General features: G+C 65.7%; 43 protein-coding genes (2 of these 43 running past the window's edge). 22 read left to right on the forward strand and 21 right to left on the reverse strand.

Annotated features, from left to right (window positions below):
* Window positions 1-1,818: the 3' portion of a hybrid sensor histidine kinase/response regulator gene (locus SR858_RS11525; protein ID WP_322534567.1), read on the forward strand. It extends 336 nt beyond the left edge of the window; 1,818 of the gene's 2,154 nt are visible here — the last part of the coding sequence; its start codon lies beyond the left edge, outside the window; its stop codon occupies window positions 1,816-1,818.
* A gap of 10 nt (window positions 1,819-1,828) precedes the next feature.
* On the opposite strand, the gene SR858_RS11530 is transcribed toward SR858_RS11525, so the two are convergent.
* The gene (locus SR858_RS11530; protein ID WP_157094825.1) at window positions 1,829-2,164 is read right to left on the reverse strand and encodes a hypothetical protein; all 336 of its coding nucleotides are present in this window, start codon (window positions 2,162-2,164) and stop codon (window positions 1,829-1,831) included.
* 74 nt (window positions 2,165-2,238) lie between these two features.
* Window positions 2,239-4,086, reverse strand: coding sequence for a rhamnogalacturonan lyase (locus SR858_RS11535; RefSeq protein WP_019920939.1), 1,848 nt, complete (start codon window positions 4,084-4,086; stop codon window positions 2,239-2,241).
* Window positions 4,087-4,232: 146 nt separating this feature from the next.
* Here SR858_RS11535 and SR858_RS11540 point away from each other — a divergent pair, with 146 nt between their 5' ends.
* The gene (locus tag SR858_RS11540) at window positions 4,233-8,207 is read left to right on the forward strand and encodes a TonB-dependent receptor (protein ID WP_154819803.1); all 3,975 of its coding nucleotides are present in this window, start codon (window positions 4,233-4,235) and stop codon (window positions 8,205-8,207) included.
* A 9-nt stretch (window positions 8,208-8,216) separates the two neighbouring features.
* Here the strand turns inward: SR858_RS11540 and SR858_RS11545 are convergent, their stop codons facing one another.
* Window positions 8,217-11,894: a TonB-dependent receptor gene (locus tag SR858_RS11545; RefSeq protein ID WP_019920941.1), complete on the reverse strand. Its 3,678-nt coding sequence runs from the start codon at window positions 11,892-11,894 to the stop codon at window positions 8,217-8,219.
* On the opposite strand from SR858_RS11545, the gene SR858_RS11550 reads away from it, so the two are divergent.
* Window positions 11,874-12,728 (forward strand): hypothetical protein, encoded by an 855-nt coding sequence (locus tag SR858_RS11550; RefSeq protein ID WP_154819804.1) that lies wholly within the window; start codon window positions 11,874-11,876, stop codon window positions 12,726-12,728. The two genes, SR858_RS11545 and SR858_RS11550, sit on opposite strands and share 21 nt — an antisense overlap.
* A 105-nt stretch (window positions 12,729-12,833) precedes the next feature.
* Here the strand turns inward: SR858_RS11550 and SR858_RS11555 are convergent, their stop codons facing one another.
* The gene (locus SR858_RS11555) at window positions 12,834-14,012 is read right to left on the reverse strand and encodes a FecR family protein (RefSeq protein WP_084669864.1); all 1,179 of its coding nucleotides are present in this window, start codon (window positions 14,010-14,012) and stop codon (window positions 12,834-12,836) included.
* Window positions 14,005-14,589 (reverse strand): RNA polymerase sigma factor, encoded by a 585-nt coding sequence (locus SR858_RS11560; protein WP_040377579.1) that lies wholly within the window; start codon window positions 14,587-14,589, stop codon window positions 14,005-14,007. Before SR858_RS11560 ends, SR858_RS11555 begins: the two co-directional genes overlap by 8 nt.
* 134 nt (window positions 14,590-14,723) lie before the next feature.
* Between SR858_RS11560 and SR858_RS11565 the strand changes: the two genes are divergently transcribed.
* The 9 genes from SR858_RS11565 (at window position 14,724) to SR858_RS11605 (ending at window position 26,880) form a co-directional block, all read left to right on the forward strand.
* Window positions 14,724-14,912: a hypothetical protein gene (locus tag SR858_RS11565; RefSeq protein WP_040377580.1), complete on the forward strand. Its 189-nt coding sequence runs from the start codon at window positions 14,724-14,726 to the stop codon at window positions 14,910-14,912.
* A 96-nt stretch (window positions 14,913-15,008) separates the two neighbouring features.
* Window positions 15,009-15,563, forward strand: coding sequence for a (2Fe-2S)-binding protein (locus tag SR858_RS11570; protein WP_019920946.1), 555 nt, complete (start codon window positions 15,009-15,011; stop codon window positions 15,561-15,563).
* Window positions 15,560-16,609: an FAD binding domain-containing protein gene (locus SR858_RS11575; RefSeq protein WP_019920947.1), complete on the forward strand. Its 1,050-nt coding sequence runs from the start codon at window positions 15,560-15,562 to the stop codon at window positions 16,607-16,609. The genes SR858_RS11570 and SR858_RS11575 overlap by 4 nt, the downstream gene beginning before the upstream one ends.
* On the forward strand, window positions 16,606-18,897 hold the full coding sequence (locus SR858_RS11580) for a xanthine dehydrogenase family protein molybdopterin-binding subunit (protein WP_019920948.1): 2,292 nt from the start codon (window positions 16,606-16,608) through the stop codon (window positions 18,895-18,897). The genes SR858_RS11575 and SR858_RS11580 overlap by 4 nt, the downstream gene beginning before the upstream one ends.
* Before the next feature lie 125 nt (window positions 18,898-19,022).
* A complete protein-coding gene (locus tag SR858_RS11585; protein ID WP_019920949.1) occupies window positions 19,023-19,466 on the forward strand; it encodes a Rid family hydrolase in 444 nt (147 codons plus the stop codon).
* A gap of 20 nt (window positions 19,467-19,486) precedes the next feature.
* Complete coding sequence (locus tag SR858_RS11590; RefSeq protein ID WP_026637114.1) at window positions 19,487-20,866, forward strand: amidase family protein; 1,380 nt, start codon at window positions 19,487-19,489, stop codon at window positions 20,864-20,866.
* 198 nt (window positions 20,867-21,064) lie between these two features.
* Window positions 21,065-23,380, forward strand: coding sequence for a glycoside hydrolase family 2 protein (locus SR858_RS11595; protein ID WP_322534569.1), 2,316 nt, complete (start codon window positions 21,065-21,067; stop codon window positions 23,378-23,380).
* A gap of 80 nt (window positions 23,381-23,460) precedes the next feature.
* Window positions 23,461-24,702 carry a TerD family protein gene (locus SR858_RS11600; protein WP_019920952.1) on the forward strand — a complete coding sequence of 414 codons (1,242 nt, stop codon included), beginning with the start codon at window positions 23,461-23,463 and terminating at the stop codon, window positions 24,700-24,702.
* 81 nt (window positions 24,703-24,783) lie between these two features.
* A complete protein-coding gene (locus SR858_RS11605; RefSeq protein ID WP_019920953.1) occupies window positions 24,784-26,880 on the forward strand; it encodes a LamG-like jellyroll fold domain-containing protein in 2,097 nt (698 codons plus the stop codon).
* Window position 26,881: 1 nt separating this feature from the next.
* On the opposite strand, the gene SR858_RS11610 is transcribed toward SR858_RS11605, so the two are convergent.
* The 4 genes from SR858_RS11610 to SR858_RS11625 are packed head-to-tail and all read right to left on the reverse strand — an operon-like array spanning window position 26,882 to window position 30,577.
* Complete coding sequence (locus SR858_RS11610) at window positions 26,882-28,417, reverse strand: cryptochrome/photolyase family protein (protein ID WP_019920954.1); 1,536 nt, start codon at window positions 28,415-28,417, stop codon at window positions 26,882-26,884.
* 4 nt (window positions 28,418-28,421) lie between these two features.
* Window positions 28,422-28,847, reverse strand: a complete 426-nt coding sequence (locus SR858_RS11615) for a BLUF domain-containing protein (protein ID WP_019920955.1) — start codon at window positions 28,845-28,847, stop codon at window positions 28,422-28,424.
* A gap of 40 nt (window positions 28,848-28,887) precedes the next feature.
* Window positions 28,888-29,595, reverse strand: coding sequence for a GTP cyclohydrolase I (gene folE, locus SR858_RS11620; RefSeq protein WP_019920956.1), 708 nt, complete (start codon window positions 29,593-29,595; stop codon window positions 28,888-28,890).
* Window positions 29,596-29,623: 28 nt separating this feature from the next.
* On the reverse strand, window positions 29,624-30,577 hold the full coding sequence (locus tag SR858_RS11625) for a MerR family transcriptional regulator (protein WP_019920957.1): 954 nt from the start codon (window positions 30,575-30,577) through the stop codon (window positions 29,624-29,626).
* A 162-nt stretch (window positions 30,578-30,739) separates the two neighbouring features.
* Between SR858_RS11625 and SR858_RS11630 the strand changes: the two genes are divergently transcribed.
* The gene (locus tag SR858_RS11630; RefSeq protein ID WP_026637116.1) at window positions 30,740-31,801 is read left to right on the forward strand and encodes an NAD(P)/FAD-dependent oxidoreductase; all 1,062 of its coding nucleotides are present in this window, start codon (window positions 30,740-30,742) and stop codon (window positions 31,799-31,801) included.
* A gap of 1 nt (window position 31,802) precedes the next feature.
* Here SR858_RS11630 and SR858_RS11635 read toward each other — a convergent pair whose 3' ends face one another.
* On the reverse strand, window positions 31,803-34,004 hold the full coding sequence (locus SR858_RS11635; RefSeq protein ID WP_019920959.1) for a hybrid sensor histidine kinase/response regulator: 2,202 nt from the start codon (window positions 34,002-34,004) through the stop codon (window positions 31,803-31,805).
* A 3-nt stretch (window positions 34,005-34,007) separates the two neighbouring features.
* Window positions 34,008-35,168, reverse strand: a complete 1,161-nt coding sequence (locus SR858_RS11640; RefSeq protein WP_019920960.1) for a pyridoxal phosphate-dependent aminotransferase — start codon at window positions 35,166-35,168, stop codon at window positions 34,008-34,010.
* 124 nt (window positions 35,169-35,292) lie between these two features.
* Between SR858_RS11640 and SR858_RS11645 the strand changes: the two genes are divergently transcribed.
* Window positions 35,293-36,462 carry a branched-chain amino acid ABC transporter substrate-binding protein gene (locus SR858_RS11645; protein WP_051120286.1) on the forward strand — a complete coding sequence of 390 codons (1,170 nt, stop codon included), beginning with the start codon at window positions 35,293-35,295 and terminating at the stop codon, window positions 36,460-36,462.
* Window positions 36,463-36,522: 60 nt separating this feature from the next.
* On the opposite strand, the gene SR858_RS11650 is transcribed toward SR858_RS11645, so the two are convergent.
* Entirely contained in the window at window positions 36,523-38,808 is a 2,286-nt protein-coding gene (locus tag SR858_RS11650; RefSeq protein ID WP_019920962.1) for an outer membrane beta-barrel family protein, read from the reverse strand.
* A 192-nt stretch (window positions 38,809-39,000) separates the two neighbouring features.
* Between SR858_RS11650 and SR858_RS11655 the strand changes: the two genes are divergently transcribed.
* On the forward strand, window positions 39,001-39,387 hold the full coding sequence (locus tag SR858_RS11655) for an OsmC family protein (RefSeq protein ID WP_026637118.1): 387 nt from the start codon (window positions 39,001-39,003) through the stop codon (window positions 39,385-39,387).
* A gap of 88 nt (window positions 39,388-39,475) precedes the next feature.
* Complete coding sequence (locus SR858_RS11660; RefSeq protein WP_019920964.1) at window positions 39,476-41,143, forward strand: RecQ family ATP-dependent DNA helicase; 1,668 nt, start codon at window positions 39,476-39,478, stop codon at window positions 41,141-41,143.
* On the opposite strand, the gene SR858_RS11665 is transcribed toward SR858_RS11660, so the two are convergent.
* The 3 genes from SR858_RS11665 to SR858_RS11675 all read right to left on the reverse strand — a co-directional run bounded on the left by SR858_RS11665 (window position 41,109) and on the right by SR858_RS11675 (window position 44,166).
* A complete protein-coding gene (locus SR858_RS11665; protein WP_019920965.1) occupies window positions 41,109-42,275 on the reverse strand; it encodes an esterase-like activity of phytase family protein in 1,167 nt (388 codons plus the stop codon). The two genes, SR858_RS11660 and SR858_RS11665, sit on opposite strands and share 35 nt — an antisense overlap.
* A gap of 66 nt (window positions 42,276-42,341) precedes the next feature.
* Window positions 42,342-43,601, reverse strand: coding sequence for a GTP-binding protein (locus SR858_RS11670; RefSeq protein WP_019920966.1), 1,260 nt, complete (start codon window positions 43,599-43,601; stop codon window positions 42,342-42,344).
* A gap of 133 nt (window positions 43,602-43,734) precedes the next feature.
* Complete coding sequence (locus tag SR858_RS11675) at window positions 43,735-44,166, reverse strand: Fur family transcriptional regulator (RefSeq protein ID WP_040377684.1); 432 nt, start codon at window positions 44,164-44,166, stop codon at window positions 43,735-43,737.
* Window positions 44,167-44,315: 149 nt separating this feature from the next.
* On the opposite strand from SR858_RS11675, the gene SR858_RS11680 reads away from it, so the two are divergent.
* Complete coding sequence (locus SR858_RS11680; protein ID WP_019920968.1) at window positions 44,316-46,364, forward strand: TonB-dependent receptor family protein; 2,049 nt, start codon at window positions 44,316-44,318, stop codon at window positions 46,362-46,364.
* Between the two features lie 187 nt (window positions 46,365-46,551).
* Window positions 46,552-47,334, forward strand: coding sequence for a Crp/Fnr family transcriptional regulator (locus SR858_RS11685; protein ID WP_019920969.1), 783 nt, complete (start codon window positions 46,552-46,554; stop codon window positions 47,332-47,334).
* 15 nt (window positions 47,335-47,349) lie between these two features.
* Here the strand turns inward: SR858_RS11685 and SR858_RS11690 are convergent, their stop codons facing one another.
* Window positions 47,350-47,751, reverse strand: coding sequence for a hypothetical protein (locus SR858_RS11690; protein WP_322534571.1), 402 nt, complete (start codon window positions 47,749-47,751; stop codon window positions 47,350-47,352).
* Window positions 47,752-47,777: 26 nt separating this feature from the next.
* On the opposite strand from SR858_RS11690, the gene SR858_RS11695 reads away from it, so the two are divergent.
* The 3 genes from SR858_RS11695 (at window position 47,778) to SR858_RS11705 (ending at window position 50,061) form a co-directional block, all read left to right on the forward strand.
* On the forward strand, window positions 47,778-49,226 hold the full coding sequence (locus SR858_RS11695; RefSeq protein ID WP_019920971.1) for a SulP family inorganic anion transporter: 1,449 nt from the start codon (window positions 47,778-47,780) through the stop codon (window positions 49,224-49,226).
* A gap of 45 nt (window positions 49,227-49,271) precedes the next feature.
* Complete coding sequence (locus SR858_RS11700; protein ID WP_019920972.1) at window positions 49,272-49,499, forward strand: hypothetical protein; 228 nt, start codon at window positions 49,272-49,274, stop codon at window positions 49,497-49,499.
* Between the two features lie 91 nt (window positions 49,500-49,590).
* A complete protein-coding gene (locus tag SR858_RS11705) occupies window positions 49,591-50,061 on the forward strand; it encodes an FKBP-type peptidyl-prolyl cis-trans isomerase (protein ID WP_026637120.1) in 471 nt (156 codons plus the stop codon).
* Between the two features lie 19 nt (window positions 50,062-50,080).
* Here the strand turns inward: SR858_RS11705 and SR858_RS11710 are convergent, their stop codons facing one another.
* The 5 genes from SR858_RS11710 to SR858_RS11730 form a co-directional block, all read right to left on the reverse strand.
* On the reverse strand, window positions 50,081-52,492 hold the full coding sequence (locus tag SR858_RS11710; protein WP_019920974.1) for a hypothetical protein: 2,412 nt from the start codon (window positions 52,490-52,492) through the stop codon (window positions 50,081-50,083).
* Complete coding sequence (locus SR858_RS11715) at window positions 52,489-53,205, reverse strand: hypothetical protein (RefSeq protein ID WP_019920975.1); 717 nt, start codon at window positions 53,203-53,205, stop codon at window positions 52,489-52,491. Before SR858_RS11715 ends, SR858_RS11710 begins: the two co-directional genes overlap by 4 nt.
* A gap of 187 nt (window positions 53,206-53,392) precedes the next feature.
* A complete protein-coding gene (gene pal / locus SR858_RS11720) occupies window positions 53,393-53,920 on the reverse strand; it encodes a peptidoglycan-associated lipoprotein Pal (RefSeq protein WP_019920976.1) in 528 nt (175 codons plus the stop codon).
* A gap of 115 nt (window positions 53,921-54,035) precedes the next feature.
* Window positions 54,036-56,225 (reverse strand): UvrD-helicase domain-containing protein, encoded by a 2,190-nt coding sequence (locus SR858_RS11725; RefSeq protein ID WP_019920977.1) that lies wholly within the window; start codon window positions 56,223-56,225, stop codon window positions 54,036-54,038.
* Between the two features lie 3 nt (window positions 56,226-56,228).
* Window positions 56,229-57,362, reverse strand: a complete 1,134-nt coding sequence (locus SR858_RS11730; protein WP_019920978.1) for a LacI family DNA-binding transcriptional regulator — start codon at window positions 57,360-57,362, stop codon at window positions 56,229-56,231.
* Window positions 57,363-57,623: 261 nt separating this feature from the next.
* Here SR858_RS11730 and SR858_RS11735 point away from each other — a divergent pair, with 261 nt between their 5' ends.
* Window positions 57,624-57,671, forward strand: partial view of an Hsp70 family protein gene (locus tag SR858_RS11735; protein ID WP_019920979.1) — the 5' portion only. It continues 1,215 nt past the right edge of the window; only the first 48 of its 1,263 coding nucleotides appear in the window; the start codon lies at window positions 57,624-57,626; the stop codon falls past the right edge of the window.

Raw genomic sequence — 57,671 nt, forward strand, 5'->3', positions numbered from 1 at the left:
GTCGCCGATCCCGACAGCCTGCGCGAAGCGCTTACCACGCGTCAGCCGGTGGTGGGCCGCATCGCCCGCGGCCAGCGCGGCCAGCCGGCGTTTCCGGTGCGGGTGCCGGTGATCACCGCGTCCGGCAAACTGTATATATTGACTGCCGTGATCCGGCCCGACCGCATGGTGCGCCTGCTCGACCGCCAGCAGGCGCTGGGCGGCGCCGTGACGGCGATCCGCGACAGCAGCCAGGCGGTGGTGGCGCGCTCGCGCAACCAGGATGGCAGCGTGGGCGGTCCGCCCAGCGATTCCCTGATCGAACTGATGGCGCAGCACGGCGCCGAAGGCGTGGGCTCCGCCCGCACCACCGAGGGCCGCGACATGGTCACCGCCTATACCACCTTGTCGCACTTTAACTGGCTCGCGGTCGTCGGCCGCCCCGCCGAGCAACTGACCACCGCCTCGATGCAGGGATTGGGCATGTACGGCGCCGGCATCGCCGTGTCGCTGCTGGTGGCCATGGTGCTGGCGTCGCTGCTGGCGGCGCGGCTGGTCGATACCATCCGCGCCTTGCAGCAGAACGCCGCTGCGCTCGGGTCGGGCGCTGCGCTCACGCCGTCGCCTTCGTCGATTACCGAGGTCGAACAGATCAGTCGCGCGTTGGCGCTGGCCGACGCCCAGCGCAATACCCGCGAGCATGAGCGCAAGCTGCTGCTCGATTCGCTCAACCAGGCTCTCACCAGCCACCAGGCGGCGCTGGCCGATGCGCGCCAGGCCGGGCGCGCCAAGGATGAATTCCTGGCCGTGCTGGGCCACGAGCTGCGCAATCCCTTGAGTCCCATCGTCACCTCGCTCGATTTGCTCGACCTGCGCAACGACACGGCCAGCCGGCGCGAACGCGGCGTGATGCGGCGCCAGGTCAACCATCTGCGGCGCCTGGTGGACGACCTGCTCGACGTCTCGCGCATCATCTCCGGCAAGCTGCAAATCGAGGTCCGTCCGCTCAACCTGACCGACGTGGTGCGGCACGCGGTGGCGGCTGTGGCCGACCAGCCGGTGTCGTCCAGCCTGCCGCAGGCGGTGTGGGTGCAGGGCGACGACAGCCGCCTGACCCAGGTACTGAACAACCTGCTGTCGAACGCCGCGCGCTTCGGCAGCACCGCCACGCACGTCACCCTGACCGCCGACGCGGCCGAGGGTGTTGCCCGGCTGGTGGTCAGCGACGACGGCATCGGCATGAATACCGAGCTGCTGGCCCGCGTGTTCGAACCGTTCCAGCAGGCGCCGCAATCGCTGGCGCGCCGCACCGGCGGCCTCGGCCTCGGCCTGGCGATCGTGCGCAAGATCGTGGAACTGCACGGCGGCCAGGTCACGGCCAGCAGCGCCGGCCTGGGCGAGGGCAGCCGCTTCGAGGTGGTGTTGCCGCTGGCGGCGGCGCCCGAAGCCGTGGCGCCGGGCGGCGCCGGTGCGGCGCAGGCGGCACTGCACGTGCTGCTGGTGGACGATAACGTCGATGCGGCCAACGCCGGCGCCGAACTGCTGACCCTGATGGGCCACACGGTGCGCACGGCCCACAGCGGTGCGGCAGCGCTGGCGGCCGTGCGCGAGCACATGCCGCAGGTGGCCATCCTCGATATCGGCCTGCCCGACATGGATGGCTACGCGCTGGCCGGGGCGATTCGGGCCGAAGCCGGCGGCAGGGCGGTGCGGCTGGTGGCGCTGACCGGTTACGGCCAGAAAGAAGACGTGGAACGCGCGTATGCGGCCAGTTTCGACCTGCACCTGACCAAGCCGGCGTCGCTCGAGGATTTGCAGTTGGCGACAGCGACCGTGTAGCAGAGCAGACCTACGGTTGCCGTGGCGCGGCCGATCCCGGTGCTTGCGCCGTGGCTGGTGCGGGTTGGGTGTAGATGGTGATTGGTGCACCAGGTGCCGGCGGTACTTTCGGTGTGGCGTTGTTGAGCACGAAGGTGATGATGGTGATACCGGCCACGCCGAGGCCGATGCCCATGCCGACGATCCAGCGGATGGTTTCGTTGGCGCTGCGGTGGACTTCGGCCCGCAACTCCGCCAGGTCGGCCTTGGTGGCCATATCTTCAAGGCGCGCCTCGATCCGCGCCAGCCGTTCGCCGGTAACGGCAGCAAATTCCTCCAGGTTGACCACGCGATGTTCGATGTCCATCCAGCCATCGTAGAACGCAGGCTTGCGATCGTCAAGCAACCTCGAGCCTGCAAAACACGCGCCGTATCAAACGCTTACTGCGCCGTCACCTGCACCGGTTCCTGCGGGAACGAGGTGGCGCCATGGCCCAGGTAGAAGCTCGGGTTCGGCGGCTGGTTGTAGCCGGCGTTCTGGCCCGCCACCTGGCTGCGGTACTGCGGGTTGTGCATCAGCGTGGTGATGCGGGTAGCGGTCGGAATCGTGGTGCTGAACACCAGCAGCGCGGTATTGCTGCTGTTGCGCACCACGATTTCCTCGCGCCAGTCGCCGAACAGGTCGGCGGTCAGCACCGGCGTGGCCTTGGTGCCGTTGTTGGTGGCGCCGCCATAGGCGCCCAGGTCGAGCAGGTTGTTCATGCTGGACGTGGCCGGATTCCACTTCTGCACGATGGTGCTGCCCAGCGGTTCGCGCAGCAGATCGCCGTCCCACCAGACGCCGAAGTTCATCGAACTGGGCGCGCTGGTGCTCAACTGGGTGCCGGTGACCGTGCGCAGGCCGCCCCGGCTGGCCCAGCATTCGGCGCCGGCGTGATTCGGGTCGATGTCGAAGCACACGCCGCGACCGACGTCGGTATTCGAGCCGCTGGCGCCCCAGATCAGCGCGCCGGTGGCGGCGTCGTGCAGGCCGGAACCGCTGGCGCCATAGCTGCTCGGGCTTTCGTGGACCATGTAGATTTGCTGGCCGCTGCGGTTCGGGTCGAATTTGCCGAAGTGCAGGGCGTCGCCGTGACCGAGGCCGGTGGTGTACAGCAGCTGGCCGTTGCTGCCGATGGTGGCCGCGCCATACACGATGTCGTCCTTGCCGTCGCCATCGGCGTCGCCAGTGGCGAACCAGTGCGCACCCTGGCCGCGCGCCGCGCTGCCGGCCACGTCGGTATCAAACACCCAGCGGCTGGTCAGGTTGCCGTTGCGCCAGTCCCACGCTGCGATCACGGCGCGCGTGTAGTAGCCGCGCGAAAACACCGCGCTCGGGCGGGCGCCGTCGAGGTTGGCCGCGCCGCCGAGGAAACGGTCCACCCGGTTGCCGTAATTGTCGCCCCAGCTCGACACCGTGCCGCGCGCCGGCAGGTAGTTGACGGTTTTCATGGCAGCGCCGGTCTGGCCGTTGAACACGGTGAGGAATTCCGGCCCGGTCAGGATGTAGCCGGCGCTGGAGCGGTAGTCGGCGGTGGCCGAACCGATGGTCGTGCCCTGGCCATCGACGGTGCCGTCGGCCGTTTTCGCCATCACCTCGGCCTTGCCGTCGCCGTCGAAATCGTAGGCCAGGAAGGTGGTGTAGTGGGCGCCGGCGCGGATGTTCTTGCCCAGGTTGATGCGCCACAGCAGGGTGCCGTCGAGTTTATACGCGTCCAGGTAGGTGTTGCCGGTGTAGCCGGACTGCGAATTGTCCTTGGCATTGGTCGGCTGCCACTTGACGACGATTTCATACGTGCCGTCGCCATCGAGGTCGGCGGGCGCGCCGTCGTTGAGCTCATACGTGTAGGCCACGCCGTCGGGTGTGGTGCCGCCGGCCGGCGCCTGCACCGGGATCGATTTGTAGGGCTGGCTCCAGGTGGCGCCGGCGCTGAACTGCGAGCTGGCCTGTTCCACGCCGCCCACTACCGCACGCACCGCGTACTGGTTGCCGGCGTTGCCGGCGCTGTCGCTGTAATTGAGCGCGTTCAACGGCGTGGCAGTGATCTTGATGCCGTCGCGATAGACATTAAAGGTGGTGCCAGCGGCGTCGGTGGACAGCTGGCGCCAGCTGACGAACACGCCGTTGCCCGACGTAACGGCCACGGCGCCGCGATTGAGTCGTTCGATCTGCTTGTTCGCTGCCGTGGCCGTGCCGGCCGCAAGCGTGGCGATCAGGATGGATACCGCTGAGGCGATGCGTAAATTCATGGGTTGTCTCCATTGGCTATGGTTATGGGCCCGTCGCGCGGGCCTGCCTACGTTACCTCAGTAAAAATGCAAGTCACCGCCGCAAACCCGGCAGCAGCGTAATAGTCAACTTGTCGAGCAATGTTGTTGTTTTCGGTAGCGCAACCATGAAAACCGTTGTGACCGGCTGGGGGTTGCGTTACATTGCGGAAATGAAAAGGCGCGGCTTGACGATGGCGGTTTCCCTGGCGTGGAGCGTCGCTTCCGTGCTGCCGGTGCTGGCGGCACTGGCCGCGCCAACCGCCGTGGCCGAGGTCGGGCCACAGCACCCGCTTGATGGCAATGCCGGTGCCGGCGTAACCTCTGCCGTGAACGCCAACGCCAACGCCAACGCCAACGCGAGAACGAACGCCAACGCTAATGCCAGCGCCAGCGCTAATGCAGGTGCCAAAGTCAGCGCCAACGCCGCCGTCAGTATCAACGTCGCCGCCGGCGCCGCCGCAATTGCCGTGCCAGAACTGGCGCGCCAGCTTGGCGTGCGGGTACTGGCCAGTGGTGACGACCTGGCCGGCGTGTCCACGCCAGCGTTGCTGGGCGCCTACCGCCCTAGCCAGGCGCCTCAGGCACTGGCGGCGCTGCTGGCCGGTACCGGCCTGGTCGTGCGCAGCCAGGGCGGCAGCCTGCTGATCGAGCGTCCGGCCAGCCACCAACCGTCAACCGCATCCGAACCCGCACCGGTGATCGTGGAAGTGGCCGGCGTGCGCGCCGCCCAGCAAACGTCGATCGACCGCAAGAAGCACGCCGCCACCGCGCTCGATGCGGTGGTGGCCGAAGATGTCGGCACTTTCCCCGACCGTAACGCCGCCGAGGCCATTTCGCGCATCGCCGGCGTCACGCTCGAGCGCGGTGACTATGGCGAAGGCACCACTGTCAACGTGCGCGGCAGCCAGGCCGGCTACACCCGGGTGGAAATCGACGGCGTCGGCGTGCAGACCGGCGGCGGCTCCGACCTCAACGGCGGCGGCGGCGGGCGGGGTGTCGATTTGCGCGAGCTCTCCACCGACCTGATCAAGAGTATCGACATGGTCAAGGGCGCCACCGCCGACATGACCGAAGGCTCGCTGGGCGGCAGCATCGTGATCCGCACCCGCAACGGCCTCGATTTCGAGCGCCGCCACGTGTCGCTGCGCCTGGCCGGCCAGCAAAACTCGATCAACGGCAAGACCACGCCCAACGTGAATTTTGTATTTGCGGACAAGTTCCTCGACCAGCGCCTGGGCGTGATCGTCAACCTCGGCGGCGCCCGCGCGCGTAACGAAAATCACACAATGTCGGTGTCGAACCGCGACCTCGGCATGAGCCGGCTGATCGACTTCGACCAGTCGCCGGAGAAAACCTTCAGCTTCCAGCCCGCCACCGTTTCCACCACCGATCCGGCAGCCACCGCGCCGTTGCAGCGCTGGGCGCGCGCCGGTGGCGGCACGGTCGATTCGCTCAGTCCTCTGGAAATCGTCACCCGCGCCGCCAACGCTGCCAGCAAGGATGACTGCCGCGCCGCCTTTCCCGCCTATACCGCCACCGAGCTGGCGATGTTCGGCTCGGCCAGCGCCCGGGCAGGCGCGCAGAACCAGCGCGGCAACGAACTGCTCAGCTGCCTGAACCAGTGGAACGACTACACGCCGCAAAACCTGCGCTACCAGGTGCGGCGCCAGCACGAGCGGCGCTGGTCGGGCGATATCCGGCTCGACTTCAAGGTCAGCCAGGCGTTGTCGGTGTACGCCCGGGTCACCCGCACCACGCGCCACATCGACGACGACCAGCTGTTCTTCTCGGCCGGCGGCATCAATATCAATGGCGCCGGCCGCTACACCGATACGCCCGCCAGCGATGGCGTCATCCGCGTACCGGGTTCCGGCAGCGGCAGCTACTGGTATGCCACGCCCGCCAATGGCGGCGTTGCCGATGGCCGGTGGCTGGGCTTGACGGACGGCACGGTGGCCAATATCGTGCACGGTTCGGTGGCGGTGGACGCCAGCCACCACGTCACCGCCTACACCTTGAGCAACCCCAGCATCAATAACGACCAGATCTACGACCGCATCGAGAGCCGTTCGCGCTACAACGAGGCCGGCGGCGCCTGGCGCTCGGGCCGCTTCCAGGCCGATTTCCTGGCGGGCCTGGTCAAGGCCGAGACGGCGCGCCTGCAATGGCGCACCAATCTCGCCTTTGCCGGCGGCCCCACCCGGGTCGCGCTGGACCCGGACGGCTGGTGGCTGGCGGCGTTGCCGGCGGACGTGGCCGCCATGCAGCTGGACCCCAACCGCTACGGCGCGGTGCAGTCCTCCGCCCCCGGCCTGCCGGCGATCTCCACAGCCACCCAGCTGACCCAGGCCAACCCGCGCCTGATGGCGCGGCGCGAGGCCACGGCCCGGCTCGACATGCGCTACGCCACCGCCGCGTGGGTGCCCTGGCTGTCACGGGTCAAATTCGGCGCCAGCCGGCGCGACTATCGCACCTCGGTGTGGAATGGCCAGGGTTACACGGTGCGCTCGGCCGCAGGGGACGAACCGGCCGTGGTGGTGCCGCGCGCTGCGCTCAACAGCAGTTTCCAGGCGTGCGAAAACACGCCCGCGTCGCTGGCGCCCGGCGGTACGCCGTGCCGCTATGGCACCACCTTCAGCAGTACGCCCGGGAACGTGCTCAGCAGCCTGATCGTCATGCCGCAGGCAACGTACCGCGACATCGTGGGCCAGGCGCTGCTGGCCAACCCGGTGGGGTTCTTCAACAGCCTGCCCGACCGGCCGGCCGCGCTGCTGACGGGCTGGAGCGAAATCGATGTGCGCCGCGTGATCGCCGCCAGCGGCGTGCAGAACTTCAACCTCGATTGCGTGCGCACCTGTCGCGGCAGCGATGGCCGCGTGTACGAGCAGCCGCGCACCGGCGTGCGCGAACGCATCGACGCGGCCTATGTCAGCGCCGATTTCGCGGTTGACGATATGCCGCTGGGCGGCACCCTGGACGGCAACCTGGGCTGGCGCGTGGTGCGTACTGGCGTGGCCGCCACCGGCCTGATGACCTTGCAGTCGGTTGGCGCCGGCGCCACCAGTGCCGTCACGCGCAATACTGCGTTGAAGAACCGCGTTACTGACGTCATGCCCATGCTCAACCTGGCCTGGTGGGTGGCGCCAGACCTGGTGCTGCGTTTTGGCCGCGCCAAGGCCATTGCCCGGCCGCCGGTGGAATACCTGTACAGCAACGGCGTGACCTGCACCAGCGCTGCCGGAACCGGCACCGGAACCGGCACCGGGATCGGGACCGCAACTGACCTGCAATGCAGCGGCACCATGGGCAACCCCGGCCTGCGCCCATTGACCAACCGTAACGACAACCTGGCCGCCGAGTGGTACCCGAACCGCGATACGGTGCTGTCGCTGGCGGCGTTTCGCCAGCGCGGCCGGGTGGGCGCGCCGATGCGGGTGGCGGTGGCCGGCGCGCTGCCGTTCGCCGGCGCCGGCGTGCAGGACCCCGCCAGCGGCGCCGACCTCGGCGATGCACGCTATGCGTTTGCCACCTATGTCAACGGACCGGCGATTACCCGCCACGGCGTGGAAGTGGCCGTAAAAACCGCGTTCACCGGCCTGTCCTGGCTGCTGCGTCACACCGGTATCGACGCCAACTACGCGCGCCAGCGGTCAAGCAGCGTCGATGGCGCCTTCCGCGACCTGGTCACCGGGGTTGCGCTGGCGCCGGCGGGCGAGATGCGCTACACCTGGAATACCTCGCTATGGTACGACGACGGCCGCTGGCGTGCGCGGGTGGCGTGGCAGAGCGCGGCCGGCTATTTCCGCGGCCCGGCCACGCTGGCCAACAACTATCCGGCCGTGGGCATCACCGGCACCACCTCGTTGCCGCTCAACCCGGGCTCGGCCACCTTCCGCGACGCCAGCCGTTTTATCGACGCCAAGGTGTCGTACCGCCTGCACCCGGGCCTGGAAGTGTTTGTCGAAGGCCGCAACCTGGGCCGGCGCACGGTAAGCAATTCGCAAACCGCGGTGCAGCCCCTGGCGGACGGCACCCCGAACCTGCTCGACCGTGCGTACTACGGCGCCCAGTACATGGCAGGCATCAACCTCAAGTACTAGCTCACATTGTTACTTGTTGCTGAAGTTGACCCCCACCGTAATGCGCCGCCCCGCATACGCATAGTTCTGCAGGTTGGGCGTGCCGTCCGCGTACGGCGCCGAGCCGATGCTGTCGGTCTGGGTGTTGTTGCCCAGGTTGCGACCCTCGATGAAGACCTCCACGCCCGGGCTGAAGCGGTACGACAGCTTGCCGTCTATAAAGCTGCGGCGGTCGCGCCAGTTCGGCGAGCCGGGGTTCCACGCCAGGCTGCTGCTGTTGCTGAAGTTATACATCGGGTAGGTGTTCAAGCCGGTGCCGCTGTCGCCGCACGGCGCGATGCAGCGGAACTGCTCGCTCACGGTCTGCACTGCCACCCGCGCCTGGAACTTGCCGTCGTCATACCACAGCGTGTAGTTGAACGAGTAGCGCGAAGCGCCGGCCGGCGGCAGCGCGTTGCCGGTCAGCGGATCGAGGTAAGGCCGCACGATGGCCGACTTCTGGCGCGTGAAATTGGCGTCGAAGCCGGTGTAGCGCAGGTGCCACGGCAACGACGTAAATGCCGTCTTCATGCTGAACTCGTATCCCTTGCGGGTGGAGACGGGGCCGTTGCGGTACGTGTTGTAGTTGAACAGCAGGTCCGACAGCGGCTTGCCGGTGGCCGGATTGACCTCCGAGGTGCCGGCAAACACCGGCACGTCGAACACGCCCACCGTTTCGTTGGGACCGATGCGGCCTTCCTGGCGGTAGGTGGCGGCAGTGAACATGGTGTCGCGGTTCGGGTACCACTCCACGCTCAGGTTCTGGTTGAAGTTGCTCTGGCCGCGCAGGTCGGGGTTGCCCACCGTGGTGCAGGCCATGTTTTCCTCGTCGTCCTCGGCGCTGTTGTCGAGCCGGCGTTCGTCATACGTGCAGGTGCCGGCGGCAACCAGGCGCGAGGCCGGCGGCAGGGCCACGCTTTTCGCCGCGCTGTAGCGCACCACCGCCTTGTCCGGGATCACCCACAGCGCCAGGTTGTAGCTGGGCAGGAAGATGTGGTTGGAGGCGTTGAGCGTGGTGTTGCGAGTAATGCCGCTGGTGACCGTGCCGCCCGCCGCATCGGGATTGGACGGCTGGTAGTCGGCGGTTTTCAGGATGGTGCGGAACGTCATCTGGCCGGTGCCGCTCACCTTGCGCTTCACATAGCGGTAGCCGACATTGCCGTCGAGCTCCCAGCCGAAGGGCAGGGCGCGGTCGGTAAACGGAATCTTGTCGAAGGCGAAGTCGGCCATCAAATAGGCCGACTTGGTTTCCTCGCGGATGCGGGTGACCGGCTGCTCGTACACTTTGCCGTCGCTGGCGGTGCAGCGCTTGGTACAGTTGTAGTCGTAGTTGGGCAGGCCCAGCAGGTTGACCAGTTTCAGCACGTCGATCTGCTGCCAGTTATCGACCACGTTGTCGGGCCGGCCGCTGGCGCCGTTGAACAGCTTGGTGTCGGTGGCGCGCGCGCTGAGGATTTGCGACAGGTAGTTCTGGAAGTCCGGCATCGTCATCACGTACGTGCTCGACAGCGACGGCGCGGTACCCGGCTGCAGGCCGAACTGGCAGGCGCTGGCCGTCCCCAGCGAGGCCGGCGTATCCTGGCAACCGCGGATGGTGCCGCGCACCTCGGTGCTGGGCATGGTCACGGCGGGGATATAGCCCGGCGTGCCGGCGGTGCCCACGGCCGGCGATACCGTGTAGCCGCCGCCGCCCCAGCCGTCGCTGCCGTTGCGGCGCAGGTTGGCGCCGCCTTTCAGGCGGCTGAAGAACGGCACCGCTTCCGGCAGCGTCCAGGTCAGGTCTGCCTTGGCGGTGCGCTCGAAGGTTTCGCGGATTTGCGGCGCCTGCCACAGGATGGTGCGGTCGCGCGTGACGATGGGCGCGCCCGGCACCGGTACGGCGGTCACTACTGGCTGCGTGTAGTTGGCCGGATTGGTCAGATCGGGCGGGGTGGCGAAATCATAGCCCCAGGTGCCGTTGGGGCCGACGCTGATGCGGGTTTCGGGCCCATACACGTAGCTGAGCGAGGTGCGCAGGTTGGACCGGTTGAAGTCCGAGCGGGCGTCGCCCACCAGGAATTCTGACAGCAGGCCACCCCGGCGCAGCTTGCCGCCCAGTTGCAGGTAGCGCGTGCTGGTCTGCATCAGGTTGCGGATCTGGTCGGTGCCCACGCTGCTGTTGGTGGTGGTAAAACTGGTCAGGTGGTGGTTCTTGTCCACCACGGCGGTGGCCGGGTTGAAATTGACCACCGCGCCCTGGACCGGCGCAACACCGTTTGCACCGCTGTAACTGCCCGGCAGCGTGTACCAGCCCGATCCGGGCACGGCGGTGCGCACGCCGTTCGCATCGGTGTATGCAGGCAGACCGTTCTGTTGGGTGCCGTTAGCGCCGAACTGGCCCAGCGAATACGTGAGGAAGTTGTCATCGACGGTGCGCTTGCTGTAGGCGCCCTTGGCGTACACCGTGAAATCGCGGTCGATCTGGAAGTCGGCGCGCAGGTCGATATTCTTGCGCTCATCGATCTGGCGCTTGACGAACGAGCGCAGCAATTGCGGCGTGTAGTCGTTCCACTGGTTCAGGCAGGTGAGCAGCTCGCCGCTGCGCTGGTTGACGGCGTTGGTGCGGTTGGCGGCGCTGAGCGCGGCCAGCGCCGGCGACGACGTGGCCAGCGCCGGGAATGCGCCGTAACAGTCCTGCTTGGTCTGCGCCGCAGCCGACTTGGTCAAGAGGTCGAGCGGCGTGGCGCCGCGGAAAATCACCTGGTTGTTGGCCGAATAGCTGTTGATCGGCAGGGTGGCGGCCGGATTGCTCAGGTCCAGCGTCGAGGGCTGGAACGTGAAGGTCTTTTCCGGCGAGTTGTCGATATCGACAAAGCGGCCATAGCCCTGGCGGCCGTTGCCCGAGGTTTGGAACTGGTGCGACTCGTTGTTGAGCCTTTGCAGCGAGGTATTGAGCAGCAGCCCGAGCCGGCCTTCCAGGAATTTGTCGGACAGGATCAGGTTGACGTCCGGCGTCCACTTTTTGTTCAGGCTGCTCTGGGTGCCCGACGTGCGCACCGACACGAACGGCTTCTTGAAGTCCAGTCCGTTGCGGGTTTCGATGCGGATGCCGCCGCCCAGCGAACCTTCGGTCATGTCGGCGGTCTGGCCCTTGATCACGTCCACGCTCTTGATCAGGTCGGCAGACAGCTGGCGGAATTCCGAACCGCGGCCGTCGCCGCCGCCATTGAGGTCGCTGCCGCCGGCCGATTGCACGGCCATGCCGTCCAGTTCCACCCGGGTCAGCTCGGGACCGTTGCCGCGCACGGCCACGCTCACGCCCTCGCCATAGTCGCCACGGTCGATGGCGATGCCGGCCATGCGCGAGATCGCCTCGCCGATATTGCGGTCGGGCAGGGAGCCGACGTCTTCGGCCACCACCGAATCGACTGCCGTGGCGGCATTTTTCTTGCGGTCGATCGACGACTGCTGCGAGCGGCGGGTGCTGACGATGACCTTGGTGACTTCGTCGTCGGTGGCGGCCGGGGCTGGGCTGGCCGGGCGGGCCGGGGCAGCGGTGTCCTGCGCCGCGGCGCCCGGCGCGGCCAGCAGCGACAGCGAAGCGAGGGCCAGCGATACGGCGTAGGTCAGGCGCTTGATGCGGATGCGGCCCTGCTGGTGCCGGCACTGGTGCTGATCGATCTCATGCATTATTGGTCTCCATTATTTTTGATGTCTCTCTGCGAGCGTGGGTTCCATCCCAGCCTCGCCATCAAGACGGTCAGCCGTATGGATTCCGCCGCCACCGCGATGAACGGTCAGCAGCGTGACCGTTTGCACGGTTATCTTTTTTTTCGCTTGCGCGGCGGATTTGGCGCGCCGGCGCGTCTTATCGTCGTATCTCCTCCTCCCGATCCCGGGATTTCGGCGCGGCTGGTCCGCGTCATTTTTTTTTTGGAGCGAAGAATAATGACAATCGAGACCATGGAGACGGGCGGCGGCGCCGTGCCCGCAATGCTGCACAGCGCACCACGCGGCCGTCCACCCGCCGCCAGCGCCATGCCGTACCTGTTGACGATGCTGGCGCTGGAGCGTTGCGGCCACCAGAGCGCCGATGCGCAGCGCCACGCCCGCGCTCACGCCGAGCGCTGCTGCCACCTGTGCCACCTGCCGTATGCGAGCGCCAACCTGGCATGCCCGTGTCCGCACTGGCTGCTGATGCCCTGGCCGGACGTGGCGGGTTTCGGCGCCGTGTTCGCGCTGTCCGGGCTGGGCGGCGTGCTGCACTATTTGCTGGAATATGCCCGGGCCGACAGCACGGGCGGGCAGCCGCGTGGCGTGGTTGCCGTCGGCCAAGGGGCGGGGCGGCAGCGCGTACTGATCAAGCTGCGCGGGCGGCGGTGGCTGTTCGAGCTGCGCGCGGACGGCCAACTGTCGCTGGAGCTGCAGTCGCGTTCACAGAGGCGGCCGCATCTGGTGGTGATGGCGACCGCCGACGATGTCGTGGTGATGGACGCGGTGGTGGCTGCCGTCGGCAACGCGTAAGCCGTAACACCAGGTAGTACCCGCCCGGGCCGACCGCAGCGGGACCTGCGCCCAGGCTGGCTCCGAATGCCGGCGGGCTGGCCGCGGCCGGCATGGAGGATACGGCTACCGTCCACCGATCCTGATCTGCTCTGCCGACACCCGCACCGGCACCTTGAGCAGCGTCTGCACGTCGTTGGCGAACTGCTCCGCCTCGTACACGCGGTACCTGCCCACCAGGGTCTTGCTGCGCAGGGTCGGGTCGGCAATTATCAGCTGGCGCCGGTTGTAGCGGTTGAATTGGGCCACGGCCCGCGCCAGCGTGTCGTTTTGCAGCACGATCATGCCTTCGCGCCAGGCCAGCTGGCGGGTGGCCGCGTCGGCCTGGCGGCGCACGGCGATGGCGCCGCCCTGTTCGGCAACGTAGGCCTGTTGACCGGCGGCGATCCGCACTGGGGCGTGGTCGGCGCCGCGCCGGACTTCGACCACGCCTTCGGTCACCACCACGTCGGCGCCGCCGGGCTGGCGCTGCACGGCAAACGCCGTTCCCACCGCCGTCACGCTCACTGCGCCGGCCGACACCACGAACGGCCGCTGGGCATCCTTGGCCACCTGGAACCAGGCTTGGCCCTTGAGCAGGCCGATGCGGCGCTGGCGCGCGTCGATGCTCACTTCGAGCCGGGTGGCGCTGTCGATACTGGCCAGCGAGCGGTCGGCCAGCGGCACCTTGCGTAATTCGCCGAGGGCGGTTTCCAGTACCAGGACCGGTGTCGGCGTTGGCGCTGCTGCCTGCAGCGGCGGCTTGGGCAGCCCGTCGCTGGCCGCCATCCGGAAGGCAATGCCAACCGCCATGGCCAGTATTGCCATGCCAGCCAGCGCGGCGACACGGGCATTGCTCCGGGGGCGAGGATCGGTTGACGTTGCTGGTACGGGTGCGGGTCCAGGCGCCAATGATGTGGTTGGCCAGCGCGTCGTAGCACCAGAATCGCCACCAGCTCCGGAAGCATCGGCAAATTTTGCTTCGTTGGCAGTGTGAGCGGGATCAGAATCCGCTGCGCCAAAGCCGTCAGCCTCTCCACCATCGATTGCATGGGCGCCATCGAAGGCGAAGGCAGCCGGCCTCACCGCTTCGGGCAACAGCGCCTGCCTGAGTGTATGGTCGAGCGCGTGCGCGCGCAGCCAGGCGCCCTGGTGGCGCGGGTTGGCTGCCAGCCAGGCGTCGAGCGCGGCCTGTTCGGCGGCCGCGAGCGGTCCCCGGGCCTGGCGCGCCAGCCATTCCAGCGCTTGATGATCGATATTAGACATATGGTTTCTTGTCCGCCGCAGCGCCTTGTCTGGTTTGTTGCAATTGTTCGGCCTGGTCCACGCCCACCCGGGCAATCATGTCCGACAGCAGTTTCAAGCCGCGCATGGTTTCTTTCTCCACCACGTTTTCCGTTACTCTTAGGCACTGCGCGGTCTCGTTCTGCGACATGCCGTAAATCCGGCGCGCGCGGAACACTTGCCGGCAGCGGTCGGGCAATTCGCCGATCAGCCCCAGCACCCACTTCAGCTCGGCCCTGGCCATGGCCACCCGTTCCGGCGACGGATCGACATCGGCGATATGCTCGATGGCGGCGGCCGGATCAATGTGCACCACGGCATCCCGGCGGGCGCGGTCGATGATCAGATTCTTGGCGATCTGCATCACGAACGCGCGCGGCTCGCGCACGTGCTCCACCGACTCCGCCTGCAATAGCCGGAAGTAGATGTCCTGCATGAGGTCATCAGCCTCGGCCGGGTTGCGGCACAGGCGGCGCAACCGCGCGCGCATCTCGGCCTCGAACGGAATCACATGGGCGCTCACCCAGGCCACCCGGTCCTGATCTATTGTTGACTGCATATATTTTTGTCTCCCCCATGGCACCAGACGAACGGGCGCAGGATTTCCGCCGAAATTCTAGCGCATGGCCCGATTTTGCCGGCAGACCGGGCGTGGTATCATCGACATCCGCCTTTTTGCTTTAGATGAATACCATGTCCTCCCAGAAGTTATCCAAGATTCTCATCCTCGGCGCCATGGCCGCCGTGGCGCTGTCCGTCGTCGGCTACGTGTTCGTGGTGGTGGCGGATTACACCGACTGCGAGCGCATCGAGGCTGCCGAGCTCAAAAAAGGCAACAAAGTGTCTTGTCGCGACGTCAAGGCGGGCATGGCTGCCGAATAATTGAGGTGAGGGACGGGGCAGCGTTAGTTGTCCCACAAAGCGCGGCGACGCGCGGGGCTACAGTGGGGTTAATCCATTTTACCTGGCGAAGCCCCCATGAATGCTCCCGAAACCCTCGCGCCCTTGGGCGCAGTAGCGCAAACGTATCCGCTTACCCTGCACATCAACGGTAGCCAGCACGACTTCAAGGTCGAAGCGTGGGTTACGCTGCTGGACCTGTTGCGCGAACATGCCGGCCTGACCGGCTCCAAGAAAGGCTGCGACCACGGCCAGTGCGGCGCGTGTACCGTGCTGGTCGGTGGCCGCCGCATCAATTCCTGCCTGACCCTGGCTGTGATGCAAAACGGTAAGGAAGTCACCACCGTCGAAGGATTGGCCGACGGCAACCAGTTGCATCCGCTGCAGCAGGCCTTCATCGACCACGATGCCTTCCAGTGCGGCTACTGCACCTCGGGCCAGCTGTGTTCGGCCGTGGGCTTGATGAACGAAGGCAAAGCCTGCACCGCCGGCCAGGTGCGCGAACTGATGAGCGGCAACGTTTGCCGCTGCGGCGCCTATCCCGGCATCGTTGCCGCCGTTACCGAGGTGATGGGCATCCCGGGTCGCGACGATCCGGCCCGTCCGTTCCAGCCTGGTACGGTGCCCGCATGAACCCGATCACCTATTTTTCTGCCGAAGACGTGAGCGGTGCGCTGGCCCACCTGTACGCGGGCGTCGATGCCAACGCCGGCCCCTCCAAGGTCATCGCCGGCGGCACCAACCTGCTCGACCTGATGAAGGAACGCGTGATGGGACCGCAGCAGCTGGTGGACATCAATGCGTTGCCGCTCGACCAGATCACGCCCACGCCCGACGGCGGTGTGCGCCTGGGCGCCATCGCCCGCAATGCCGATACAGCGTATCACCCGCTGGTGCGCGCACAGTACCCGGTGCTGACGGCCGCGATCCTGGCCGGCGCCTCGCCGCAGATCCGCAACATGGCCAGCAACGGCGGCAACCTGCTGCAGCGCACGCGCTGCCACTATTTCTACGATACGACCACGCCGTGCAACAAGCGCGCCCCGGGCACCGGCTGCTCGGCCATCGGCGGCCTCACGCGCCAGCACGCGATCCTGGGCGCCAGCGCCCATTGCATCGCCACGCATCCGTCCGACATGTGCGTGGCGCTCGCTGCCTTGGGCGCCGTGGTGGGCGTACGTTCGAGCGCCGGCGAACGGCGCATCGACTTTGCCGACTTCCACCGCCTGCCTGGCGAACAGCCCGAGCGCGACACCGTGCTCGCTGCCGGCGACCTGATTACCTATATCGACCTGCCGCCGGCCGCACAATTCGCCCGCCATTCGGCCTATTTGAAGTTCCGCGACCGGGCGTCGTACGCGTTTGCGCTGGTCTCGGTGGCCGTCATGCTCGACATGGGCGAGGACGGCATGGTGCGCGACGCCCGCATTGCGCTGGGCAGCGTGGCCCACAAGCCATGGCGCGTGCCGGCCGCCGAAGCGGTGCTGATCGGCCGCCAGGTCGATGAAGCGGCGTTTGCCGAAGCGGCCGACCTCCTGCTGGCCGGCGCCCAGGGGCAGGGCCAGAACAACTTCAAGCTCACCATGGCGCGCCGCGCCGTGATCCGCGCCCTCACGCAAGCAGTCGAGGGCACCCATGACAACACCGAAGAACTGACCGACGACGAGGCATCACTGTGACCGAATTGATCCACGCATTGCGCACCCCGAGCGCGGACCCCGGCACCGGCCAGGTCCAAATCGGCGACGCCGTCTCGCGCGTGGACGGCCGCGACAAGGTAACCGGACAGGCGCGCTATGCCGCCGAATACATGCCCGACGCCACCGAAGCCGGCCTGCTGTACGGCGTGGTCGTGAGCGGCGCCATCGCCAGGGGCCATATCAAGGCCATCGACACCGGTGCCGCGCTGGCAGTACCCGGCGTGGTGGACGTGATCTGGCACCACAACCGCCCCAAGATCCGCTCGTTCGACATTTTTTACAAGGACATGACGGCGCCGGGCGGCTCGCCGTACCGGCCCCTGTACGACAACGAGGTGCACTACAGCGGCCAGCCGGTGGCGCTGGTGGTGGCCGAAACCTTCGAGGCGGCCCGCCACGCGGCAGCGCTGGTGCGCGTCGAGTACGATGTGCAGCCGCACGAAACCTACCTGCTCGAACACCAGGGCCGCGCCAAGAAGCCGAGCCGCCTGAAGGCCGGCTACACGCCGCCGCCCGACGTCAAGGGCCATCCCGACGAAGTGTGGGACAAGGCGGCCGTGAAAGTCGAGGCGTCGTACTACAGCGGCGTGGAACACCACAATCCGCTCGAGATGTTCGCCACCACCGTGATTCACGGCGCAGACGGCCATCTCACCATCTACGACAAGACGCAAAGCTCGCAGAACAGCCGCTGGTACGTCTCGCACGTCTTCGGACTGTCGAAAGACAAGGTCACCGTGCGCAACCCTTACGTGGGCGGCGCCTTCGGCTCCGGTCTGCGGCCGCAGTACCAGCTGCCGCTGGCAGTCATGGCTGCGCTCAAGCTCGAGCGCTCGGTGCGCGTGGTGCTTACGCGCCAGCAGATGTTCACCTTCGGCCACCGGCCGGAAACCCAGCAGCGATTAAAACTGTCGGCCGACGCCGATGGCACGCTGACCTCGATCGTGCACGAAGCGGTGGCCGAAACCTCGCGCTACGAAGACTACGTGGAAGTGGTGGTCAACTGGTCGGGCGAGCTGTATGCGTGCGAGCATATCCGCCTCGGCTACAAGATCGTCGATCTCGACCACGCCAGCCCGATGGACATGCGCGCCCCGGGCGCCGCCCATGGCGTGCATGCGCTGGAAGTGGCGATGGACGAACTGTCGTATGCACTGAACATGGATCCGCTGGCGCTGCGCCTGAAAAACTACGCCGAGATCGATCCCACCCACGGCCTGCCATATTCCACCAAGGAGCTGCGCGAGTGCTACCTGCAGGGTGCGCAGCGCTTCGGCTGGGAAAACCGTCCACTGGAACCCGGTACCATGCGCGAGGGCCGCGAATTGATCGGCTGGGGCATGGCCACCGGCATGTGGGACGCGATGCAGATGTTCGCCCGCGCCAGCGCCGTGCTGCACGCGGACGGCAGCCTGGTGGTCAGCAGCGCCGCCTCAGACATCGGCACCGGCACCTATACCGCCATGTCCATCATCGCTGCCGAGGCCATGGGCCTGCCGCTCGAAAAAGTGCGCTTCCAGCTCGGTGACTCCACCTTGCCGGTGGCGCCCATCGAGGGCGGATCGTCGCACGTGGCCACCGTCGGTTCGGCCGTGGCGGGCGTATGTGAAAAACTCCAGAAGACCGTGTTCAAGCGGGCGAAGGACCTGCCCGGTTCGCCGCTGGCCACCGCGCGCCTGGCCGACGTGGAGTTCGTCGACGGCGTCATCCGGCTGCGCAATATCCCCGGCACCAGCGTGTCGCTCACCCAGGTACTGGCCGGCATCGAGGAGCCGCTCGAGGAAAAATACCTGATGTTGCCCAATATGCTCAAGCAGATGAAGTACCAGCGCGCCACGCACTCGGCGGTATTCGTCGAGGTGCGCGTCGATCCCGAGTTCGGCACCGTGCGCGTGACGCGCGTGGTCAGCGCGGTGGCGGCAGGGCGCATCATCAACGCCAAGACCGCGCGCAGCCAGGTCATCGGCGGCGTGGTGTGGGGCATCGGCCAGGCCCTGCACGAGGAAACCCATTGCGACCACCGGCTGGGGCGCTTCATGAATCACAACCTGTCCGAGTACCACGTCTCGGTCAACGCCGACATTCACGACATCGACGTGATTTTCGTGAAAGAGGACGACCGGATTGTTAGCCGCATCGGCGCCAAGGGCGTGGGGGAAATCGGCCAGGTGGGGGTGGCCGCAGCCGTGTGCAACGCCATCTACCACGCCACCGGCCAGCGCGTGCGCAGCACGCCGATGACGCCGGAAAAGGTGATGCGCGGCTGAGCGGGCGAGTGAGGCGCAGCTTCGCCTTTTGAGGGAGGCACGGCTGCGTGGCGGACGGTATTCTTCGGGCCTGGTGCCGGGCGGTTTGCCCGCGCCACGCCAATTCACGAAGAAAGAGATACGCTATGCCGCTAAACAAACAGACGGAAAACCTCGGAGTTGCCTGGGAAAAAGCCTTTGGCTATGTGCAGGCGGTCAAGGTCAAGGACACCATCTATATTTCCGGCCAGTTGAGCCATGACGATGCCGGCGCGCTGGTGGCGCCGGCCCAGCTCGATGCTGACGGCAAGCCCATCGATTTTTCCAACATGGAAGCGCAGCTGCATCAGACCTATGTCAATGCGATTGCGCTGCTGGCCCGGTATGGCGCCACGCTCGACGACGTGGTGGAAGAAACCTTGTATGTGCTCGACGTCGACGCCGCGTTTACCGCCGGCGCCAAGGTCCGCAAGGCGATGTACGGCTGCGAACAGCCGCAGTGCGCCAGCAATATCATCGGCATCTCGCGCTTGGCGTTCGCTGCCCAGCTGGTAGAGGTAACGTTCCGGGCGGTGGTGGCCGACCAGTGACGGATCTGGACTCCCTGCTGATGACCGGCACCGCTCGGTCCATTGGCGCTGCAATCGCTGCGCGCACGGTCAAGGCCGTCGATGTGACCACGTGGTACCTGCAACGCATCACCCGGCTCAATGACGGTCCGGCAGGGCTCAACTGCGTGCGCAGCCTGTCGCCGCTGGCGTTGGCACAGGCGGCCCTGGCCGATGCCGAACTCGAACAAGGGCGCTGGCGCGGTCCGCTGCACGGGGTGCCATTCCTGGTCAAGGACAATGTGTTCACGGCCGACGGCACGGCCGCTTCGGCGGGAAGCCGGGCGCTGGCGGACTTCGTGCCGCCATACGAAGCGACGCTGGTGCGGCGCTTGCGGGAGGCTGGCGCAATCTTGCTGGGGAAAACCAACCTGACCGAGTTCGCCGATTTCGTCTCCGATACCATGCCCGCCGAGTTCAGTGGCGCCGGCGGCGTGGTACGCCACCCGCTGGGGCACCGGTTCGGGCGCGGGCTTGGCTCCAGCGTGGGTTCGGCAGCAGCAGTGGCTGCGCGGCTGTGCGCTTTCGCGATCGGCAGCGAGACCCAGAACTCGATCCAGGCACCAGCCCTGCACACGTCCATCGTCGGCTTCAAGCCCAGCGTCGGGCGGGTCGGCTGCCATGGCGTGGTGCCACTGGTGCCAAGCCAGGACTCGCCCGGGCCGCTGACTATCACGGTCGATGACGCCATGCTGGTCTACCGGGCCATGGCCGGCGCCGACGCTGGCAACGAGCAAGCGCCCGCCGCGCGCCCGGTGGGCGGCTGGAGAATCGGCGTGCCGCGCAGTCACATGGCAGACGCGGCCGATCCCGCCTCGAACCGGGCTTTTGCGCAGGCGCTGGCGAGCCTGGCCAACGCCGGCGCCGAAATTGTCGACCCCTGCGACCTGCCAGCGGCGCAGCAATTGAGCGAGGTGCGTTCGAGCGTGTTCCGCACGGAATTCAAGGAAAGCCTCAACGTTCTGCTGCAAGCGCATCGTCCCGGCGGCATCGCGTCACTGCAGGACATCATCGACTGGAACCAGCTCCACCCGGAAGCGATACCGTACGGCCAGTCGCTGCTGGAAGCGGCCAATGCCACGGCCGGCACCGGGGCGTCGCAGTACGTCGCGGACCGCCAGCGCGATATCGCGCTCAGTCTCGACCAGGGCATCTGCGCGGCTTTGGCTGCCGGCTCGGTCGACGTGCTGCTCGTGCCCATGGCGGTCGCTGCCAGGTGCACGGGCAAGGCCGGTGCACCGGTGGTGGCCGTGCCTGTCGGACAGGATGAAACCGGCCTGCCTTTCGGCGTGACCGTGTTTGCCGCGCCCGGCAGCGACGAACTGGTGCTTGCCGCCGCTGCGGCGATCGAACGCGTGATCGGGCGGCGCATGCTGCCCTGACATTGGCGCCAGCACGCCGTATAACAAAGTTATCGCCATCCATGAATAATTTGTATACGCCCCGCGCCCCAAATCAATACTCGATATACTGCGCCGTGATAACTGGACCGGGCGTCGCTGGCGCCCGGTCGCAGTTCGTCCGATCCTAGTCATGCGGTATTTTTTTTGGGAGTTCCAGGCACTATGACCAGTTTTATCTTGAGGCTTACGAAGCAGTTTCCGACCATCGGTGTGCTGGCGCTGGCAGTGGCATCGTCCGCCAGTGCAGCCACCATCGCCGCCACCAGCCTCAATCAGTCCTGGGACTTTTACCGCGACGACGCCAAGGTCGCCGCCACCGTGGACAAGGTGCCGGCCAATGGCTGGAGCCGCGTCAACCTGCCGCACACGGCGCGCCTGGAAGCCAAGGTCCCGGTCAATTCCTGGCAGGGCACGGCGTTCTACAAAAAGAGTTTCGATGCCAAGGTGGCGCCCGGCGAACAGGCGATCTTGCGCTTCGAAGGTGCGATGAACGTGGCCGATGTGTGGGTCAATGGCAAACACCTGGGCCAGCACCTGGGCGGCTACCTGCCGTTTTCGTACGACGTCACGCCGCACCTGAAAGCGGGCGGCGGCAACGAGCTGGTGGTGCGCATCAATAACGAAGACAATGCCATCACCGGTCCCAAGCCGCTCAAAGACCTCGACTACATCCAGTACGGCGGCATCTACCGCGACGTCACGCTCACCATCAAGCCTGCCGTCCATATCAGCGACGAGATGCTGTCCAATACCGCAGCGGGCGGCGGCATTTTTGTCACCTATCCGCAGATCGACAAGGCGTCGGCCACCGTGCGCGTCAAGGCCGAAGTGTGCAACACCGCGGCCGAGCCGCGCACTGCCGAACTGCGCCACCGCCTGCTGAGCAAAAATACCCGCGTGGCCGATGGCGTTGACAACGTCAGCCTGGCCGCCGGCGAGTGCAAACATGTCACGCGCGACCTCAAGGTCGACCGGCCGCAATTGTGGTCACCAAAGGCGCCAAACCTGTATGCACTGGAAACCACGGTCGCCAGCCGCGGCCAATCGGACCTGGTGAAAACCCGCATCGGCATCCGCCGCATCGAGATGGCCAAGGGCAAGCTGCTGATCAACGGTGAACAGACCTTCCTGCGCGGCGTCAACCGCCACCAGGAATATCCATACGTGGGCTATGCGCTGTCGCCGCAGGCCGAGTACCGCGACGCGCTGCTGATCAAGCGCGCCGGTTTCGATTACATCCGCCTGTCGCACTACCCGCATTCGCCGGCCTTCATGGCTGCCGCCGATGAACTGGGCATCATGGTGGTGCCGGGCATTCCTGGCTGGCAGTACTTCAATCCCGATCCGGCCTTCACGACCCAGGTGGTAAAAACCTGTACCGACATGGTGCGCCGCGACCGCAATCACGCCAGCGTGCTGGCCTGGGAATGCTCGCTCAACGAAACGCAAATGCCGGACGCACTGGTCGAAAAACTGCACCAGACCGTGCACACCGAGTTCCCCGGCGGCCAGGCCTATTCGGCCGGCTGGGTGCCGCAAACCTACGACGTGTATTTGCAGGCGCGCCAGCACCGCCTGGAAGACAAGCGTCCGTTGCCCGACAAGGCGCTGATCGTGTCCGAGTACGGCGACTGGGAATACTATGCGATGAACGCGGGCTTCAACCAGACTGCCTGGGGCGACCTGAAAGCGGCCGACCGCAGCAGCCGGCAGCTGCTGGCCGACGGCGAAACCCGCCTGCTGCAGCAGGCGAAAAACCTGGCCGAATCGCACGACGACAACTTCAACACCGGCGCCGTCGCCGATGGCTACTGGGTGATGTTCGACTACGGCCGCGGCTACGCACCGGACCTTGAGTCGTCCGGCATCATGACCATCGACCGCCTGCCGAAATTCTCGAATGAATTCTTCCGCTCGCAGCGCAGCGCGCTCGAGTCCAGCAAGTGGGGCGGCGGGCCGATGGTGTTCATCGCCAGCCACTGGAACAAGGATTCGTCGCCACAGGTGCGCGTGTTCTCGAACACCGACGAAGTGGAGCTGTTCCTGAACGGTCAAAGCCTGGGCCGCGTGAAGAGCGCGCCGACCAAGCTGCACCCGAACCTCAAGCATCCGCCGCTGGAATTCAACGCCGGCCAGTACGCTGCCGGTGAACTGAAAGCGATTGCCTGGCTGGGCGGCAAGAAGGTTGCCGAACACGTGGTGCGCACGGCCAGCGAGGCGGCCAAGCTGGACGTCTCCGTGGACGACCTCGGTGTGAAATCGACGGCTGGCGACCTGGTATTCATCCGCGCCAAGACGGTCGATGCCAAGGGCAACCTGGTGGCCGGCAGCGGCCAGTCGGTGAAGTTTACTGCCGGCGGCGCCTACGAAATCGTCGGCCCTGCCACGGTGACCACCGAAGGCGGCATCGCCAGCGTGCTGGTACGCGTGGGCGCCAATGGCGGCAAGGGTTCGATCACGGCCGATGGCGGCACCGTGCGCGGCAAGCTGTAAGACATCGTGACGCGGCGCGCAGGCAGCCGCTTATCGGTTAGCATGTCGCACACGATCACTTGAATAAGGGTAGTGTGCACATGATTACTTTCGGACGCGGTCAAAAAGGCAAGCTGGCGGACCTCGGTTGCGGCAGCAATGTGGCGGTGAACGTGGCGCTGCAGGCGCCGGGCGCCACCATCGACCTGTCGTGCTTTGGGCTCGACGCGCAAGGCAAGCTGTCGGACGACCGCTACATGGTCTTCTACAACCAGCTGGCCAGCCCCGAAGGCGCTGTGCGCCTGACCCTGTCGGCTGGCGCGGCCACATTCCAGCTCAATCTCGACGCCTTGCCGGCCTCGATCGAGCGCCTGGTGTTTACCGGCGCGCTCGATGGCGGCGGCACCATGCGGACGATTGCTCCCGGCAGCATCGCCATCGGCGGCGCCGCCACTTTCCCGTTGAGCGGTGCGGACTTTGCCGATGAAAAGGCCGTGATCCTGGCCGAGGTGTACCGCCGCGACGGCGCCTGGCGCTTTGGCGCCGTCGGCCAGGGATTCAACGGCGGCATGGCGGCGCTGCTGGCGCACTTTGGCGGCACCGAGGCGGCGTCGTCTGCTGCTGCAGCTGCGCCAGCGTCTGCTCCGACACCTGCTCCAGCTCCTGTGCCTGCGCCCGCGCCTGTGCCAAAAATTTCGCTCTCGAAAATCACGCTGGAAAAGCGCGGTGACAAGATTTCGCTCGAGAAGGGCGCCGGGCGCGGCTTCGGCAAGATCCGCGTCAACCTGAACTGGAACCAGCGCCCGCAGGAGCATCCGGCCAAGACCGGCTTCTTCGCCAAGCTGACCGGCGGCGGCCAGCCCAAGGGCATCGACCTGGATTTGGCCTGCCTGTTCGAACTGCGCGACGGCACGCCGGGCGGCGTCCAGGCGCTGGGCGAGAGCTGGGGTGCGTTCGACCGTCCGCCGTACATCCACCTGGCCGGCGACGACCGCAGCGGCGCGGTCAGCGACGGCGAAAACATCTACATCAACGGCGACCGCTTCGACGAAATCGGCCGCGTGCTGATTTTCAGCTTCATCTACGAGGGCGTACCGAATTGGGCCGCCACCGACGGCGTGGTGCTGATCGAAGTGCCGAACCAGCCGCCGGTGGAAGTGCGGCTCGATCACGGCGGCGACCAGCCGATGTGCGCAATCGCCATGATCGAAAACCAGGGCGGCAAGCTGCAGGTGACCAAGCTGGTGGACTACGTGTCCGGCGAAGGCAAGATCAGCGGCCACGAAGTGATCGGCAACAAGTACGGCTTCAAGCTGCGCTGGCGCGCCGGCTCCAAGGGGTGACTTTTGTTTAGTAAGTTTGTCATGGGCGTGTAACACCGCGGCTCTAGAATCGTTGGCATTCCAACCTTTCCAGAGCCGTTCATGCACAACGACGCCAAGTACGACACCACCAACGAACCAGCCAGCGAGCCACAGGCCAGCCGCCGCACGCTGCTGAAAATGGGGCTCGCTTCCGCCTCGACCCTGTCGGTCGGCAGCCTGCTGGCCGGTTGCGGCGGCGGCAGCGATCCGGTAAGCGCTGCCCCGGCCCCGGCCCCCACTCCCGCAGCGAAAATCTCGAGCTTCGCGCTGGCCGTGCTGCCCGACACCCAGTTCTATTCACGCTACGCCACCTCGGGCGAGAGCAACCAGTACCAGCGCCACTACGGCAACGAGCCGTTTGCCGCCCAGACCAACTGGGTCGCCCGCAATGCCCAGGCGCTCAACATCCCGTTTCTGATCCACCTCGGCGACGTGGTGGACCAGGTGGGCAAGCCGGAACAATGGAAGGTGGCCGACAGCGCCATGCAGGTGCTGGAAGGGGCCAAGCTGCCGTACTCCATCCTGGCCGGCAACCACGATGTGCTCAACGATCTCGATTACAGCGGCGACCAGTCGCGTGGCACCGACGCCCAGCGCGTGCTGGCCAACGAACCCTATCTGCAATGGTTCGGCACGCGCCGCGCCCAGCGCCAGGCCACCTTCGGCGGCCGCGATGCCAGCGGCTTCCACGAGTACCACATCTTCACCGCGCAGGACCAGCGCTTCCTGGTGCTGTCGCTGTCGTGGCGCATCTCGGATGCGGGCATCGCCTGGGCACGCAAGGTCCTGGCCGACAACCCCACGCTGCCGGCCATCCTGGTCAACCACCAGTTGCTCAATATCGCGCCCGACGCCGTCAGCCCGCTGGAAACCGAGTACGGCAAGATGTTGTGGGAAAAGCTGATCCGCGATAACGACCAGATCTTCATGACTCTCAACGGCCACCACCACGGCGCCGCGCGCCTGACCAAGACCAACAACTTCGGCAACCCGGTCGAGGAAATGGTGGTCGATTACCAGATGGCCTACCAGGGCGGCAACGGCTTGATGCGCCTGTACGAGTTCGACCTGACCAACAAGCAGATCAAGGTGCTGTCGTTCTCGCCGTGGGTGCCGATGAAACCGGCCGACACGCTCAACGCTTTCGATCGCGCCGTGCTCACCGAAACTAACGAGGTTTTCACCATCAGTCTCGATTTCGCCAAGCGCTTCGCGCGCTTCAACTCCACCTTCGGCACCGGCCAGGCCACGGTGGCGTCGTCGCTGGTGGACCAGGCCAAGGCATTGGTATTGAAGGGTTACACGGAACCGGCGGTGGTCACACCGGTCGCGCCCAAGGACGCAGACGACTACCCGAAAGTGGCATCGACCGTGGCGCACTGGCGCTTCTTCGGCGGCGCCGACGGCGCGGTCGTTGCGCCGGGTACGCGCATTGCGGACGTCACCGGCGCCAACCCGCTGGTGCGCGACGCCCTCAATCGCGGCGGCGTGAAAAATGCGGAAGCAGGCGACATCGTGTGGAGCGCCGACCGCCACCGCCTGTCGTCGGCCCCGGGATCGGTCAGCTTCCTCAACACCGACAAGAATGTGCCGCGCCTGAGCTATTTCATCACCGACGCTTCGGCCGCGATCAACGCCCAGACCTTTGCCACCAACGGTTACACCATCGAAGCCTTCATCAAGATCAATCCGGCCTGGGTCAACTCGAAACACGCATGGATGAACATCATGACGCGCGACGGCGTACGCGGCAACCTGGTCGGCTTCAACGGCGGGGACGCCGAATCGCCGCCGCTGCTGTTTGCGATTTCGAGCCTGCGCGAAGTGCAGTGGGAAGTGGTGCCCGACGTGACGGGTACCCGCGGCGGCCTTGCCAGCTGGTCGGGCGAGATCATTGCCGGCACCTGGGTGCACATCGCCATCGTCAACGACCCGGTCACGCACGACACGGTGATGTACGTGGAAGGCGCGCCGGTACTGCGCAACAGCAGCAACGTCGTGGGTTTGGCGACACTGTCGGCGACGTCGCCGTGGGTGGTCGGTGGCGGCTCGTGGGATGGCGAACGGGCCGATGGCTTCTTCGGCAATATCGGCGAGATCCGCGTGGCGTCGGGCGCGTTGAAACCGGCGCAGTGGCTGACGGCGCGCCGTACCTGATCTACAGGTCGGCCAGGCTGGCGCGCGTGCGCGCCGCCTGTTCGCGCACCCCATCGAGCACCGGCCCATCCATGCGCCTGAGCTGCTGATACACCATCCCCAGGCGGTGGTTGCCGGCCAACCGATCCCGGTTGCGGTCGAAAAAATCCCAGTACAGCGCGTTGTACGGGCAGGCGCGCTCGCCGGTGCGCGCCTTTTTGTCGTAATGGCACCCCTTGCAGTAATCGCTCATCTTGTCGATATACGCGGCGCTCGAGACGTACGGCTTGGTCGCCAGCAGGCCGCCGTCGGCGAACTGGCTCATACCGAGGGTGTTGGGCAGTTCCACCCATTCGAAGGCGTCGATGTACACGCCCAGGTACCAGCCGTGCAGCGCCTGCGGCGACAGGCCGGCCAATAGCGAAAAATTCCCGATCACCATCAGGCGGTTGATGTGGTGCGCGTGCGCGTGTTCGAGCGACTGGCCGATGGCAGTCGCCAGGCAGCGCATGCGCGTGTCGCCGGACCAGAACCAGTGCGGCAGCGGCTCCTCGTGGCCGAAGGTGTTCAACTGGTCGTAACCGGGCATGCGGTGCCAGTACACGCCGCGCACGTACTCGCGCCAGCCGAGGATTTGCCGTACATAGCCTTCCACCGCCGCCAGCGGCGCCGCGCCATCGGCCAGTGCCTGCACCACGCGATCCACCACCTCGTGCGGAGCGATCATTTTCACGTTCATCGCGAACGAAAGCAACGAGTGGAACAGGCGCCAGGCCTTGAAGCTCATCGCGTCCTGGTATTGGCCGAAGTGGGGCAGCGCGTGTTTGACGAAGCGTTCCAGTTGCGCCAGCGCTTCGTCGCGGTTCAGCGGCCAGCGCAGGTCGGCCGCATTGGGCGCGCCGAAACTATGCGCGCCGGATGCCTCGATGCTCGCCCACAGCGCGCTGTGGTCGTGCGACTCGCGCAGGTCGGCCGGTTCCCACGGGATGCCTTTCCACGCCTCGCGGTTGTCGTGGTCGAAGTTCCACTGGCCGCCCGCCGGCTTGCCGGTGTCCGAGACCAGCACCTTGTGGCGCAGGCGCATGTGGCGATAAAAGTGTTCCATCACCCAGCTGGTGCGGCCGTCGAACAGCGCCGCCGCCTCGTGGCGCGCGGTGTAAAAATGCTCGGTATCGGCCATCGCGGACGCAATGGTCAAACCGGCTGCATACGCCGCCAGTTGCCGGTCGAGCCGGTACTCGTCCGGCGCCTGCCAGGCGAAGTTGCTGGCGCCATACAGCGCCAGCAACCGGTCCAGGTTGGCCGGCAGCGATTGCAGGTTGTCGGGATCGTCGATGGTCAGATAGTGCACCCGGTGGCCGGCGTCGCGCAGGCGCCGGGCGAAGTCGCGCATGGCGGCAAAGATGGCGATGATTTTTTGTGCATGGTGCAGCACGTAGTCGGTTTCCTGCCGCACCTCCATCAGCACGAACACTACGCCGGGGTCCGGCGCCCGGAACCAGCTGTGCAGGCAGTTGAGCTGGTCGCCCAGCACCAGCTTGAGCGAGGCGGCGCTCACCGGATTACGCGCGGCCCAGGATCGAGGCAGCCGCCATCAGCTCGTCGATCAGCGCCAATGAGCTTTTGCCCGACAGCGCGTGCGGATTGAACTCGGGCAGCGCCGAGTAGCGCAGCAGGGTGCCGGGATTGAGCTTGTTCAGGTTGACCTGGCCCATGGTCCAGCCGGAATAGCGGCGCTCGCAGATTTCCTCGTAGTGCAGCAGGATGGCGTCGGTATGGCGCGGGTCGCGCAGGATCTTCGCATACAGCGCGTTGACCTGCTCGCGTCCTCCTTCGATCACTTGCAGGTACAGGCGGTCGCTGTGGCACAGCACCCCGGTGATGCCGTGCCTGGGGTTGTAGTTGTGCGACTGCTGCATGATGGCGGTAATGCCGCCCACGGGCGTATCCCTGGCGGCGTGGCTGGCGTACAGAAGGCGGACAAGCATGCTGGTATCTCCCGGAGGTTGGAGGTTGATTAACGTTTGATTAGCGTTTGATGAGCGAAAGGAACTCGCGGCGCAGCGCCGGGTCCTTGAGGAAGGAGCCGTGCATCACACTGTTGATCATACGCGCGTCCATGTCCTTGACGCCGCGCCACTGCATGCAAAAATGGTCCGCTTCCATGATCACGGCCAGGCCGTCCGGCTGCATTTTTTCCTGCAGCAGGTCGGCCAGCTGCACCACGGCTTCCTCCTGGATTTGCGGGCGGCTCATGATCCAGCTGGCCAGGCGCGCGTATTTCGACAGGCCGATCAGGTTCGAATGCTGGTTGGGCATCACGCCGATCCATACCTTGCCAATCACCGGGCACAAGTGGTGTGAGCACGCGCTGCGTACCGTGATCGGGCCGATGATCATCAACTCGTTGAGGTTGGCGGCGTTGGGGAACTCGGTGACCGGCGGCATCTCGACATAGCGGCCGCCGAACACTTCGTTCATGTACATTTTGGCCACGCGGCGGGCGGTGTCCTGCGTATTGTGGTCGCTCACGGTGTCGATCACCAGGCTCTCGAGCACCTTCTGCATATGGCCGCTGACTTCATCGAGCAACTGGTCTAGCTCGCCAGGTTCGATATAGGCGGCGATATTGTCGTTGGCGTGGAAGCGCGTGTTGCTGGCCACCAGCCGTGCGCGGATGCGTTCGGAGGCGGTGGTGGTGACAGGCAGGTATGCCGGTTGCGGCTCGGTGGTCATGCGAAAATCCAATCAAAAAAGAGAGTTGCTACTGCGGCGGCAGCGGCAGGCCTTCGGCATAGGCCAGCCGCTCCAGCGCCTGTTCCATCAGCATGCGCGCATGGCCGGCGCTGCGTGCCAGGTCCTGGTGCAGCTTGGCGTCGGCGGCATTGCGGCTCACGCACTGGGCGCTGTACCGCTCGAAGCTGGTCAACATCAGCAGTATATCCGCCAGGTGGCGCGGGCATTCGCAGTCGATGCTGGTGGACATGGCCGCCAGTTCCGCCAGTTGCTGGTCCTCGAGACGGCGCGGCGCGACGGGCAGGGCCGGCGGCGGCGGCGGACGACCGCCGCCGGCAAACGCGGTGGCGCACAGCAGCGCTACTTCGGCAACGTCCGATGGCGCCCGCGCCACCAGGCAGTCCTGCTCGCGCAGGCGGCGCACGGTGGCGCTGTCGCAAAAACGGTAGAGCACCACCACCGCGCGCACGTTCAGCGCGGCGCGCGTGGCCATTACTGCCGGCAGCGAGTCCGCATTCATCTCGGACGCTTCGATCAGCAGCAGGTCGGCCGTCACGCCGGCCAGCGCCTGCGGCGCCTGGTGCAGGTACTGGCAACTGGCCACGATGTCGAGCACGGGGGCAGTGCGCGCCGCCGCCAGCTGGCGGGTGAGGGCGCCGCCGGCGATCGCCAGGCGCAGCAGGCGCGGTTCGCTTTCCACCGGCGGCGCCACGCCGGCCAGGGCCAGCAGCTCGTCGATGTCGAGGCGGGCCACGGTGGAAATCGCGTGGCCCTGGTCCACCGCGCGCTTGAGCAGGCCGAGGCGCCGTACCTGTTCGGAAGAATACAGGCGCTGGCCGCGCGGCGAACGGCCGGCGTCCGACACGCCATAGCGCCGCTCCCACACGCGCAGCGTCTCCACCGGCAGGCCGGCCAGGCGTGCCGCCACCCCGCTGCGGTAGCCGGCGCTGGTGCTGGGCGAATTGTCGTCGGAGTCTGTCACGTTGGTTCCTGTCGGTTGGTGGCCGCATTTTAACAGTTTCATGCCTGTGAGCTACATTGTCCCGGTCATGAACCGCTTTTTAATCCTTTCTCACAGCTTTTCAGCATATCTTCGCCAGTATACTGGGACATCGGAAGAACAGGTAACCAAGAAAGTTTTGAAATGATCGTTACGAGACCCAATGTTGCAGTCATCGGTGGCGGCCTGGCCGGGCTGTCGTGTGCCCGCCACTTGCAGGACGCCGGCTGCCGTACCACCGTGTTCGAGAAGGCGCGCGGCCCCGGTGGACGGATGAGCACGCGACGGGGCGCCGACTGGCAGTGCGACCACGGCGCCCAATATTTCACGGTGCGCGACAACCGCTTTCGCGACGAGGTGGCGCGCTGGGAAGCGGCTGGCGTGGCCGGCCTGTGGGAACCCCGGCTGGTGGAGCTGACGGCGGCAGGCACTTGCGCGAGAAAGGCGCCGGACAGCGTGGCGCGTTTCGTCGGCATTCCACGCATGAGCGCGCCGGCCGGCTGGCTGGCGTCGAACCTGTGCGTGCATAGTGGCCATACCATCGTCGATATGCAGCACGATCGCGCCGGCTGGCGCCTGAAGTCGCAAGAGCATGGCATGCACGAGGACCGTTTCGACGCAGTGGTGCTGGCGGTGCCGGGGCCGCAGGCCACGGTGCTGCTCGCGCCGCTGTTGCCGCTCACGGCCCGGCAGACGCCAGCCGACATGCTGCCTTGCTGGACCCTGATGCTGCGCTACCGTACGCCAGGCATCCGTTTTGCGCCGGGCTACGATGCCGCTTTCGTCAACCACGGACCGCTAGCCTGGATTGCCCGCGATGGTTCGAAGCCGGGCCGGCAGGGCAGCGAAGCGTGGGTGCTGCAGGCGAGTGCCAGGTGGAGCGCCGCCCACCTTGAAGACGATGACGAGGCGGTGTGCGCCGCGTTGCTGGCCGCCTTCGCAGAACTGGGCGCACCGCCGCCGGACGCGGTGACCGCGCACCGCTGGCGCTATGCCAGGGCCGCTAATGGGCACAGCGATCAGCCGGACCAGCACGGCGCAGGCAGAGAGCCTGGCCTGCAGCGCGAGGCCGTGTGGCTGCCGGCGGTGCGGGTGGGCATGTGCGGCGACTGGCTCGCCGGTGGCCGCGTGGAAGATGCATGGCTCAGCGGGCGCGCGTTGGCCGCGCAGGTGCTGACCAGCATGGCCTGCACGACATCTTCCTGAATTACAGGCGGGCGATCACCGCCAGCAGCGCATCGTGGTCGAGCGGCTTGACAAAATAATGGTCGAAGCCGGCCGCCTTCGACACTTCGCGGTCCTCGCGCCGGCCATAGCCCGATACCGCCACCAGCGTGGCGTGTTTGCTGGCCGGGAGCATGCGCAGGCCGCGCGCCAGGTCGTTGCCGTTCAGGTCGGGCAGGCCGATGTCGAGCAGGCATAGCTGGGGTTCGAGCCGCTGCGCCGCTTCGAGCCCGCCGTGCGCGGTGTGCGCCACCACCACTTCGTGGCCGGCCGCTTCGAGCAGCAGCTGCAGCGTTTGCGCGGCGTCCACGTTGTCGTCCACCACCAGCACGCGCAGTTGCGGGCCGGTGACGTTGTCCGGCTTTGCCGGCGCCGGCGCCACGTCTGCTTTGGTAGCCGGCAGCACGATGGCGAAGGTGCTGCCCTGGCGTTCGCCGCCGCTGTCCACCGTCACCGTCCCGCCGTGCAGTTCCACCAGCATCTTGACCAGCGCCAGTCCCAGCCCCAGGCCACCCTGCGAGCGGTCCGAGGTGCGGTCGGCCTGGGCGAACAGTTCGAACACGCGGCCGCGCAGTTCGGGCGACATGCCGATGCCGTTGTCGCTCACCTCGAGCCGGACATTGCCATCCTCGGCCCGCACGCGCAGCGTGATTTCGCCGCCGCTCGGGGTGTACTTGGCGGCGTTGTTGAGTACATTGACCAGCACCTGCACCAGGCGCTTGTGGTCGCCCACCACCTGCAAGGGCTGCTCGGGCATGACCAGTTCGAAGCGGTGCTGGCGCGCGCGCATCATGGGTTCGGCCTGTTCCACCGCATCTGCCACGATGTCGGTCACGTGCAGCGGCGCGCGGGTGATCGTCACCAGGCCGCGCGTGACGCGCGAGACATCGAGCAGGTCGTCGATCAGGCGCGTCATGTGGTGCACCTGGCGCACGATGATGTCGGCAGTGCGGTCCACGGCGGCCGGCGAGGCGTTGCCGCTGCGCAGCAGCTGGGCGCCGGCGCTGATTGGCGCCAGCGGATTGCGCAGCTCGTGCGCGAGCATGGCGAGGAACTCGTCCTTGCGCTGGTCGGCCAGGCGTAGCTGCGCTTCCGCCTTCAGGTGCTGGCGCTCCTTGTCCTGCAAGGCGGCGGCCATGGCGTCGAGGGCGCGCGCCAGTTCGCTGATTTCCTCCTTGCCGTAAGTGATGCCGCTGCGGGCGCTCAATGATCCGGAAGCGATGCTGTTGGCCGTGGTGGCCAGCATTTTCACCCGCCGCAGCACCAGCACGTCGCCCACGAACCACGCCGCCAGCATGGCCAGCACCAGCGTCACGCCCAGGGCCAGCAGATCCATGACCTGGTCGCGGCGCGCCACGGCGGTGATGTCATCGACCGGGATGCCGATGGTGACGGTGTAGTCGGTAAGGCCGTTGTTGCCCACGCGGGCGAAGCGGTGCAGCCGCTCCACGCCGTCCGGTCCCGTGAGCCGCACCGGATTGCCCGGCTCACCGGCCATGGCGGCGCGCATCTCTGGCCACACCGGCTTGCCGAACCATTCCTCCGGGTTCGGTTTGCGGGCGATGATCTTGCCTTCCGAGTCGGCCGTCATCAGCACCGAGCCCGGTGGCAGCTGGATGTCGGCCACGAAGCGATCGAGCTTGGTCAGGTCCAGCGCGGCAAACACCACGCCGCGTACCTGCTCGTCTTCGTCGAGGATGGGGTAGGTGAGGTTGACCGTGTGCTTCTGGATCACGCGCCCGAAGATGTAACCGCCGGCGACGAAGCGCTTGAGGTGCACTGCGCGGCGAAAATGCGAGCGGTCGCGCAGGTTGACCGGTCCCGACGACGGGATGGCGCTGCAGGTGACGTCGCCGTTCAGCTGAATCACGCCGAAGTTGGCGTAGTCGCCATTCTGGCGCTGGATGCTGTCGAGCAGGTTGTTGCAGCGGGCCTGGTCGTTCATCAGGTCCGGCACGCTGGCCAGGTCGCGCAGGATCTGGCGCGCGCTGGCGATCGACTGCGCTTCGTTGGCGGCGGCCAGGTTGGTCAGGCGTTGCAGGTTTTCCTCGGCTACGCTGATCGCGTGGTCATGCTCGCGGATGCCGCTGATGATGGTCATCACGGCGATCGGGGCGATCGCCAGCGCCACCAGCAGCATCAGCCGTCCGCGCAGGCTGTTGAGGCTAAAGAGCAGAAAGGCCATGGTTCAACGGCTGCCGTGGCGCTGGTTGCCGAAGGCGATGATGGCCTGCACGCCGCGCCGCAAGGTGGCAACGTCATCGGAAATATAGCCGATGCGCAGGTGGCCGGGCACGCCCAGCGCGTCGCCGGGCATCACCGCGACTGCGTATTCGGTCAGCAGTTGCTCGGCAGCGGCCACGGTGTCGAGCCCCAGTGCCGAGACGTCGAACCACAGGTAGGGCCCCGAGGCGGGGGCGCGCACCGTCAGCCACGCCAGGTTGGCGGTCAGGTCCAGCACCACGTCGCGGCGGGCGCGGTAGTCGGCCAGCATGGCGGCGGACTCGGGCGAGTTGTCGGATTCGAAGGCGGCGGCCAATGCCAGCTGGATCAGCATCGGTGCGGCGGCGGTAATCGGCCCCTGCACGGTTTCCATGGCCGCCACCAGCGGCGCCGGCGCCACCGCGAAGCCGGCGCGCCAGCCCATCATGGCGTAGCTTTGCGAAGCCGAGAACAGGGTGACCACGCCGAGCGCGCGCCAGTCGGGCCGCGCGGCCAGGCTGTGGTGAACGCCGTCGAACACCAGCTTTTCGTAGCTCTCGTCAACGATGGCGCGGGTGCCGGTTTTACGCAGCCAGGCGGCGATGCAGTCGAGCTCCGTGGCCGACAGCAGCGCGCCGGTCGGGTTGTGTGGATTGTTGAGGATCAGGACCTTGGCCGGCGGCAGGCTGTCGAGCAGTTCGGTGGTGATTTGTGCAGGCAGATCGACCAGTATCGGCTCAAGGCCCAGCAGTTCGCTGGTGGCGACATACGCTGGCCAGTACGGTTTGAAGATGATCACCGCGTCGCCCGGATCGGCCATCACGTACAGCGCCTGGTACAGCGCCTGCTTGGCGCCGTTGGTGACCAGGATCTCGGCCGGCGCCGCATCGATGCCGTTTTCGCGCGCGACGCGGGCAGCCAGCCGCGCGCGCACGCCGGCGTCGCCGCCCACGGCCGTGTAGGGCAGGGCCGGGCGGTGCAGCGCCTCGTGCATGGCATTGAGTACGGCTGGCGGCGCGGGGAAATGCGAGATGGCGATGGAAAAGTCGATCACGCGTTCGCCGCGGTCCTTCATGGCATCCACCCGGCCGTGCAAGGCGGTGGTGGCAAGCGGCCGGGACTTGGCGATACGACGCGAAATTTCCATAATTATTTCAATGACTTATGCAGTGGGGTAATAAGTATATTACGTAAATAGCCGTGCGGCATCTACTGATGGCGGTCTGTCTTGTCGGATGGTATCCTAACCGGCTAAATTCGTAAGGAGTTGTATGCCGTACCCAACACACGCACCAAAAATTGCCCTGGCGATCACGCTGGGATTGACAAGCACCGCGCTTCCGGCAGTCGCCAACGCGCAGGAGATTATCAAGATCGGCCACGCGTCCGGCACGTCCGGCACCGCCGCCCACCTGGGCAAGGACAATGAAAACGGCGCCCGCATGGCAGTCGAGGAACTCAACGCCAAGGGCGTCGTCATCGGTGGCAAGAAGTACAAGATTGTCCTGCAGGCCGAGGACGACGCGTCCGATCCCAAGCAGGGCACGGCCGTGGCGCAAAAGCTGGTCGATGCAAAAGTCAATGGCGTGATCGGCCACCAGGTCTCGGGCACCACCATCCCGGCGTCGCGCATTTACTTCAACGCCGGCATTCCGCAAATTTCGCCGTCGGCCAGCAACCCGCAGTACACGCGCCAGCGTTTCACGTCGGCGTTCCGCAATATCGCCAACGACGAGCAGCAGGGCGCGGCGCTGGCCCGCTATGCGCTGCAAAACGTCAAGGCCAAACGGATTGCCGTGATCGACGACCGCACCGCTTACGGCAAGGGCCTGGCCGATGAGTTCTCGAAAAATATCAAGCGCCTGGGGCCGGCGGCAGGCGCGGCCATCGTCAGCACCCAGTACACCAACGACAAGGCCACCGACTTCAACGCCATCCTCACCACCGTGAAAGCCACCAAGCCGGACCTGGTCTTCTACGGCGGCATGGACGCAGTGGCGGCGCCGATGCTGCGCCAGATGAAGCAGCTGGGTTTCCCGGTCAAGTTCATGGGCGGCGACGGCATGTGCTCGGACTCGGTGCCGCGCCTGGCTGGCGACGGCATGAACGACGACCAGGTGCTGTGCGCCGAAGCGGGCGGCGTGGCGCCTGCACAGGAAAAGGCGCTGGCCGATTTCAAGGCTGCCTACAAAAAGCGTTTTGGTGTCGAGGTGCAGACGTACGCCCCGCAAACCTATGATGCCTTGATGACCATGGTCGATGCGATGCAGCAGGCCGGCTCGCCCGACCCGGTCAAGTACCTGCCATACCTGGCCAAGATCCACCACAAGGGCGTGACCGGCGATATCGCCTTCGATGCGCGTGGCGATATCAAGGATGGTGCGCTGACCATCTTCACGTTCCAGAAGGGCAAGCGCGTGAAGGTCGCCGTAGTCAAGTAACGCCAGTTACATGAAAAACGCCCGGTGGCCGCAAGGCGCCGGGCGTTTTTTTTGTGGCGATCAGGCGCCGGGCGGGCCGCCGAAGCCGCCGGGGCCGGGGCCACCGGGGCCGGGACCACCGGGACGGCCACGGAAGCCGCCTTCGCCTTCACCCTCGCTGCGGTTGCTGTTGACGCCACCGAAGCGGTACGACAGGCCTACATAGAACACGCGGCCGTCGAAGCGGCGGGTGCTGGTCTCGCGCAGCGTGGTGCTGTCGACGATGGTTTCCATCTTGTTCTTGTCGAAGATGTCGGTGATGTTGGCCACCAGGTTCCACTGGCTGTTCAAGGCATGGCGCACGCTCATGTTGACCGTGTTGTTGGGCGAGCGGTAACCCTGGCCCGACAGCATCTTGCCCTGCATTTGCAGCGCCAGTTGCACTTGCGTGGCCGTGGTCATCTGCCAGTTCAGGCGCGCGCGCCCGCTGAGCGAGTTGGCGGTGCGGCTGGTGATCACGCCCGCTTCATCCTGCGAGCGCTGCTGGTTGCGCATCAGGTAGCCGCTGGTGTTGAGCGTGAGCGTGGGCGTGAGCTTGCCGCTGACGGTGAATTCCAGCCCGCTCGAGTGGCTGCCTTCGCCATTCTGGCGGGTGGTCAGCAGCACATTGTCGGCAATGAAGTAGCGGTAATCGACGATGGCGTCGGTATCGCGCCGATAGTAGCCGCGCAGATTGGTCTCCAGACCGCCGAACTTGGTTTCGTAACCGACTTCGAACGAATCGGTCTTGGTCGGTTTCAGGTCCGGATTACCGGCCGAGACGTTGAACTCGTCGCGGTAGGTCACGTACGGATTGAGGTCGTTGGCCTGCGGGCGGCGCAAGCGGCGCGCATAGGCAAAGCGCATATTGGCGTCGTCCGACACTTTATACGTGGCGAACATGCTCGGAATGAAATTGATATAGTTGTTTCTGGCCGTGATGCCGCCGGTGATCTGGTGGATGTCCATGTCGGTGTGCTCGGTACGCACGCCGCCCAGCAGGCCCCAGCGCTCGGACAGGCGCATCTGGTAGGTGCCGTACAGGGCCAGCACGGTTTCCTCGATGTCGAAGCGGTTGGTGCGCGACGGGTTGACGGTGGCGAGATTGGTGACCGGGTCGATGTCGGTGTACAGCGTGTCGAAATTGTTCCTGGTGCGGGCAATCTTGTAGCCGACATTGGTGGTGCCGCCCCACAGCGGACGGCCGTAGTCGCCGGTGAAATCGATCACGCGGGTGCTGGTATCGTTGTGCTGGAAGGCGCGGGTATCGGTGCGGCCGAAATTGTCCGCACCGACGGCGTAGTCGCTGGCGTAGTGGGTGTCGCTGTCGTTGTCGGCGGCCGATACGCGCAGGTCGATTTTCAGCGTTTCGCCCGGCAGTTCGCCCTTGTGGTCGTAGCGCGCGCCCCAGCTGAAGTTCTTGGCGTCGCCGCTGCGCGAGGTGTTGCGCACGTAGTCGCTGGCGGGGTTGAAACCGGTGGCGCCGTTCACATAATGCTCGGTCGAGCGCTGGTCGTTGCCGCGCCCCATGAACGACAGGCTGCCGGTCAGGGTGTCGGTCTGGTTCATATTGTAGCTGACGGTGCCGTTGGCGCCGACCATGTCGTTCAGCCCCTTGCTTACTGAATCCTGGGTGCTGGGCACATACTGGCCGGTGCGCGCGTCGAGCCGCTCGCGGTTCACTTCCGACGTCGAATTGCGGCCGTCGTGGCGCACATTGAGGCCCCCCTGGAAGCCCCACAGCCCCTCGTTGTAGCTGCCGTTGACGGAGCTGTTGTAGCGCCCCTCGGTGCCGGCGTTGGCACTGACCGAGCCGAAGCCGCCCGGCTTGCGGTTGCGGCGCATGACCAGGTTCAGGATCGGACCGCCGCCGCCCTCGTTGCCGAACTGCGCGCCGGGGTTGTTGATCACTTCAACCGATTCGATATCGTCGGCCGGCATCGCCTGCAGCGCCGCGCCCCGGTTCTCGCCCTGCAGCATGGCCGACGGCTTGCCATCGACCATGATCTGCACATTGCTGCTGCCGCGCAGCGACACGGTGCCATCGGGATCGACCGCCACCGACGGCACGTTGTTCAGGGCGTCGGCAGCGGTGCCGTTGGTGCTCGAGACGTCGGACTTGACATCGTACACCTGGCGGTCGATGCGGTTGGTGGGGCGTTCTGCCGCTACCGTCACCGACGGCACCACCGGCGTTGCCTCGGCCTTGACGGCGCCGGGCCTGGCGGCCGGCGGGTTGGTCTGCGTAGCCGGCGGCGTATCGGTGGACTGGGCCAGCGCGGACAACGGCGCCGTCAGCAGGGAGCAGGTCAGGAGTATCTTTTGCATGGGGGAAGGAGGTGGGTGATGAATGTAGGTCAATGCCGGTATTTTACAGAAGCAATGCCTAAAAACTTGCCATTTACAATACTTTACTTACATGAAGCTGGCGTGAAGTTTGTACGCGGAGTATGTCGTCTTCTTTCTGGCAGAGGGCTGGCGCCGGCGTAACGGCTAGAATGGCGGAAAGGAGATTTGACCATGGCACAAGGATATGCCCGTATCGGGCGCGACATGTACACCACCGAGATCGAGGTGGGGGGACACAAGCTGACCGGCGACGAACCGCCGCGCAACGGCGGCCAGGATGCCGGGCCGGCGCCGTACGACTTTCTGCTGGCGGGTCTCGGTTCGTGCACGGCGATCACGCTGCGCATGTACGCCGACCGCAAACAATGGCCGCTGGAGGCGGTCAAGGTGGACCTGCACCTGGCGCGCGGCGATGACGGCACCGTGATCACCCGCACGCTGCACCTGACCGGCGCGCTCGATGCGGAGCAGGTGGCGCGGCTGGCCGATATCGCCGAGCGCACGCCGGTGACTCTGACGCTTAAAACCGGCGCCCGCATCGACACCACGGTCGGATGACAAAGCGCTTTGCGGTGTGCTGCCGCACAGTGCATCGTCACCCGGTTGGCTACTCTGGCCACAGTTACCTACAACCAGAGAGTCTCCCATGGCAGCCCCGCAGAGCAAACAAATCACCACCTTGCTGCGCAAGGTTTTCGGCATCGCGGCACTGCGCGACGGCCAGCGCAACGTGATCGACAGCGTGCTGGCCGGCGCCGATACGCTGGCCGTCATGCCCACCGGTAGCGGCAAGTCGCTGTGTTACCAGTTGCCGGCCCGGCTGCTGCAAGGGCTGACGGTGGTGGTCTCGCCGCTGATCTCGCTGATGAAAGACCAGGCCGAAAAGCTCGAGGAAGCCGGCATCGCCAGCGCCGCGCAAATCAACAGCAGCCTGTCGCGCGCCGACGAACTCGCGGCGCTCGAAGGCATCGAAAGCGCCGCCCACGACATTGTTTTCTGCACCCCCGAGCGCCTGATCACGCCCGATTTCCTGGCGCTGCTCAAGCAGAGCGAAATCGCGCTGGTGGTGATCGACGAGGCCCACTGCATCTCGCAATGGGGTCACGACTTCCGTCCCGCCTACCTGGAAATCGGCGCGGCACTGGAGGCACTGGGGCGCCCGCAAGTGCTGGCGCTCACTGCCACCGCCACCGACGACGTCATCAAGGATATCCGCACCCAGCTGGGCCGCCCGCGCATGGCGGTGGTCAATACCGGCATCTACCGGCCCAACCTGCACTACCGCGTCAAACAGGTCACCAATCCTTCCGAGAAGGCAGCGCAGGCGCTGCAGCTGGTGCGTGAAACCGCAGGCGTGGGCATCATCTACGCCGCCACCGTCAAGGCGGCAGAGGAAATTCATGCCCAACTGAAGGACGCCGGCGAGAGCGTGACGATTTACCACGGCAAGCTGCGCGCCGCCGAACGGGTGGAAAACCAGAACCTGTTCATGAGCGGCGAGCGCCGCGTGATGGTGGCCACCAATGCCTTCGGCATGGGCATCGACAAGGCCGACACGCGCTTCGTGATCCACCTGCAGATACCGGCCAACCTCGAGGCGTACTACCAGGAGTCGGGCCGGGCGGGGCGCGACGGCCTCGATGCGCAATGCACGCTGCTGTACTACCACGCCGATAAACGGCTGCAGCAGTTCTTCCTGGTCAAGCACTATCCGCAAGCCGAAGAGCTGCGCGCGGTGTACGAGGCTGCCGCCGCCCACGATGGCGCCGCGTTCACCGAGGCCGACCTGAAACCGAAGCTCGAACACATCTCGGCCAGCCAGCTGAAAATCTGCCTGAAAATGCTCAAGGACGGCAAGCTGCTCAAGCGCAGCCGCAAGCTCGATTACGCACTGGCCAAGCTGCCCGGCGGCGCTACCGGGCCCAAAGCTGCCCGGTACGACGAGATGGCGCAGGTGTACGCCGACAAGCATGAACGCGACCGCGAGGGACTGGAGCAAATGGTGGGCTACGCCCAGAGCGGCTACTGCCGTTGGAAGCTGCTGCTCGATTACTTCGACGATGCGTCGCCCGGTTTCGAGCAGTGCTGCAAGTGCGACAACTGCCTGACGCCGCCGGCGATCCAGCTGTCGACGTTCGACCTGGAGGCTGGCGCGGCGCTTGCGGAGCCGATCGCACAGGAACCGGGTCCGCCGGACGTGCCGCCGGTCGCCGCCGCCGGTTTGCCCGGATTGGCGCCGGCGCCGCTGGTAGCCGCCGCAGCGGTTGTCAATACAGGCGCTACGGGTTTACCTCGAACAGCAGGAACTGCGTAACCTGGCGGTTGTTGAAGTTGTCGTCCGAGATCAGCACCAGGCTGGCCTTGCCATTGGCCAGGCGCGGACCGAAGGCCATGCCTTCAACGTTGTCCACCAGCGCCAGGCCGGCCTGGTTCAGATCCAGCACCAGGCGCTTGGCTACCGGGGTGATGCTGGCGCCGGCCACGGTGGGCAGCTGCGCGATATCGGTGGCGCCGGCGGTGTCCACCTCGTACAGGCGCACGTAGTTGCGGTAGTGGCCGGCGTCGTCCTGTATGCCGGCGCGCTCGAGCACCAGCAGGCGGTTATCGCTCAGCGCCAGGATTTCGGAAATGCCGTTGTCGGCGTTCTTGCCGGTGCCAGGGGCGGCCGCCAGCGGCTCCAGCGCATACGCATACTGGCCCAGCACCTTGCCGTCGCGGTCAAAACGGGTGATGCGGTTGACCGCGCCGTGGCTGGTCGTAGGCACCGGACCATCCTGGTACATCGGGCCTTCCAGCGACACCCAGATCGAAGCGCCATCGGGCGTAAAACTCATGCCCTCGAAGGCCTGGTTGTTGCGCGGTCCGGAACTGTGATCCTTCTTCACATTGAACAGCGGCGGCAGCGGCAGCTCGTAACGCAGGCGGCCATCGGCGCCAGCCTGGCGCACGAACGGGTTGAGGGCCAGCGAGACATCGCCTTCGCTGCCATACCAGATGGCGCCATCGCGCGGATCGACGCGCAGGGTTTCCAGGTCGGCCACCGCGCCGCCCAGCCGGGCGAAATCATTCTTGGACGGATACGGCGTGCCATCGGCTTGCAGCAGCGTGGTCACGCCGGTCAGCTGTACCGATGTGAAGGACTGCTGGTCGTAATCGAGCCGCGCGCGGTAATAGCGCGCCGGATTATGCTCGGAGCGGTCGTCGCAGATCATCACCCAGTCGCCGCGCGCGGCGTCGTAGTCGATGCCGGACAGGCCGCCCACCAGCGTGCCCTCGAAGCGCATGCGCCAGGGCAGGCGCTGCTCGCCGATCAGGCGCAGCGATGCGATGGTATCGGGCGTGTGCGCCAGGGCCGGGGTGGTGGCGGGGGTCTGGGCGCCGGCGCTCAGCGCCAGCAGGCTGGCGGCGGCAAGGGCGGTGCGGACGAAGGAGGACAGGGCGGCCATGGAGAATCTGCAAATCGGAAAAAGCGTGCAGTATAGCCGCCCCCGCCGGAACGCGTCAGCGACCTTTTATGCCGGTTCTTCTTCGAGTTCGTCCTCGTGGCTCCAGGCCGGGAAAGGATCGGCATAGGTCAGCCAGGTGGGCGCACCGGCGGCCAGTTCGTGGTCGGTCAGCACGCAGCGGCGGAAGGCTGCTTCCAGCGCGGGACGGTCCATGCCGGCGCCAATGAAGACCAGTTCGTTCTGGCGGTCGCCAAACGGTTCCACCCAGGCCGCTTCGATGCCGGCGCGGTCCGCGTCCCCCACCGGCGGCCAGTTGGCGCGGTCGCTGGCGGCCCACCATTGTCCTACCGGTTCCACCGACGCAATGCGCCCGGCGCGCGAATAGGCGACCGCCCAGTCGGGACGGCTGGCGAACCAGATATAACCCTTGGCCCGTATCAGTCCCGGCAACGCCAGGTCGAGAAATTCATTGAAGCGCTGCGCGTGCAGCGGGCGGCGTTCGCGCACCACGAAGCTGTCGATGCCGTACTCCTCGGTTTCCGGCATGTGGATGCCGGCCAGTTCGCGCGCCCAGCCAGCCATCTGGCTGGCCTTGTCCAGGTCGAATTTGCCGGTGCCGAGGATCTGGTGCAGCGGCACCCGGCCTTTCTCGGCCAGCACCATGGTGGCGGTGGGGTTGAGCGCCTTGATCACGGCGCGCACTGCGCCCATTTGTTCGATGGTGACCAGGTCGGTCTTGCTGACCACGATCACGTCGGCGAACTCGATCTGCTCGGACAGCAGCGCGGCCAGCGTGCGGTCGTCGCCTTCGCCGGCGCTTTGGCCGCGCTGGGCCAGGAAGTCGGCACAGTTGTAGTCGTTCAGCAGGTTGACGGCATCGACCACGGTGACCATGGTATCGATGCGTGCCACGTCGTTGAGCGACACGCCGTCTTCGTCGGCAAAATCGAAGGTGGCGGCTACCGGCATCGGCTCGCCCACGCCGGTCGATTCGATCAGCAGGTAGTCGAAGCGGTTTTCGGCAGCCAGCTTGCGCACTTCGAGCAGCAGGTCTTCGCGCAGCGTGCAGCAGATGCAGCCGTTGCTCATCTCGACCATTTTCTCCTCGGTGCGCGACAGGGCGGCGCCGGCGTTTTCGGTACCGTGGCGCAACAGCGAGGCGTCGATATTCACCTCGCTCATGTCGTTGACGATGACGGCTACGCGCAAGCCTTCGCGGTTGGCCAACACGTGGTTGAGCAGGGTGGTTTTGCCGGCGCCGAGAAAGCCGGAAAGCACGGTGACGGGCAGGCGCAAATCGGCCAGGGATGGGACGGTGGTGGTCATGGATGGCTCGCTGAAAAGGCGCGGTCGCGCGCACGGAAACAAGGACGGACAAAAGCCGTCAAATGCAATTGAGTTGCATCATAAGTCCGTTTCAATGCTAATGCAAGTTTATTGCATTAGGCCTTGCGAGTTTTTATGGCTTCGATTTTGCGCAGTGCGGGCAGGTGCCCTTGATCAGAAAATCCATTTCCTGGCTCTGGAAGCCGCTGGGCAGCTTGATCGTGCGCGGCAGCGGTACGTCGGTGAAGCAGGTGACTTCCTCGCAGCGGGTGCACTGGAAGTGGGCGTGCTCGTGCGAATGGTGGCCGGCCCCGGCACGGAAACGCCACACCTGGTCGGCGCCCGCAATGCGGTGCACCAGTTCGTTTTCGGTCAGCCATTCGAGCACCCGGTACAGCGTGACCGAGTCGAGCGCTTCGTCCGACAGCAAGGCCTGGATATCGTGGTGGGTCAGCGACTTTTCCTGCCCCATCAAAAAGTCGAGCACGGTCACGCGCTGGCGCGTGACGCGGGCACCGGTGGCGCGGATCAGTGCTTCTGCCTGGTCTGAAGAGGATGTTTGCATAGCCAGCATCTTAACATGGCCTTCAGGGAGACCGGGAAGATCGCCATGTTGCGAATGAGAAGTGTTATCATTGTCACTTTCATGATACTTCTTTCATTGCCATGCCTCTTATCCGCCTGCGCGCTGCGCCACCGTTCCCGTTGACTTCCATGGCTGCAGCGTTGGCGCTGCTGGCCGCGCCCCTGGCCCACGGACAGGAACAGGCCCAGGCAGGATCAGCGGCGCCGATGGAATCGATCCAGGTCACCGGCAGCTGGCTCGGGTCCGGCCTGCAAAACAGCGTCAAGAACTTTCCCGGCGCGCGCACGGTGGTGAACAAGGAAGACATCGAGGATTCGGGCGCGCTCGACATCGGCGACGTGCTGCGCCGGGTGCCGGGCGTGCAGGCCACCGACAACTCGGGCACGGCCGGCAGCGCCATCTCGCTCAATATCGGCGTGCGCGGCCTGACCGGGCGTTATTCGCCGCGTTCCACCATCCTGCTCGACGGCATACCGCTGGCCGTGGCCCCATACGGCCAGCCGCAATTGTCGTTTGCCCCGGTGAGCTTGAACAATATCGAATCGATCGACGTGGTGCGCGGCGGCGGCGCGGTGCGCTACGGTCCGCAAAACGTGGGCGGCATCATCAATTTCCGCAGCCGGGCGATCCCGGAAGGCGCCATCAAGGGCGACGTCTCGGTGCGCTACAACGACTACCGCGACGCGGGCCACAACACCCAGTACAGCGCCTTCCTGGGCGGCACGCTCGACTCCGGCATGGGCCTGGCGCTGATGTACTCGGGCATGGACGGCGGCGGCTGGCGCACCAGCAGTAACGACAAACTCAACGACGTCGCGTTGAAATTGCGCTATCCGCTCAATGGCCACAGCGAGGTGTACGGCAAGCTCACGTACTTCGACGTCAATTCGCGCACCCCGGGCGGGCTGACGGTGGCGCAGTACGCGGCAGACCCGTTCCAGAACACCCGGCCCACCGATTTCTGGAGCGGAGAGCGCAAGGGCGGCGACATCGGCTACCTCAACACCATCTCGGCCACCCAGGAATTCGAAGTGAAGGCCTATTACAACGAGAGCTTCCGCCAGAGCGCGCTGATCAACGCCGCGCGCACCCAGGTGACCTGGCAGCCGCGCAATTACCAGGTGCTGGGCATCGAGCCGCGCTACACCCAGCGCTTTGCCGCCGCCGGCCTCACGCACGATGTCACGGCCGGCTACCGCTTCCTGCGTGAGCGCGGTGATGACAACAACTACGCCGTGACCGTGGCCACCGGCGTGCGCGGCGCCACCACCAGGTTCGACAACGCGACCGACGCCCACTCGGTGTATATCGACGACCGCATCGCACTGGGCGCCTGGCGCATCACGCCGGGCGTGCGGTATGAACGCATCCGCTCCGATCGCCGCGACAGCGGCAGCGCTGCCGCTTTTGCGTCGGACAACAACAAGGCGCTGCCATCGCTGAACGTGGCCTACCTGGTCAACCCGGCGCTGACCGTGTTTGCCAACTACACTACGTCGTTCGGCGCCGTGCAAAACACCCAGCTCAATTCGCAAAGCGCCACCAACCCGCTCAACCCGGAAGTGGCCAAGACCTTCGAGGCCGGTGCGCGCTGGAAGGACCGCGCCGTCAGCACCGAGTTCACCGCCTTCAAGCTCAAGTTCGACAACCAGATCCTGCAGGTGCCGGGCACCGTGCCTGCCACGTTCCAGAACATCGGCGCCACCAACCACGAAGGCATCGAGACTGCGTTCGATTACAGTTTTGCCGACGCCAGCGCGCTGGCCGGCCTGAACCTCTACGCCAATTACACCTATACCAGGGCGATCCAGGAATCGGGCGCCACGGCCGGCCTGGACGTGCCGTTCTACTCGCGCGGCACCGACACCGTCGGCGCGCGCTACCGGATCGATGCATGGTCGTTCAACGTCTCCGGCACCCACCAGACGCGCCAGTTCTCCGATGCCGCCAATACCGTGGCGGAAGCGGCCAGCGGCGCCGTCGGCGCCATTCCCGGCTTCCGCCTGTGGAATGCCCAAGTGGGCTGGAAACTGAAAGGACAACCAGGGTACGAGGTAATGGCCGGGGTGAACAACCTGTCGGATCGCCGCTATTACACCCGCAACGTGGATGGCAACGCGGGCCGCATGGTTGGTGCGCCACGTACCGCTTACCTGCAATTGCGCACCAGTTATTGAGTTGTTCGGTGTGCTACTACACAGTGTCTTGATGCCAACGTAGGACAAGGACCACATTTCCTCTTGCTTGGTGCCTACATTGGCCTACACGCCGGTCCTATACCGGCGGATCGGCCTGCTAGATATAGTGTCATCAACGGTGAGCGATAACCAAGTCACCAAGACCACACACCTAGAGGCAGACACCATGAACGCATACCACACCAGCTCCGCAACCACCGCCGCCAACGCCACCGCAGGCCACAGCAGCGCCGGTTCGCAGATCAGCCTGATCGGCGCCCAACAAAACGATTTGCTGCGCGCCCTGTCGCGTGACGATCTGTTGGCCCTGTTCAGCGCGCTGGAACTGGTTGCGTTACCTGCCGGCAAGCACCTGTTCGACTTCGGCGACAAGGTCGAATACACGTACTTCCCGACCAACGCCATCATCTCCCTGCAATACGTGATGGAAGACGGCGCCACCACCGAGATCGCCGTGGTCGGCCGTGAAGGCGTGGTGGGCGTGGCCCTGTACCCGACCGAGCGCGCTTCGTACTCGGCCGTCGTGGAAGCCGCCGGTTACGGCTACCGCCTGCGTACCGATGTGCTGCGCGAAGTGTTTTACGCTGGCGGCCCATTGGCCCAGCAACTGATGCGCTACACCAGCGCCATGTTCGCCCAGCTGGCGCAAAGCGTGGCCGGCAGTCGCCACACCAGCATCGAACAGAAGCTGTGCCGCTGGTTGCTGGAACGCCTGGACCGCTCGATGGGCAATGAATTGAAAGTGACGCAGGAAATGATCGCCAACATGCTGGGCGTACGCCGCGAGAGCGTGACCGGCGCGGCAGGCAAGCTGTCCGACGAAGGCCTAATCTCCTACCGCCGTGGTTGCGTTACCGTGCTCGATCGTGCGGGAATGGAAGCGCGTGCAGGCAGCTGCTACCAGGGCGGCCGCAACAAGGCGGCCGGCATGGAACAGCGTGCTGCTTGAGAAACAACAGAAAGATTAATGCAAGACGCGGGACGGCGGATTCACCAGGAAGCCGCTGAAGTCCACCCGGGGGGCAGAGCGGGTGGCCATATTGTCCAGTTTGCGCTGGACCAGTTTGTGCCAGGCGGCGGCCCAACGCGCTGCCAGTTGCGATTCCTCTGCCGAACGCGCATACAGCGTTCTCTCGACAGCGATTTTTTGGCGGTTCAGGGCGCGGGTGGCATTCATCATGGCAGACATGGCGGGCTCGACTTGAAAGTTGTTGAGTGGAAAGCAAAGCCATTTTGCCTGTCCCGACCGGTTTTGAATGTGCGCCAGTTCACCCAAGCACTGCGGTAAACCATCCCATCCGTGTAAAATACGTCTGCTGCGGCGCATCAATGATGCTCGGCAGCTATTTTTTTGCGCGGTGTTCATCGTGTTTACCAACTCTCAGATCCCTTATGTGGTCCACCAATTTCACTAAAAACGCCCTGGCAGGATTGACCACGTCGTTTGCGCTGGTTCCCGAATGCATCGCTTTTGCGCTGGTTGCGCACTTGAATCCCCTGGTCGGGCTGTACGGTGCGTTCTTTATTTGCACCGTTACTGCCGTGTTCGGCGGCCGTCCGGGCATGATTTCGGGCGCTGCCGGTTCGATGGCGGTGGTGATCGTGGCGCTCGTCGCCCAGCATGGCTTGCAGTATTTCCTGGCAACGGTGGTGCTGAGCGGCGTGATCATGCTGCTGTTTGGCGTGCTGCGGCTGGGCAAGCTGGTCAGCATGGTGCCGCATCCGGTGATGCTCGGCTTCGTCAACGGGCTGGCGATCGTGATCGCCTGGTCGCAGTTGCAACATTTTCGCGTCGATGGGAGCTGGTTGCCGGGTGCGGCCATGTGGTGGATGTGCGGGCTGGTGGCGCTGACCATGACCGTTGTTTACGTGCTGCCGCGCTTGACCAAAGCGGTGCCGCCGGCGCTGGTGGCGATTGTCGGGGTGGGGCTGTTGTCGGAACTGCTGCACCTGCCGGTACGCACGCTGGGCGACATGGCCACCATCGCCGGCGGTTTGCCGTCGTTCAGTGTGCCGCAACTGCCGCTGACCATGGAAACCTTGCGCATCGTGCTGCCGTATGCGCTATTGATGGCAGTCGTGGGACTGCTCGAGACGCTGCTGACCTTCAACCTCACCGACGAAATCACCGAAACCCGGGGCCTGCCCGACCGCGAATGCGTGGCGCTGGGCGCAGCCAATGTCGCCTCCGGCCTGTTCGGCGGCATGGGCGGTTGCGCCATGATCGGCCAGACCATGATCAATCTCGGCTCCGGCGGGCGCACGCGGGTGTCGGGCACGGTCGCCGGCATCATGATCCTGCTGTTCATCCTGTTCCTGTCGCCGCTGATCGAGCGCATTCCACTGGCAGCCCTGGTGGGCGTGATGTTCGTCGTCGCCCAGCAGACGTTTGCCTGGAGTTCGCTGCAAGTGCTGGGCAAGGTGCCGCGCCACGACGCGCTGCTGATTGTCGTTGTCACCTGCATTACCGTGGCGACCGACCTGGCGGTGGCGGTGCTGTGCGGGATCGTGATCGCCGCGCTCAGCTTCGCCTGGCGCCACGCGCGCGAGGTGCGCACCGAGACCACGGTCGATGCCGACGGCGTGAAGCATTACACGCCGCACGGCACGCTGTTCTTTGCGTCGATCGCCCACTTCAACGACCTGTTCTCGCCGCAGGACGATCCGCAGACCGTGATACTCGATTGCCGCCACCTGCGCCTGGTCGATCATTCGGCGGTGGTGGCGGTGGCGGCACTTAGCGAACGCTATACGCGCGCCGGCAAACGGCTGCAGGTGCAGCATCTCTCTACGCGCTGCGAGCTGTTGCTGGCGCGGGCAGGCGTCTCGGTGACCGCCTGACGCGTTCGTGGTATTCTGCGCATCCTTGACAGAAAATCCACTCCAATGCAGATTGCAACCATCATCAGCCTGGCCGGCACCATCACCTGCGTGGGCCTGTTCTCGAAACAAAAGGAATGGGTGTTGGCAGCGGCCTTCGCCTTCGGCGCCGCCTTTACCGCCCTGGCTGCGTTGCGGCCGTCGTTCATCCCCGGCTACCTGGTGCCCTGGTGCGCCTACACTTTCTTCGCCTTGGCTGCGGTCGAGTTCGTCCGCAAGGTCATCCTCAAATAGTTTGCTTGAATGATGGTCACAAATACATTGTTACTGTATGCTGCCAGCGCATTTTGCGGCATTGTGTTAACCATCATCAAGAAAGAGTTCTATGAGACATTTGTTTTCTTCGTGCGCGTTTGGAGTGGCGTTGGCGCTGGCTGGTTGTGGCGGCGGTGGCGGCGGTGGCGATGTTGCTGCGCCAGTGGCGCCGACCATCCCTGCGGTTCCTGACACCATCACGCTGCAGAAGATCGATAATGTGGTCGGCACGGGCGCGCTGGCCGTAGCTGGGAAAACTGTTTATGTGCACTACACCGGCTGGCTCTACGATGCCACTGCGACATCGAAAAAAGGAGCGCAGTTCGATTCGTCGGCTGGCAGGTCGCCGCTTGACTTCGTCCTGGCCGGCGGCTTGGTGATCAAGGGTTTTGACGAGGGCGTGACGGGTATGAGAGTTGGCGGCAAACGTACCGTGATGATCCCGGCCAGCATGGGCTACGGCGCCACCGGCGCCGGCAATGGTGCGATTCCACCCAACGCCAACCTGGTCTTCGATATCGAACTGGTGGAAGTACGTTGACCTTGCACCGCGCACCCGATCAATAGAAGTAGGGCGTCTTCTTCGCCCATGCGCTATTGCCGTAGCGCTTGTGCAGCACGGTGAAAGCCTGTTTCGACAATGCCTGGGCGTCGTCGTCGAGGCAGCCGCCGCGTGTTGAGCGCACCACCACGTGCAGCAGCCAGGGCAGGTCGGCGTCGTTCGGCTTGCTGGCCACGCGTTGCAGCACGTGCTCGCCAAGGTAGCCGGTGGCGGTTTTCAGCGCGCCCAGTTGCGCCAGTTCCGCCTTGCGGCGCGCGCCATCCACGCCGGCCACCTGCGGCATCGGCGGCGCCTGTTCCAGCCACACGGTTTGCATCACCCAGCCATTTTCCTGGTATTCCTGCCCGGCGGTGGACGGCATCTTGCACCACATGTCGGCCCGGGTTTCATCGACCTCGCGCGGTACGTAAGGTACGGCCATGGCCCAGGTATTGCGCATCGGGCTGAAACCATATTCGACGGCATTGAGCATTAACCAGTGGTGGCGTTCCGGGTTGGCGGTGAGCGCGCGGTACTGCCGCATCACCGGCGCCAGTTCCGGCGCATCGACTTCCACCTGCTGCGCAGCTTTCACGGCCGCTTCGTATTGGCCCGTCATGTCGAAACGCATCAGGGCGGTCAGGGCAATACGGCCGCGTTCGTCGGCCGGCAGTTGCCGGTCCGCCGCCAGCGTCAACAGGTCGCTGGCCGCCAGCCCGGTATTGAGCCAGCGTTTGCCATCCGCTGCCAGCCGCCCGCGCGCCACCGTGTCGGGATCCTGCACTGCTGCCGGTTCGCCGGTGTCGGCATCGATCTGGTAGCCCCGGCTGCGCAGCAGATAGCGGGCGGCGTCGCTCACACTGGTGGCAACAGCGAAGCGCTCCTGCAGGAACAGGTTGCGGGCGGAATCCGACGCGGTGCTCGAGAGCGCGGCACCGTTCAGTTCCGCCTCGCTCAGCGCGCGGGCCTGGTCGGCTTTGTCGTTCAGGCGGTAATGGCGCGCCAGCGCGTAGCGCACCGTCAGGTATTCGGGCGCCGAGGGCGCCACTTGCAGCATGGCTTTTTCGAGCTCGGGCGTCAGCCGGTCGTTGATCATGGCGGCGGCGAACAGCCACGCGCGCGCCTGGGCGGCGTTGCCGTCTTTCGCGTAGTGCTGCCAGCGGCCCTGCACGTGCGCCCGCGATGGTGCGCATGCTGCGGCGACCTTGGCGGCAAATTCGCGGTTGTCTTCCGGGGAATAGGGGCTGCATTGCTGCACGGTGAACACCCAGTCGACCAGCCCTGACACCGTGCGTAGCTCGGGTTGGCCCGTGGCCGGCTGGTCCAGCAGGCGGTCGGCCAGGGCCAGCCAGTCGCCCAGGCGGTCGTCGCGGTACGGGTCGTTGCGCGCATCGTCAAGCAGCTGGCTGACCTGGGCGAAGCGCTCCACCGGCGTGAACTTTGCCTGCAGGATGCGGCCGATCGCGCGGCTGTCACCATGGCGCGCTGCCAGCGCGGGATTGGTCACAATGCGGGCGATCCGCGCCTCGACATCGGCCAGCGTCTGTTGCTGGCGCGCCTGGCGCGCCGCTTTGGCGTCGGGGCTTTCCTTCGCTTGCGCTACGCGCGCCTGCCAGCGCTCGTCGGGCGTACCCGGCACGTACAGCGCAGCGCGTCCTTGCGAGCGCAGCGCCAGGTAGTCGCCCCACGCGCGCAGCGGATGGCCTTCGGTGGCGCCGATCCGGTCGAACAGCGCCGTGCTGCGCGCGTAGTCCTCGCTATAGAACGCCGCCGACGCCAGCTGGTATTCCTGCACCTGGCGCCAGTACAAGGGCTCGGTGGCAGCCAGCGGCGCCGGTTGCACCAGCACCCTGGGCCGCTGGAAGTAGTCCCGGCGGTCCAGCGGATCGTCGCCGCACGCCTTGAAGACCTCGCGCTGGGTGGACACCCAGGTCGCCAGCCGTGCCGGTGTGGCGTCCGCGCGCGCGGTCAGCTCGCCCAGCGTGCGGGTGGCGAACACATAGCTGGCCGTCGGGCAGTTCAGGTAGCTGTCGATCAGCGGATCGGCTGCGGGCGCCGGGTCCATTTCGCGCTTGAGGGCGCCGTGCACGGCAGTGCGCCAGGCGGCGTAGATTTCCCGGCCTTGGGCCTGGTCCTGCCAGCCGCCTCCACGGCGTTCCTCGACCAGGGCCAGGGCGCCCGGGGGATTGGGCGCGGTTTGTAATCCCGGCGCGCCCAGCATGACGGCGCGCCACGCGGTAAACAGATTGCTGCGGACGTAAGACGGCAGCACCACGCCGAGGTGCCCGCCCTGGTAGCGGCCCAGCGCGATGTCGGTGCGGTTGCGGTTGACGAATGAGTCAACCGGATCTTCGCAGCCGCTGGCAACGGCGTGGCCGCCGGTAAACAACAGCAGGGCGGCAATGGCAATGGCAGGGAGCGTGCGGCTCATGGCGTAGTTCCTGGAACGGGCGGTGGAAGGGGCGATGCGGCCGACGCGCTGCGCTGCCAGGCGTAACGGTCGAACCAGTAAGTCTTGCGGTAGCGGGCGATCACCTGCGGCGCGAACGATTCCTGCGGCGCGAAACCGGCGCTACCCTGGCGGCAACTGGCGTGCAGCAGCTCGGGCGTGTGTTCGACGATGTGGCGCATGCGGACGTTATCGCGGCCCATGCGGAAGAACATGGGAACCACTTCGTCGGCAGGCAGGTCGTCGAGCCAGGCGGGCGCACGGCACCACCAGGCCAGCGCAGTCACGCTCAGCTTGATCTGCGGCGGCAGCTCGGCGCGCACCCGCGCTACCAGCGCGCGGTAAAAATCGCGCTGCGACGGCTTCGCTTCCAGGTCTAGCTGCACCCAGCCCGAGGTGCTGGCCCGCGCTGCTTCGCGCATGGCTTGCACGATCATGTCGGTGCGAGTGGCGATATCGACCGGCGGATTGACGGTGCTCACCTCCACGTGCAGCACCGGCGTGACGCGGGTCATCGATGGCATCAGTGGCCAATGGGCGCGCGGACGGGTGCGGGCGGAGGGGCCGGTGAGCAGGATGTGGCGTTGCAGGACGGCCGCCTCGGCGGTGGACCATGATGGCAGCACGGCGCTGTCCCACAGCCAGGCCACGGCCGGTGCCGGCGTGTTGGCGCGGGCGCCTGCGCAGGTCAGCAAGACGATCAGTAAGGGAATTGGGGAGAGCCACGACATCGGATGGGGCAGGCTGAAACTCGGGTGCCCCATTCTAACGATATTTATCAAATAAACAAAATGGCTTATTTTGCTCCGGATGCGGTGCGGATACAAAAACGCCCGGCGCACAGGCCGGGCGTTTTATCCGTTGCGCACAAGCGCGACAGGATTACTTGCTTGGGTAGACGATGTCGTCGCGGCGGTTTTGTGCGCGCGATTCTTCATCGGAACCGGTAGCTTTTGGCTTTTCTTTGCCGTAGCTGATGGCTTCCATCTGGCCGTCTTTCACGCCTTGTACTTTCAGGGCGGTGATCAGGGCTTGTGCGCGCTTCTGGCCCAGGGCCAGGTTGTACTCGGCGCTGCCGCGGTCATCGGTGTTGCCTTCGACTTTGATCGACACGTTAGGGTTGGCAGCCAGGAATTTACCGTGGTCGGCAACCAGACCGTCGAATTCTGGCTTGACAGTGTACTTGTCGAAGTCGAAGTAGACGCTACGGTTTTTGTAGATCGAGCTGTTTGGGTCCAGGTAGGCGGCCAGTGGCGCTTGTACCGGTGCAGCGACTGGCGCTGGTGCCGGGGTAGGTGCCGGAGCAGCTTTGACTGGCTCAGGTGCTGGAGCTGGTGCAGGTGCTGGGGTCGAGCATGCGCTCAGCAGGGCTACGGTGCAGGCTGCCAGCAGGATGTTGGTGTTTTTCATCGATATACTCCCGATTCGAATTATGTTGTGGGGCACACTAAAGGGTGTGAGGCTGTCAAGCCAGCCGCGACCAATATTATATAAGGGTTTCTCTGATTATAATTGGCGCGCTGCATTATTTTTTGAGCCATGGCGCGAAGGGAGTCAAATCGGTCCCCCTTTCGACGTACCACGCGCGGCGCGCCATGTCGAACTGCGCGCCCAGTGCCTTCACCGCATCCTTCTCCTGGTAACTGGCGCTCAGGTAGTGGCGGCCCGGTGCTGCGGCAGCCGCCGCCTGCTGCTCCTGGTTGCGCGTGATGGCGGTGTCGGCGGCGGTGCTGCATTGCGGCAGGCGCAAGCGTGCAAGGAAGGGGCTGCGTGCGCCGTTGTCGGATGGCGACAACAACGTCAGTTTCAATCGTGCGCGGGTGGCGGCCACGTAGAACAGGTTTTCCTCGTCGCGGCGCGGTTGCTGCGGGTGCGGGAATTCGTCGGCCTGCAAATATGGCAGGATCACGTGGTCGAATTCCTTGCCCTTGGCGTTGGCCACGCACTCGATCAGCACTGCCTTCGGCGCGCGCTTGCGGCGGACAAACGCTTCGCGGGCGTTCATGGCGGCCCAGAAGTCGGCCAGTCCCAGTCCGGACGCGGCCGCCCACGCCAGCAAGCCGTCCACCGACTTGTTGACCACGCCGGCGTCGTACGGGCGCACGAAGATGCGCCGTGCTGCCGCCACCAGTTGCACCCGCTCGCACAATTCGATCAGGACCTGCGCCGCCGGCGTGGCCGGGGCCAGCGTGGACAGCCAGGCAATGGCGTCGATCACGGCGCGCTTGGTGGTCACGCTGGCGACATCGCGCCAGGTGGGTTCCACGCCGTCGCGATGCTCATCCTCGATCAGGAACAGTTCTCCCAGCAGGTCGGGCGACTTGGCGATCTGGGTCTTGAAGTGGTCGATGCGGCGGGCGCTGAAAGCCATTTCGGAAAAGGCGACCAGGGCATCGACCACGGCGCCGCGCACCTGTTCCGATTTGACGGCGCGAAAATCGCGCAGCGCGATGGCCAGCATGCCGCGCAAGAACAGGATTTCGTCGCGTTGCAGGTAGCCAGCCATGGCGGGCGTGCGGTAGTCGATGTCGGCTTCGATCAGGGCGTTTTCGATGGCCACCGACTGGTGGCGGTCGCGGATCAGGATGGCGCAGCCATCGAGCGCATGGCCGTCGGCCTTCCAGCGTTTGACTGCCTCCACCACCTGGCGCGCGCAGTGGGCCGCGTCGTCGTAGTGGGGCTGGCTGATCTCGGTACGCAGCGGCAGGTTCGATTCCACCGGCTTGTCCTTGAAGGCGGCCATGGCATACGCCAGGTGCGGGCCGTGGCGGTAGCTGAAGGTCAGCGGGTGGCGCGCCAGCTTCGGAAACCGTGCGGCGAAGCGCTGGTTCAGGTAGGCGTCGCTGGCGCCCAGCTTGGCGTAAATCACCTGGTCGCGGTCGCCGGCGCCGACAAAATAGCATTGCGGACGGTCGATCAGCGCCTCGAGGATGCGGAAGGCCGCCTCATTCAGGTCGTGCAGCTCGTCGCACAGCACCAGCCGGTAGTCGGGGAACTGTTCGGCCAGGCGCGCGCCGCCCACCAGGTTGCAGGCCAGGTCGTAGGTGGCGTCGAACGGCCCGCGCATCAGGGCGCCGGCGCCGCCGTCCAGGCGCAGCGCCTCGTATTCCAGCGTGGTCAGATAGTCGGCCACCGGCACGCCCAGCTGCTCGGCTGCCTCTTCCACGTCCATGAATTCGACGTCGGCGTCGAGCGCCATGGTGGCCTTGAGCGTCAGTTGCGCTTCGAGGAACTGGCTGACGGCGATGCTGTGGGTGTGCAGTTCCAGGCTGTCGAGGCGGCCGGCGTAGCGTTCGCCCACGCGGTCCATGGCGGCCAGCGCCAGCTGCTTCAACTGGCGCGGCTCGGTGCAGGTGCGCAGGCCGTCGCCGTCGATGGCGTCCAGTTGGCGGGCGCTGAAGTCTTCAAAGGTCAGTATATCGATGCGCTCGGCCAATGTGGCCGGCACGCCCACGTCCAGCAGCCGCTGGCGCATGACGTCGCGCGCCTCGGGCGTAAAGGTGAGGGCCAGGATCTGTTCGGGCGGGAGTTTACGGGCCAGCGCTTCGCCGATGCGCAGGGCCAGCGTGGTGGTCTTGGCGGCGCCGGCGTTGGCGTCCACCAGCGTGACCCGGTTTTGCGACAGCTGGATGGCGCGCTGCTCGAGGGTGGGGATCAGGCCGCGCGGGGTGAAGCGGGGTTGGTTCTGGGGTGGCAGGGACTGGGTAGCGTTCATCCGCTACATTATAGCGACCGGCGCGGACAAACCTGCGCTGCTCGCAGCGACTGCACTGAACACCGGCTCCAGGCGAGCGGTCGCGCCCTCGATGAACTGGGCGCTGAACACGCGGCGGTCCGGCGTGGCAGCGGCATTGTCGCTGCGGTCGATGACGGCGCACAGCAGTTCGGCGGCCGCCATCGCCATCTTGGGCATCGGCTGGCGCAGCGTGGTGAGGTTGTAGCTGAGCCAGTTGGATGGTTCGACCGCATCGAAACCGGCCACCGACAACTGGCGCGGCACATCGATGCCCAGTTCGTGGCGGGCGCAATCGAGGCAGCCGATGGCCATCACGTCGCTGCCGCAGATGATCGCGTCCGGCACCGCGCCCATGGCGCTGATCAGGGCGCGCAGGCCGGCCGCGCCGCTGGGGTAGTCGGACTGGCCCGGCACCACCACCGGTGGCGGCAGGCCCAGCTCGGCCAGGCGCTCGCAGGCGCCGCGCCGGCGTTCGTTGGCGACGGTGGAATCTTCAATGCCGGCGATGATGCCGAAACGGCGGTGGCCGGCGGCGGCCAGGCGCGAGACCAGCATGCGGCCGGCTTCGCGGTGGTCGCAGGTGACAGTGTTGACGGCGCGTTCGCGCACGGTGCGGTTGAACAGCACCAGCGGCATCTGGCGCCGTTCGAATTCGGCGATATGGTCGGCGGTGAGGCGGGCGGCGGCGATCACGCCATCGACCTGGTACTGCCACACTTCGGACAGCACGCGATCGACGTCGGTCTCCCTGGGCAGCGTGAACAGCAGCACGCGCTTGCCGCGTGCGCCTATTTGCTGGCTCAATTCGCCGAGCAGTTCCGGGTAGTGCAGGTTGGCCTGGCTGGCGATCAGCACGGCCACGATGTTGGAGCGGCGCGTGATCAGGCTGCGCGCGGCGGCATTGGGAATGTAGTCGAGCAGGGCGGCGGCCTTCATCACCCGGGCCAATGTGGCCTCGGAGACGCTGGCGCCCTGCTGGAAGCAGCGCGATACGGCGGACTGCGACACCCCTGCCACCAGCGCCACGTCATACGAGGTCACGCGGCGTGCCTCGCGGGCGATCAGGGCTTTGTGGGCGATGGCGGTAGTCTCCACGCACGGCTTTATTTTGGTCATTGTCTCGTGGTTGGCGCAGGGACGGACCCGGACGAGCCGGGCATTGCCGCGCCAGCGGTTGTGTTGCAAGGAGCTTAATCAATAAATTACCGTAAGGCAATATCAATTGCACCTTGTTCTTGCTTATTGGATGTTTCAATGTGGAAATCACTTACGCGGTCGGCGACCTGTTGCGGCATTGCTGCAATTTTTCCTGTTGCCGCCTATTTTCTGCTCATTTTCCTGCTAAAATACCGCCCCTTTATCAGTTGAAGGGGCGACATGGCCAACGCATGCGGCGTCGATTTCGGTACGTCAAATTCCACGGTG

Origin of the sequence: Duganella zoogloeoides, from assembly GCF_034479515.1 — a bacterium.
GTDB classification, from domain to species: Bacteria; Pseudomonadota; Gammaproteobacteria; order Burkholderiales; family Burkholderiaceae_D; genus Rugamonas; species Rugamonas zoogloeoides.

Bases quoted from the DNA above. Each gene is read 5' to 3' on its own strand.
- SR858_RS11530 (WP_157094825.1), bottom strand. From the start codon at position 2,164: ATGGACATCGAACATCGCGTGGTCAACCTGGAGGAATTTGCTGCCGTT.
- SR858_RS11535 (WP_019920939.1), bottom strand. From the start codon at position 4,086: ATGAATTTACGCATCGCCTCAGCGGTATCCATCCTGATCGCCACGCTT.
- SR858_RS11540 (WP_154819803.1), top strand. From the start codon at position 4,233: ATGAAAACCGTTGTGACCGGCTGGGGGTTGCGTTACATTGCGGAAATG.
- SR858_RS11545 (WP_019920941.1), bottom strand. From the start codon at position 11,894: ATGCATGAGATCGATCAGCACCAGTGCCGGCACCAGCAGGGCCGCATC.
- SR858_RS11555 (WP_084669864.1), bottom strand. From the start codon at position 14,012: ATGTCTAATATCGATCATCAAGCGCTGGAATGGCTGGCGCGCCAGGCC.
- SR858_RS11560 (WP_040377579.1), bottom strand. From the start codon at position 14,589: ATGCAGTCAACAATAGATCAGGACCGGGTGGCCTGGGTGAGCGCCCAT.
- SR858_RS11565 (WP_040377580.1), top strand. From the start codon at position 14,724: ATGTCCTCCCAGAAGTTATCCAAGATTCTCATCCTCGGCGCCATGGCC.
- SR858_RS11570 (WP_019920946.1), top strand. From the start codon at position 15,009: ATGAATGCTCCCGAAACCCTCGCGCCCTTGGGCGCAGTAGCGCAAACG.
- SR858_RS11575 (WP_019920947.1), top strand. From the start codon at position 15,560: ATGAACCCGATCACCTATTTTTCTGCCGAAGACGTGAGCGGTGCGCTG.
- SR858_RS11585 (WP_019920949.1), top strand. From the start codon at position 19,023: ATGCCGCTAAACAAACAGACGGAAAACCTCGGAGTTGCCTGGGAAAAA.
- SR858_RS11590 (WP_026637114.1), top strand. From the start codon at position 19,487: ATGACCGGCACCGCTCGGTCCATTGGCGCTGCAATCGCTGCGCGCACG.
- SR858_RS11600 (WP_019920952.1), top strand. From the start codon at position 23,461: ATGATTACTTTCGGACGCGGTCAAAAAGGCAAGCTGGCGGACCTCGGT.
- SR858_RS11605 (WP_019920953.1), top strand. From the start codon at position 24,784: ATGCACAACGACGCCAAGTACGACACCACCAACGAACCAGCCAGCGAG.
- SR858_RS11615 (WP_019920955.1), bottom strand. From the start codon at position 28,847: ATGCTTGTCCGCCTTCTGTACGCCAGCCACGCCGCCAGGGATACGCCC.
- folE (WP_019920956.1), bottom strand. From the start codon at position 29,595: ATGACCACCGAGCCGCAACCGGCATACCTGCCTGTCACCACCACCGCC.
- SR858_RS11630 (WP_026637116.1), top strand. From the start codon at position 30,740: ATGATCGTTACGAGACCCAATGTTGCAGTCATCGGTGGCGGCCTGGCC.
- SR858_RS11635 (WP_019920959.1), bottom strand. From the start codon at position 34,004: ATGGCCTTTCTGCTCTTTAGCCTCAACAGCCTGCGCGGACGGCTGATG.
- SR858_RS11640 (WP_019920960.1), bottom strand. From the start codon at position 35,168: ATGGAAATTTCGCGTCGTATCGCCAAGTCCCGGCCGCTTGCCACCACC.
- SR858_RS11645 (WP_051120286.1), top strand. From the start codon at position 35,293: ATGCCGTACCCAACACACGCACCAAAAATTGCCCTGGCGATCACGCTG.
- SR858_RS11650 (WP_019920962.1), bottom strand. From the start codon at position 38,808: ATGCAAAAGATACTCCTGACCTGCTCCCTGCTGACGGCGCCGTTGTCC.
- SR858_RS11655 (WP_026637118.1), top strand. From the start codon at position 39,001: ATGGCACAAGGATATGCCCGTATCGGGCGCGACATGTACACCACCGAG.
- SR858_RS11660 (WP_019920964.1), top strand. From the start codon at position 39,476: ATGGCAGCCCCGCAGAGCAAACAAATCACCACCTTGCTGCGCAAGGTT.
- SR858_RS11665 (WP_019920965.1), bottom strand. From the start codon at position 42,275: ATGGCCGCCCTGTCCTCCTTCGTCCGCACCGCCCTTGCCGCCGCCAGC.
- SR858_RS11670 (WP_019920966.1), bottom strand. From the start codon at position 43,601: ATGACCACCACCGTCCCATCCCTGGCCGATTTGCGCCTGCCCGTCACC.
- SR858_RS11675 (WP_040377684.1), bottom strand. From the start codon at position 44,166: ATGCAAACATCCTCTTCAGACCAGGCAGAAGCACTGATCCGCGCCACC.
- SR858_RS11680 (WP_019920968.1), top strand. From the start codon at position 44,316: ATGGCTGCAGCGTTGGCGCTGCTGGCCGCGCCCCTGGCCCACGGACAG.
- SR858_RS11685 (WP_019920969.1), top strand. From the start codon at position 46,552: ATGAACGCATACCACACCAGCTCCGCAACCACCGCCGCCAACGCCACC.
- SR858_RS11690 (WP_322534571.1), bottom strand. From the start codon at position 47,751: ATGAACACCGCGCAAAAAAATAGCTGCCGAGCATCATTGATGCGCCGC.
- SR858_RS11695 (WP_019920971.1), top strand. From the start codon at position 47,778: ATGTGGTCCACCAATTTCACTAAAAACGCCCTGGCAGGATTGACCACG.
- SR858_RS11700 (WP_019920972.1), top strand. From the start codon at position 49,272: ATGCAGATTGCAACCATCATCAGCCTGGCCGGCACCATCACCTGCGTG.
- SR858_RS11705 (WP_026637120.1), top strand. From the start codon at position 49,591: ATGAGACATTTGTTTTCTTCGTGCGCGTTTGGAGTGGCGTTGGCGCTG.
- SR858_RS11710 (WP_019920974.1), bottom strand. From the start codon at position 52,492: ATGAGCCGCACGCTCCCTGCCATTGCCATTGCCGCCCTGCTGTTGTTT.
- pal (WP_019920976.1), bottom strand. From the start codon at position 53,920: ATGAAAAACACCAACATCCTGCTGGCAGCCTGCACCGTAGCCCTGCTG.
- SR858_RS11725 (WP_019920977.1), bottom strand. From the start codon at position 56,225: ATGAACGCTACCCAGTCCCTGCCACCCCAGAACCAACCCCGCTTCACC.
- SR858_RS11730 (WP_019920978.1), bottom strand. From the start codon at position 57,362: ATGACCAAAATAAAGCCGTGCGTGGAGACTACCGCCATCGCCCACAAA.